The organism is Micromonospora sp. TSRI0369, from assembly GCF_001905625.1.
Lineage (GTDB): Bacteria > Actinomycetota > Actinomycetes > Mycobacteriales > Micromonosporaceae > Micromonospora > Micromonospora echinospora_A.
Genome location: NZ_LIVU01000019.1, coordinates 1 through 55439, shown reverse-complemented (window position 1 = coordinate 55439; position 55439 = coordinate 1). Strand labels below are relative to the sequence as shown.

Sequence of the window (55439 nt, the reverse complement as noted above, 5' to 3'; positions counted from 1 at the left end):
GGTGAGCGCGTCGGCGTAGCGCAGGTCGATCTCCTGCTGGCCGGGGGCGACCTCGTGGTGGCTGTACTCCACCGAGATGCCGATCCGCTCCAGCGCCAGCACCGCCTGGCGGCGGAAGTCCCGCGCCACGGCGTGCGTGGTGTGCTCGAAGTAGCCGCCGGTGTCCACCGGGACCGGCACCGAGCCGTCCTGCGGGCCGTTCTCCAGCAGGAAGAACTCGATCTCGGGGTGGGTGTAGAACGTGAAGCCCTTGTCCGCGGCCCGGGAGAGCATGCGGCGCAGCACGTGCCTCGGGTCGGCCCAGGACGGGCTGCCGTCGGGCAGCGAGATGTCGCAGAACATCCGGGCGCTCTCGCCGCTGACGCCACCCTCGAACGGGAAGACCTGGAACGTCGTCGGGTCCGGCATGGCGACCATGTCCGACTCGAAGACCCGGGCGAAGCCCTCGATCGCGGAGCCGTCGAAACCGATGCCCTCGTCGAAGGCCGCCTCCAGTTCCGCGGGGGCCACCGAGACGCTCTTGAGCGTGCCGAGCACATCGGTGAACCACAGCCGGACGAAACGGATGTCCCGCTCTTCCAGCGTACGGAGGACGAACTCCTGCTGACGGTCCACTTCCACCCCTCGTTACACGTACGTCCGCGCCGGCGCCGGGGCCGGCTCGGCCTGACCGCCCAGTCTCCACCGGGCTCGTTACGCCGACGTTACGCCCTCCCCGGCCGGCCGTCCCGCCGTGTCCGCCGCGCTGGGACGCGCGGGCCGGCGCGCCTGTCTGCCCCAACCGGTCGGATTCGGCCGGGACGGCTGGGGGAAGATGAGGACATGCCCACCCTGCGTCTCGCCCTGTGCCAGGTCAACCCGACGGTAGGCGACCTCACCGGCAACGCCGGCCTGGTCCGCGAGTGGACCCGCCAGGCGGCCGGCTCCGGCGCCCAGCTCGTCCTGTTCCCCGAGCTGATGCTGACCGGCTACCCGGTCGAGGACCTGGTCTTCCGCCGCTCGTTCGTGGCCGCGTCCCGGGCCGCGCTGCACCGGCTCGCCGCCGACCTCGCCGCCGACGGCCACGGTGACCTGCCGGTCCTGGTCGGCTACCTGGACGCCGACGGCCCGCCGCAGGTCAGCTCCGACGCCGAGCCGGGCCGGGGCGCCCGCAACGCGGCGGCGCTGCTGCACCGGGGCGAGGTCGTCGCCACCTACTTCAAGCACCACCTGCCCAACTACGGCGTGTTCGACGAGGACCGCTACTTCGTGCCCGGTGACACGCTCACCGTGGTGCGCGTCGGCGGGGTGGACGTGGCGCTGACCATCTGCGAGGACCTGTGGCAGGCCGGCGGGCCGTTCGCGGTGGCCCGGCAGGCCGGCGTCGGGCTGGTGCTGAGCATCAACGGCTCACCGTACGAGCTGAACAAGGACGACGTGCGGCTGCCGCTGGTGCGCCGGCGCGCCGCCGAGGCCGGGGCCACGATCGCGTACGTGAACATGGTCGGCGGCCAGGACGAGCTGGTCTACGACGGCGACTCGATGATCGTCGCCGCGGACGGCACGCTGCTGACCCGGGCGCCGCAGTTCGTCGAGCACCTGGTGGTGCACGACCTGGAACTGCCGGCGGCGGCGGACGCGCCGGGCGAGACCGGTGAGCCGGCCGGCGGGATGCGCGTGGTCCGCCACGAGGTCCCGGCGATCCCGCCCGCACCCGCCGGGCCGGCGGCCGACGGCGGCATCATCGAGCCGGTCGCCGACGAGGCCGAGGTGTGGCACGCGCTGGTGCTGGGCCTGCGCGACTACATCGACAAGAACCGCTTCCCCTCGGTGGTGCTCGGCCTGTCCGGCGGCATCGACTCGGCGGTGGCGGCGGCGATCGCTGTCGACGCGGTCGGCCCGGAGCGCGTCGTCGGCGTCTCGATGCCCAGCCAGCACTCCTCCGAGCACTCCCGCACCGACGCCGAGGACCTGGCGAAGCGGACCGGCCTGGACTACCGGGTGGAGCCGATCCAGCCGATGGTCGACACGTTCCTGGCGAACATGTCGCTGTCCGGAGTGGCGGTGGAGAACCTCCAGGCCCGGGTACGCGGCGTGATCCTGATGGCGTTGTCGAACCAGGAGGGCCACCTGGTGCTCACCACCGGCAACAAGAGCGAGCTGGCGGTGGGCTACTCGACGCTCTACGGCGACTCGGTGGGCGGCTACAACCCGGTCAAGGACGTCTGGAAGACGCTGGTGTGGCGGCTGGCGAAGTGGCGCAACGCCGACGCGGTACGGCGCGGGCAGACGCCGCCGATCCCGGAGAACTCGATCGGCAAGCCGCCCTCGGCCGAGCTGAGCCCCGGCCAGCTCGACAGCGACACGCTGCCCGACTACGACGTGCTCGACCCGATCCTGATCGGCTACGTCGACGGCGATCTGGGCCGCGACGGCCTGGTCGAGTCCGGCCACGACCCGGCCGTGGTGGACAAGGTGCTGCGGATGGTGGATACCGCCGAGTACAAGCGGCGGCAGTCCGCGCCCGGCACCAAGATCTCCATGAAGGCGTTCGGGCGGGACCGGCGGCTGCCGATCACCAACCGGTGGCGCGAGGACGGCTGACCGCTCCCCGGCCGGGGAGTGACATCCTCCACTCCGATCTGCCCGCGGGCCGTCGCCCGGTGCGACGATCGCGGGGAACCCGGGGACCGCGTGCGCGGCCTCGAGGAAGGAGATTGTCATGGTGGAGTCCACCCCGGCCGAGGTGACAGCCCTCTACGGCGGGCCGGCCACCCGGCGGGTACGCACCCGCGACCTGATCGCCGCCAAGGAGCGCGGCGAGCGCTGGGCGATGCTCACCTCGTACGACCAGTACACCGCCTCGATCTTCGACCAGGCGGGCATCCCGGTGCTGCTGGTCGGCGACTCGGCGGCGAACAACGTCTTCGGCTACGAGACCACGCTGCCGGTGACCGCCGAGGAGTTGCTGCCGCTGGTCCGTGCCGTGGTACGGGCCACGAAGCAGTCGCTGGTCGTCGGCGACCTGCCGTTCGGCTCGTACGAGGAGGGCCCGGCGCAGGCGCTGCGCACCGCGGTGCGGTTCATGAAGGAGGGCGGCTGCCACGCGGTGAAGCTGGAGGGCGGGCGGCGCTGCGCCGCCCAGATCGAGGCGATCACCGGCGCCGGCATCCCGGTGATGGCGCACATCGGCTTCACCCCGCAGAGCGAGCACACGCTCGGCGGCTACCGGGTGCAGGGCCGGGGCGAGGCGGCCGAGGAGGTCCTCGCCGACGCGCGGGCGGTGGCCGAGGCGGGCGCGTTCGCGGTGGTGCTGGAGATGGTGCCGGGTGAGGTGGCCAAGCGGGTCACCGCCGAGCTGAGCATCCCCACAGTCGGCATCGGCGCCGGCCCGGACACCGACGGTCAGGTGCTGGTCTGGCAGGACATGGCCGGCTTGCGGACCGGCCGGGCGCCCCGCTTCGTGAAGCGCTACGCCGACCTGGCGGGCGCGCTGACCGACGCCACCCGCCGGTTCGCCGACGAGGTACGCGGCGGCGAGTTCCCCGCCGCCGAACACACCTTCTGAGGTGTAAGGAAGGGCCCCTTCTTAACGCCTGGCGTAGAGGAGGGGCCCCTTATTAACACGCGCCGCCGCCGCGCCGCGCCGAGCGCACCGCCCGCGCCCGCGCGACGGCGCGCGGCGCGGGCGGTGCGCGGCGCGGGCGGTGCGCGGCGCGGGCGGTGCGCGGCGCGGGCGGTGCGCGGCGTTTCAGAGGTCGGTGACGCGGATGCCGGCGTGCGCCTTGTAGCGCTTGTTGATCGCGATCAGGTTGGCGGTGAACGCCTCGATCTGGTGAGCGTTGCGCAGCCGTCCGGCGTAGATGCCCCGCATGCCGGGGATCCGCGCGGCCAGCGCGGCGACCACGCCGGCCACCTCACGGTCCTCGGTGCAGATCAGCACGTCGAGGTCGATCCGGTCGATCTGCGGGTCGGCCAGCAGCGGCGCGCTGACGTGGTTGAACGCGGCACAGACCCGGGACTCGGGCAGCAGCCCGGCGGCCTGCTGCACCGCGCTGCCCTCTGGCACGTCGAGCGCGTACGGGCCCTGCTTGTCGAAGCCGAGCGGGTTGACGCAGTCCACCACGATCTTGCCGGCCAGCGGGGCGGCGAGCGCGGCGACGGTGGCCGCGTGCCCGTCCCACGGCACCGCCACGATCACCACGTCGCTGCGCCGGGCCACGTCCTCGTTGTCGCCGCCGGAGACGACGGCACCCTCCGGTACGCCGGGCAGGGCGGCGATCTCGGCGGCGGCCTGACTGGCCCGCTCTGCGGTGCGGGAGCCGATCAGCACGGTCTGCCCGGCGCGGGCGAACCGGTAGGCGAGACCTCGTCCCTGGTCGCCGGTGCCACCGATAATGCCGACGGTCAGCCCGGAGACGTCGGGCAGCGTGGTCGCGTCGTAAGCCATGGGCTCATCCTCGCAAAGCGGGGCCGCCTGCGGTGCATCCCGATGCTGTGACAATGGCCGCGCTGGTCAGGCCCGTTCGAAGGCGACCCGGCGCTGGGCCGGGTCGGCGACGGTCAGCCGTACCCGGACGCGCTCGCCCAGCGGCAGCTCTCCGGTGCAGCGGGCGCGGACCGGCGGCTCGTCCAGCGCGATCGTGCCGCCGGGTGGGCGGCCGGGCCGGCCGTTGCCCGCCGGGCGCGGTTCGTCCACGTCGAGCACCGCCGCCTCGAACGTCTCCCCCACCCGGTGCGCGAGCAGCACCGCCTCGGCCAGTTCCACGGCGCCCCGGCTGGCCGCGCCCGCGGTCCGGTCGGTGGTGGCCATCACCTCGGGCAGCTTCGGCAGCGCGGCCCGGACCTGCTCGGGCACCTCCCGGCCCTCGTGCAGCGCCAGGCAGACCTCGGTGGCGTACCGGTCGGCCAGCCGCCGCAGCGGCGCCGTGACGTGCGCGTACGCGGCGGCCACCCCGCCGTGCTCGGGCTGCTCGGGCACCTCGCCGTCGAAGGCGGTGTACGCCGCGCCGCGCATCAGCTCGGCGGCCTGGTCGACGAAGGCGGCCACCCGGGGCTGGGAGGTGTCCAGCCCGTCGAGCACCTGACCCACGGGTGTGCCGTCCGGCCAGGGCACACCCAGCGGGCCGGCGGCCGTCCGCAGCCGCTGCACCGCCTCCGGGCGGGGGCGCGGCATGGTCCGCAGCAGCCCGATGCCGCCGGCCAGCATGATGTCGGCCGCGGCCATCCCGGTCAGCAGCGAGATCTGGGCGTTGTGCTCCTCCATCGGGCCGGGCCCACGCAGCACCAGCCGCCACCCGTCGCCGTCGGGTTCGACGTCCTGCTCCGGCAGCGGCAGGTTGATCGCGCCCCGGCTCAGGCCACGGGCGGTGAGCAGCGCCCCGATCTCGGGCAGCAGGGCGATCGGCTCGGGCAGCCGGCCGGCGTCGGCGTCGCGCTGCACGCCGCCGTAGTCGAGCTTGGCCCGGCTGCGCACGAGAGCCCGCTCCAGCGTGACCGCGACGGTGGCGCCGTCGGCGTCGAGGTCGACGGTCCACAGCACCGCGGCCCGGTCGGCGTCGGGCAGCAGGCTGGCCGCTCCCTCGCTGAGCGTGTGCGGGTGCAGCGGCACGTTGCCGTCGGGCAGGTAGACCGTCTGTCCCCGGCGCCACGTCTCGGCCTCCAGGTCACCGCCGAGGCGTACGTGGGTCAGGACGTCCGCTATCGCGTACCGGACGCGGTAGCCGCCACCGGGACGGCGGGCGAGGTGCATGGCCTGGTCGAGGTCGCGCGAGGTCGCCGGGTCGACGGTGACGAACGGGACGTCGGTCCGGTCGGCGACGGCCGGTGGCGGCGCGGCGGCGGCCACGTCGGCCTCGCGCTGCGCCGCGGCCGGGAAGCTCTCGGGCAGTCCCAGCTCGCGGCGCAGCGCGCCGAAGTCGATGCGGGGCGCCAGTACGCGTCGGATCACCACGTGGTCAATCCTGACAGCGCCCCGCTCGTCCCGCCCTCCGGGGCGAGCGCCGTGTTCGCCCGGCGCCGCACGGGAGGGCGGCGGGGGTCAGGCGCGGCGGGCCGGCGCCTTCCGGGCGGTGCTCTTGGCGGCGGTGGTCTTGCGGGCGGGCGCCTTCTTGGCCGCTGTGGTCTTCTTCGCCGCGGTGGTGGTCTTGCGCGCGGTGGTGGTCTTGCGCGCGGGCGCCTTCTTCGCCGCCGTCTTGCGGGCCGTGGGACGGGTCGAGGCGGTGGCCTTCTTCGCCGGGGCCTTCTTCGCCGCTGTGGTCTTCTTGGCGGCGGTGGTCTTCTTCGCCGCCGCGGTGACCTTCCGCGCTCCGGTCGTCTTCGTCGCCGCCGCCGTCTTCTTCGCGGTCGTCGTCTTGCGGGCCGGGGCCTTCTTCGCGGTGGTGCTCTTGCGCGCGGTGGCCGTCGACTTCGCCGCCGTGCTCTTGCGGGCGGCCGTGGTCTTCTTCGCCGCCGTCGTCGTCTTCTTCGCCGTCGTCTTCTTCGCGGTGGCCTTCTTGGCGGGCGCGCTCTTGGCGGCGGCCCGGCCGGCCGGCGCCGTCCGGGTGCCGGCCTTCTTCGCTGTGGTCTTGGCTGTCGTCCTGGTGGTGGCCTTCGTGGCCGGGGCCCTGCGGACCGCCGACACGACCTTCTTGGCGGCCGCCTTCTTCGCCACCGCCTTCTTCGCCGGCGTCCGTCCGGCGCCGGCGCCCGAGGCGTTCGGCGACGCCTTGGTGACCGTCGTCGACCTGCCCGCGGTGGTTCTCTTCGCGGTCGTCCGTTTCGCGGCCGGGCGGGTGGCCTGCTGTGCTTCGGCCATCTCGGTTCCCTTTCCTGGGGACGTGCTCCCGCCCTCGCGGAAGCACGGATCACCTCGACGCGGGCCCTCCCGCGCCGTCTAGCGGCCCTCCCCGGCCCAACGGGCGTCCTCGGCGTCCCACGCGTCGTTCCGCTCCCGCACCGTCTGCAGGGCGTTGTCCGCGTCGGCGGCTGAGGCGTACGGTCCGAGAACGTGCCGTGCGGGACACACGTCGGCATCGGTCTCGACCCGGTGGTGTCGCGTGCACCAGTAGTAGTGCCCACCACTTCCGTCGTCGCTCATGCGATCACTGTGCACTGGTAACCGCCCGTCCGCCACCGGAACGGCCCAAATAGTCACGCTTCTCCACATTAGACCTGGTCGGGACGGTTGCGGTGGGGAACCGCGGAAGACCCGGGCAGGCCCGTTCTCCTCCGAACGGCCGGTACCGGCAGTGGTGCGAACCGGACAGGATCGGCGCTCGTGATCACCATGACGACGGGCACGGGGGCCTGTCCGCGATGCGGCGCGACGCCGGTGTCGCTGGACGGGGCGTTGCCCTGGTGCGCCGGATGCGACTGGAACCTCGACACCTACGACGCGCGCCGCCAGGCGCCCGAGTTCGGCTGGTCGTGTATCGACCGGCGGACCCACCGGCTCGCCGCGCGGCTCACCCGTCAGCAGTACGCCGCCCTGGCCGGCCGGTCGCTTCAGTCGGCCGGGCCGGGGCTCACCGGCCTCCTCGTCACCGGCATCTCGGTGCTGCTCCTGCTCGGTGTGGCCGGGCTGGCGGTGGCCGGCGTGTGGCTGCTGTTCGCGTACCCCTTCCCGAACCTCGCCGTGGTCGGCGGCGTGGCGCTGATCGCGCTGGCGGTGGCGCTGCGCCCGCGCTTCGGCCGGATCGACAGGGACCTGGAGGTGCTCACCGAGCAGGAGGCGCCGGAGCTGCACGCCCTGGTTCGCGAGGTGGCCTCCGCGGTGGGCGCGGCGATGCCGCACGTGATCGGCGTCGACGGCGACATCAACGCGTACGCGACAGCGGTCGGGCTGCGCCGGCGGCGCGTGCTCGGCCTCGGGCTGCCGTTGTGGGGCGCCCTGGACGGACCGGCGCGAGTGGCGCTGCTGGGGAGGACACCTCGCTGTTCGCCACCCACCCGCCGGCCGGCCTGCGGCACCGGATGCTCGGCGCGCGGCCCTGGCAGGATCCGGCCGTCACGCTCACCGAGGACCGGGCCGCGCGGATCGACGCCGAGCTGGCGCGGCACTACGAGCGGGCGGGCCGGGCGCTGAGCTGGAACGCCTGACCCTCAGGCGAGGGCCGGGACGGGCGCCGGACCGGCCACGGCGGCCGGCGCCGGCCGGGCCGTCGTGATCGCGTACGCCACGGCGTAGGGCGTGCACGCCAGGTGGAACATCGGCTCGACGAGCACCCGGTCGGTGATGAGGAACCGTTCCCACTCCGTCGGCCGGGGCAGCCCGAACGACGAGTCGGTCCAGCAGGTGAACAGCCAGAGCGGCGCGGAGATCCGGTCCACCGAGTCCGGTGGCAGGCCGTCCACCACCGGCGCGGTGGCCGGGATCGAGGTGACCACCGCGAGCACCACCGCCGCGTCGGCCGCCACCAGCGCGCCGAGCAGCCCGACCAGCCACGCGAGGTGGAACCGGCCCCGTCGCGCCAGCGCCCCGGCGGCCCACAGCGCCGCGGCCAGCAGGCCCAACCAGAGCAGCAGCCCGGGCGCGCTCTCCCAGACCCGGCTCTCACCCCGGGCGGCGAGCAGCGCCGACGTGGCGGTCACCGTCGCGGCGACCGGCAGCACCACGCCGAGCGCGGTGGGCAGCGCCCCCACGCGTACGGTTCGGCGGGCGGCCCGGGCCACGACGAGCGCGAGCGCCACGCCGAGCAGCGCGGTGAGCCCCGACCAGGTCGGCAGTTGCGCGGCGGACCGCATCTCCAGCCACCCCTGGGCCAGGGCCATCACCGCGGCCGCGACCGCGAGGACCGCGAGGCAGGCCGGCGGCGCGAGCAGCAACACCCCGGCGGTACGCCCCAGCCGCCGGCTCACCACGCCGGCACCCCGGCCGGGTCCGCGCCGGCACGTTCGGCGGGTACGAGGGCACGCAGCTCGGCCAGCGCCAGCCGGGCCGACCGGATGCCCTCGCCCGTGAGGCGGTAGTAGCGGCGGGCCGGACGGCCGGCGGCGACCGGGTCGGCGTCCTCCCAGTCGGCGGCGAGCCACCCGGCGGCCCGGAGGCGGTGCAGCACCGGGTAGAGCGTCCCGCTGGGCAGGCCGGTGAGCCCCATCAGATCGAGGCCGTAGCGCGGCGCCTCGGGCTCGGCGAGCAGCGCCGCGAGCACCTTCGCCACCGGAATGGTCAGTCGCACGGGCGCACTCTATCGAAACTCTACATAGGGCGGGTGCACCCGATGTAGCAGGACGAACGGTGATCGACAATGGGACGGTGTGTCCCCTTCGGCGGAACCGGTGGCCGGTCCGGCAGGGCCCGCTCAGGTGGATCACCGGTGGCCCGGGTGCATCACACGACTCCATATGCGAGCCTCGACGGACGAATCCGCTGTCGCGCTTCCAGCGGACAGCGGCCCGAGTTGGGGAGAGAAATCGTGGGCAACCTTGACATCGCGCTGAAGAACGCGATGAACATCGACGGCGCGATCGGCGCCGCGCTCGTCGACTACACAAGTGGCATGACCCTCGGCGTCGCCGGGGGCACCGGCGAGATCGACCTGACCGTCGCCGCCGCCGGCAACACCGACGTGGTACGCGCCAAGCTGCGCACCATCGAGATGCTCAAGCTCGACGACGAGATCGAGGACATCCTGATCACGCTCGGCAGCCAGTACCACCTGATCCGCCCGCTGAGCAACCGCACCGGCAAGGGCCTGTTCCTCTACCTGATGGTGAGCAAGAGCCGGGCCAACCTCGCGATGGCGCGGCACCAACTGCGCACGATCGAGGAGAGCCTGGAACTGTGAGCCGGGTGGACGACCTCCCCCGCCGTACGCGCGCCCAGACCGGCACCCTGCCGCCACCACGCGCGCTTCCGCCCTCGCTGGCCGGCAACCCGGCCCTGCCGTACCCGGCCATCGCCCAGGAACTGTCCGCGCTGCGGTTGCAGATCCCGGGCGTGCACGGGTGCGTCCTCGGCGGCGTCGACGGCCTGCTCGTCACGCACAACCTGCAGAACGGCGCCGACCCGGACGACCTGGCGGCACTCGCCGCCACCACGTACGGACTCGGCCGCCAGGTCGGGCTCCGGCTCGGACAGGGCGACTTCCAGCAGTCCACGGTGCGCAACGCGGGCGGCTACCTCAGCGTGTACGCGATCAACGGCCAGGCCCTGCTCGCCGTGGTCGGCACGGACAGCATCAACGTGGCGCGCCTGCACCTGCACGCCCCGACCACCGCGGCCAAGCTCGCCGAACTGCTCGACGGCGTCAGCCCGGCCACGTCCTGACGTACGCCGGCCGCCTCGGTCCCACCCGTCCGAACCGAGCCGGCCGGCGTACCCCAGGTTCTGCGGCTCGTGCGCGCCGGTCGCGAGCCGACGCGCGGCGGTCCCGGGCGCGGCGCGTCGGCCCGCGCGGTCGCGACGGTCACGCCGGCTCGCGTGGCGCGGCGGGTCAGACGCCGAAGCGGCCGGCCCACGTGGTCACGTCGGCCACCGTGGCGTTGCCGCCGCAGACCACCAGGCCCAGCCGGGCGTCGCCGCCCACCCGCTCGACCACCCGGCGGGCGGCGGGTAGCAGGCACCCGGCGGCCGGCTCGGCCCACACCTTGGCGTGCTCCGCCAGCTCCAGCGTGCCCCGCACCGCCTCGGCGTCGGAGACCACGAGGACGTCGCTGACCAGCGCTGTCACATGATCGTAGGTGAGCTGCGAGACGGTGGGCGCGCTGAGCGTGGTGACGATCGAGGACAACGGCACCTCCACCGGGCCGCCCTTCGCGATCGCCTGCGACATCGCCTGCGCGCCCTCGGTCTCCACGCCCCAGATGCGTACCCCAGGCCGGCGCGCCCGCAGCGCCGCCGCCACGCCCGAGATCAGCGCGCCCCCGCCGATGCTGACCAGCACGTCGGTCAGCTCACCGGCGTCGTCGGCCAGCTCCAGCCCGACAGTGCCCTGCCCGGCCAGCACAATCGGGTCGTCGAACGGGTGCAGCAGCGTCACACCCTCGTCCCGCAGCCGGTTCATCAGCGCGAACGCGCCGGCCATGTCCTCGGTCAGCCGGACGTCCGCCCCGGCCGCGCGGGCGACCTCGACCGCGCGGGCGGGCGCGCTGCGTGGCATCACCACCGTCGCCGCCACTCCGAGCGCGCCGGCCATCACCGCGACCGCGATGCCGTGGTTACCGCCGCTGACCGCCACCACCCCGGCCGCCCGCTCGGCGTCGTCGAGCGCGAGCAGCTTGGCCGCCGCGCCCCGGGCCTTGAACGATCCGGTACGTTGCAGCAGCTCCAGCTTGGCGGTGACCGGTACGCCGAGCAGCTCGGTCAGTCCCGGGCTGGGCACAGTCGGGGTGTGCACCACGACGTCGGCGATCCGGTCGGCGGCCGCCTGGATGTCCGCAAGCTCGATCACCACCGCAGCGTGCCACACGTCGCCCACCAGCCCTCTTGCCACCCGCGCCACCCTCGCCCTCCCCCGTTCTCCCCCGTTCTCGCCCCCTCTCCCCGGCGATCTTGGAGTTGTGGCACCTACCGAACTTCGTGGAACGGGGCGTTCTGGGCGCCACAACTCCAAGATCGGTGGGAGCCGGAGTGGGCCGGGCGCCTCGGCGCCTGGGCTCGATCGCTGTCACGGCCGGGCGGCGGCCACCTCGGCGTCGCTGCGGAGGATGCAGAACTCGTTGCCCTCCGGGTCGGCGAGCACCACCCAGCCGGTGCCGTCGGTCTCCCGCCGGTCGGCCACCACTGCCGCACCCAGCCCGGTCAGCCGGGCCAGTTCCTCGTCGCGCGTCCCCTCGACCGGGCGCAGGTCGAGGTGGATGCGGTTCTTGACCTGCTTCGCGTCCGGCACCTCGATGAACAGCAGCCGGTGCCGCCCGTCCCGCGAGTAGATCATGCACTCCTCGTGGCCCGGCTCGTTCGGGTCGTCCGGGTCCTCCCGGTAGTCGAGAACTGATGCCCACCAGCGGGACAGGGCATAGGCGTCGGCACAGTCCACGGTGGTGTGGGACACGTAGGAGGTCACCACCTGATCATCGCAAGTCTGGAGGGAGAGGTTCCATTACGCCCAGGGCGGGTATTCCCGATCGTGCGTATAGACATCGACGAGCCGATGGCCGCAGAGCTGTTCTGGGAGGGCATGCGGGAGGTGGCAGCCAGCGCCGCCCGGCATCAGGACGACGACCTGTACCGGGCGATCGTCAAGATCGGCCGGGGTGCGCTGGCCCAGGGCGGCGAGTTGGTGCCGCAGTGCGGGCTGTTCCTCCAGTGCCCGGTCTGTGAAGCGGTGGCGGGTCAACGGTGCATCAACGTGCCCGGCCACCCGCTCTGCGACGACGTACTGCACCCGCAGCGCATCGAGCTGGCCGAGATGGCGCTGCGGGGAGATGCGCCGCTGCCCCCGCCGCTACGGGACGAGTGAGCCGGCTTGCGGTCGAACGGCAACGCGACCCGTCACCGGCGTGAATCGAGCCCGGTTCGACAGGCTCGACCGCTCACAACGCTTCGCCGGCCGCCAGTCCGGCATCGAGCGCGGTCAGGAAGTCCAGCAACTCACGCCGTGCGGCCTCGTCATGTGTGCGGTGGTTCAGGAAGTCCGACGTGACGCACTGGGATCTGTCCTCGACCACCTCGATCAGCTCGGCTAGCTGACGGCGGGCCTCGATCACCGCGGCCGAGCCCACCTGACGGCACCAGTCCTCGATGAGGGCGGGGTCGGTGGAGACGGCGTCGATCCCGCAGCACAGGCGAACGCACTCGACTTCGCAGAAGATGACGCATGTGCGCAGGGGCGACGGCACGTCGACTGACACGTCCGCCATCGCCGCTCCCTTCCTGAGCCCGCCGACGGTGACGGGGTAGCCGATGCTAGCGCCGCCACCCCGCACCGCTCCTGCGAATTCGGCGGCCGATCCGGAGCCATAGCCTGGTGATCGTGGAGGAGGTCGCCGGGTGAACATCTCGTGGAGTGCCACGTCTCCGACGTCAGGCAGGTTCGGGCCGATGGAGCGGTCGGACGTCGCCGGTCTGGTCGAGCGGTTCGAGGAACTGCGTGCCCAGGGGTGCGGCTATCTCGAAGTGCGGGGCGACGGCGCATTCCCGGTGCTGACGCTCGGGTTCACGGGGTCGGCGGCGGTCGTCCAGCTGATGGCGGACGAGGATGCCGTTTCCCTGCTGGCCGCCGATGAGCCTGCGGACGCGGATGCCGAGGTACTGGTGCTGGACGACCCGGTGGAGTTCACCGCGGACGTCGTTCTCGACCTCGAACGCGCCTGGCAGGTCATCGAGGAGTACGTCCGCACGGGTGATGCCGGCCGGGCAGGAGAGTGGCGCGAGTTGTAGCGCAGGCGGCCACGACGGTGGGCGACAAGCGAGGACGTGCTACAACGCAGTCGTCCCGAGGATGCTGGGAGGGCCGGGAATGGCGAGCCCGTTCGGTCGACGAGAACTCAGGTTGGTCCTGGCGGTTGTCCTGGGCACCCTCGTGGTCGGCGGCGGGATGCTGCTCCACGTTCGGCTGACCACGGCGATCGACGAGCGGGTACTCGCCGGCGCCGAGACCACCGGCCAGGTGGTTCACGTCGAACGGTTCAAGATCAGCCGATCGTTCGCCGCCACGAGGCTGACCGTGGACTACACGTTCGACGGCGTACGGCACCGGGAGCGGTTCTCCAGCGAACTCGACGAGAGTGAGTTCCACGTCGGGGACGTACTCGATGTCCGCGTCGACCTCACGGATCCGACCAGGGCTGCCACGCCTGACGGGTACGCGACGGAGGACCTGCTCCTACAGGCGCCGACCCTGCTGGCAGGGCTGGGCATCGGCGTGATCATGGTCTCGCTCGCGCTGCTCAGAATAGATCCCCCACCCCACGAATGCCCTCGCTGAGCACGGATCCCGATGGGCCGAACCAGAACTGCTGCCAGCGCAAACGCCCGAAGTACGCACCCGCTACAGCTCGCCCGCCGCGAGGTCAACGCTCTCGGCTGGTCCCCACAGCCGACTCAACGCCTCGTCGAGAGAGGCGCAGTCCTGCTCGAAGCGCTCCAGGACCTCAAGAGCCTGCGCGGTGTCGTCGAACTCTTCGGTGGCACTCAGGTACAGAGCCAGGAAGTCGTGTCCCACCACGCGTAGAGCAGCGGACTCGGGACTGGGTGGAGGTTGCGTCGCGAGGTCGAGCGTCCGCAGTTCGAGCACACGCTCCACGCAGTCAGCTAGATCCACAGCCGGCACTGTAGGCGAGAACTTCAGGGGCGGTCAGGGCCGGTAGCGGAGTGCGCAGCGGGCACGAGGGGCAGCCGCTCAGAGATCCGCTTCAGCGCTTGGCCTTGGCTTGTTACGCGTCAGCCCATCGTGCCTATGCGTGAACACTCGCTCAGAGCATCGCGCTCCCAGTCGCTTCCTACGAGAGCGACGGGGTAGCTGACCTCTCTGCCTTGCTTGTCATCGGTCTCGACCGATAACCCTAGCGGCAGCGGCTCTCGCTGGAGGCGTGCGACCGAGCACTCGAACCACAGCTCGACCGCGAGCTGACCGGTGCTGCCAGGGGGTAACAGCCGGGGCGATCCGATGCTGTGTATCACGACGCCCGGCCTCTTTGCATGAACCCGACGAACGGTGATCGGCCCGGGGCCGGCGTTGGCCAACGCCAAATACCCGGACAGTCGGACGGATCCCTCGGAGGCCGCGCTTCCAGAGTCGGCCGATTGAGGGAAGGCCACGAATGCGACCACGGCGTTCCGCTCCCGCTGATCACGCGAGTCCCGCAGTTGGCCGACACCGAAGCCGCCAAGCACAACGCCGACCACGAAAGCGGCGACGAGCCGGAGGGTCATCTTCTGTCTGACCACGAGACGGTCATGGACGGTGGTACCCGACTCCGCCGACTGGTGATTGTGCTCGTCCAGGTCGATCACCGCATGCTCCGCGACATGGACGTCAGCCTAGGTCTCCTCACGCCAGCAGGTCGCCCGGCCGTAGAGCCGCCCGTAGGGCCAAGGCCATCCGCAGACGCCGATCAAGCCCGACAACGACGGGCAGGCTGACATCGCGACCGCCTGAGCGCACTCTTCCAACCTGACGCTCCACGTTCAAGATCAGGCGTTCTCAGGGCGTCTTCAGGGGCGTCGCACGGGGACCAATGACAATCACCAAACACCGACCAATATCCGGACATACGCCGAGGTCGCAGCCTTGATCGAGGCTGCGACCTGGTGGGCGACGGACGAGTCGACCTGTACGCCGGATTCTGTGCCCGGCACGCCCGTAGGCGCACCGGCGGCGGCCATCCATCTCGGCCTGCCGTTGCCGGCAGGCTCCAGCGGCCTACCCGCAGACATCGGGCGGGCAGCCCTCAAGCGTCTGCGCGGGTCGTCATCTTGCGGTGACGGCCCTTTCTTGGCCTTGCTCCGGGTGGGGTTTACCGAGCCACCCCGGTCACCCGGGGTGCTGGTGGGCTCTTACCCCACCGTTTCACCCTTACCGTCCCGTTACGGGACGGCGGTCTGTTTTCTGTGGCACTGTCCCGCGGGTCACCCCGGGTTGCCGTTAGCAACCACCCTGCCCTGTGGAGTCCGGACGTTCCTCGGCGACGGGCCGGAGCCCGTCGACGCGACCGCCCGGTCGACTCGTCCGTCGCACCTTCATCCTAACGACGCACCCACCCCGCCCATTTCCACCCCGGCCCACCAGGGCGCGCCCGCAACTTCGGGGAGGTGGCGGCATCAACCGGCCCTCGATACAGCCACTTCCCCGAGCTGGCGCGGAAACCCGCGGAAACCACGGCCCACCGGCCGGGAACCGAACGGGCTAGCCTCGGGGGACCATGGATCTCTCCGACGCCGCGCTCCTGCTCGCCGCCGGTCTCGCCGCGGGCACGGTCAACGCGGTGGCCGGAGGTGGCTCACTGATCACGTTCCCGGCGATGATCGCCACCGGCCTGCCGCCGGTGGCGGCGAACGTCTCCAACTCGGTGTCGGTCTTTCCCGGGTACGTGGCGAGCGTGGCGGGCAGCCGGGTTGACCTGCCGCGCGGGCGGGAGCTGTGGTCGCTGCTGCCCACCGCCGTGCTCGGCACGATCGCCGGGTGCGCGCTGCTGCTGGCCACCCCGGCGCGCGCGTTCGAACTGGTGGTGCCGTTCCTGGTGCTCGGCGCGACCGCCGTACTCGCGTTCCAGGGACCGCTGCGCCGGCTGGTCGGCCATCCGGAGCGGCTGGGCGCGCGCCGCCGTACCGTCACGGTGCAGACCATGGTCGCGCTCGGCACTGTGTACGGAGGCTACTTCGGCGCGGCCCTCGGGGTGATGCTGGTGGCCGGGCTGGCGCTGGTGCTGGACGCGACGCTGGCCCGGGTGTCGGCGGTGAAGAACCTGCTCTCGGCCGTGGTGGGGTTGACCACGCTCATCGTGTTCGCCCTGTTCGGCCCGGTGAACTGGGCGGCGGTCGCGGTGGTCGCGCCGGCCACCCTGTTCGGTGGGTACGCGGGCGCGCGGCTGGCCCGACGGCTTCCGCAGGTGGTGTTGAAGACGGTGATCGTGGTGTTCGGCACGGTCATCGGGTGCTACCTGCTGTGGCGCGCGCTGACCTGACGCGACCGGGCCGCGCCGGTCAGTAGGCCTCCCCGACCGGCTCCTCCGGGGCGTGCTCGGCACGGCGGGCGGCCCGGTTCCAGATCACCCGTTCGCCGTAGCCGGCCGCCATCAGGTGACCGAACGCCAGGTAGACCAGCACACCGGTGGCGAGCACCGCGAAGCCGACCCAGAACGGCAGGGCGAGGCTGTCCTCGGCCAGCTTGCCGGAGATGATCGGCGCAGGCGCGGCGGCGCCCCAGCGGACCAGGTTGAACGCGCCGGTGGCGACGCGGCGGTCGGCGGAGCCGAGCCCTAACGCCAGGTCGGTCAGGTTGGCGTTGGCGAGGCCCATGAACAGGCCGGCGACGACCAGGACGACGAGCGACATGGCGGTGCCGGTGGAGGTGGCGAACAGGACCATGCAGACCAGCAGGCCGAGCAGGGCGACGCCGACGGTCTGCACCGCGCCGATGCGGTGGGCGAGCCGGTGCCCGATCAGCAGGATGCCGGCGGCCAGACCGAGGCCCCAGCCGGTGAACGCCAGACCGAGCGGGATGACGTCGAGGCGCAGGAACAGCGGCGTGTAGCCGAGTACGACGAAGAAGACGAAGTTGTACGCGGCGGTGACCGCGCAGAGCGTCACGAACGCGGGCTTGCGGTAGGTGGCGAAGATCTGGCCGACGCGTACCGGCTGTTGCTTGTGTGCTGGTTCGCGCAGCTTGCGGGTGGCGACGCCGAGCGCGAGCACCATGAACACGCCGCAGACGAAGAACGGCAGCCGCCAGCTCACCTCGCCGAGCAGGCCGCCGATGAGCGGGCCGACGGCGAAGCCGAGCCCGAGGGCGGTCTCGAACAGGCCGACCACCCATTCCCTGTCGTTCGCGAGGTTGACCAGCACCACCATGGCGGTGGCGAAGAACATCGCGTTGCCCAGGCCCCAGACGCCGCGCAGCACGGACAGCTGCACGATGTCGTTGCTGAACGAAGCGAGGATCGCGGCGAGGCCGACCACGGAGACGCCGGTGACGAGCACCGGCTTGAAGCCGAACCGCCCGCTGGCCAGCGTCGCCGGGATCATGCCGACGGCCATGACCGCGATGTACGCGGTGAAGAGCAACTCGACCTGCCAGGCGGTGACGCCGATCGCCTCGCCGATGGCGGGCAGGATCGGGTCGACGACGGCGATGCCGGCGATGGCGAGGAACGCGACGAGCGTGGTGGCGTAGATGGCACTGCGGTTGGGCTCGGATCGGCGATCCACTCCGCAACCTCCCAGATAGCTGTATCCTACAGGTATTTTCCTTGTATGATACAGCTATGAGCGGTGACGACCACATCCACGAGGCCACCCTCGGCCGGATCGAAACCGAGGTCGCGTTGCTGATGCGACTGGGCGAAGCCACCCGCCGGGGCACCGGCACGACGGAGCACCGGCTGCTCGACCGCGCCGCCTACGTGATCCTGCGACACCTGGACGCGGCCGGCGCGCAGAACGTCTCGGCGCTCGCCGCACGGCTGAGCCTGGACGGCTCCACTGTCACCCGGCAGGTCTCCGCGCTCCAGCGCGACGGCCTGATCTCGCGTACCCCCGACCCGGCCGACGGGCGCGGCACGGTGATCTCCGCGACGGCGGCCGGGCTGCAGCGGATGGCCGCCGTGCGGGCGGCCCGCACCCGGCTGTACGGCGACATCCTCGCCGCCTGGCCCGAGGCGGACCGGGAGACGCTGGCGGACATGTTGCACCGTCTCAACGAGGCGCTCGACGCACGCAACCGCCGCCGCTGAGGTGTTAGGAAGGGCCCCTTTCAATGCACGAGGCGTTAATAAGGGGCCCTTCCTTTCATGCCACGGGCTCGCGGGCGGAGTCCGCGTCGCGGTCGGCGCCGGGTGTCACGCGCGGGTCGCCCTCGTCGGCGAAGTAGTCGTCCGGCGTGGTGTGGTCGGGGCCGTCGGCCACCTTCGCGGCGCGCAGCACCAGCGTGAGCAGCGCGGCCACCACCAGGTTCACCAGCACCGCCACGATGCCCACGTAGATGGTCTTCGGCGTGTCGAAGCCGAACTTCTCCAACGGGAACGCCGACCCGGCGAAGTGCTTCTTCCCGGTCGCCGGGTTGCCGATCTGGTAGAGCATCCACATACCGAGGCCCATGCCGGCCGCCCAGCCGGCGATCAGCGCGCCCCTGTGGAACCAGCGGGTGTAGAGGCCCAGCGCCACCGCCGGCAGCGTCTGCAGGATGATCACGCCGCCGATGAGCTGGAGGTCGATGGAGAACTGCGGGTCGAGGAAGACGATGCAGGCCACCGCGCCGACCTTCACCACCAGCGAAGTGATCTTCGAGACGTTCGCCTCCTGCGCCGGGGTGGCGTCCCGCTTCAGGTACTCCTTGTAGATGTTGCGGGTGAACAGGTTCGCCGCCGCGATCGACATGATCGCCGCGGGGACCAGCGCGCCGATGCCGATGGCGGCGTACGCCACCCCGGCGAACCAGTCGGGGAACTGCTGGTCGAACAGCAGCGGCACCACCGTGTTGCCGTCGGTGGTGCCCTCCTTCGCCCCGGGCAGCGGCTTCACGTTCGCCGCGATGGCCATGTAGCCGAGCAGCGCGATCAACCCCAGCAGCAGGCTGTACGCGGGCAGCGCGGACATGTTCCGCTTGATCACGTCGCGGTTCCGGCTGGCCAGCACGCCGGTGATGCTGTGCGGGTAGAGGAACAGCGCCAGCGCCGAGCCGAACGCCAGCGTCACGTACTGGATCTGGTTGTTCTGGTTGAGCAGGATGCCGTCGCCGGGCGCGGGTGACGCCTGGAACTTCGCGTCGGCGGCGTCGAAGATGGCACCCCAGCCGCCGAGCTTGTACGGCAGCCAGATCACCGCGACCAGGATCACGATGTAGATCAGCGAGTCCTTGACGAACGCGATCAGCGCCGGGGCGCGCAGCCCGGACTGGTACGTGTACGCGGCCAGGATCGCGAACGCGATGATGATCGGCAGGTGCCGGGCCAGCGCGCTGTCCCCGGTGACGCCCATGGTCTTGAGCACCGCCTCGATGCCGACCAGTTGCAGCGCGATGTACGGCATGGTGGCGACGATGCCGGTGATCGCGACGAGCAGCGCCAGGATCGGCGAGCCGAACCGGTTGCGGACGAAGTCGGCGGGCGTGACGAAGCCGTGCCGGTGCGAGACCGACCAGAGCCGGCACAGCACCAGGAACACCAGGGGGTAGATGACGATCGTGTACGGCACCGCGAAGAACCCCGCCGCGCCGGCTCCGAAGATGAGCGCCGGGACCGCCACGAACGTGTACGCGGTGTAGAGGTCACCGCCGACCAGGAACCAGGTGATCCAGCCGCCGAAGCTGCGCCCACCCAGTCCCCACTCGTCCAGGTGGGCCATGTCTCTTGGTCTGCGCCACCTGGCCGCCACGAAGCCCATGGCGCTGACCAGCAGGAACAGCAGCGTGAAGACGATGATCTCGGTGAGGTGGTCCCGCCACATCAGCGGTCACCCCGCTTCTTGGTCATCTGGTAGACCAGCGTGGTGGTGGCGACGCCCAGCAGGATCCAGGCCAGTTGCAGCCAGTAAAAGCGCGGGAAGCCGAACAGCCGGGGCGAGTCGGCGTTGAACAGCGCCGGGATCAGCGGCACCACGATCGGGATGAAGAGCAACCAGTTCCAGGGACTCTTGTCCTTCGCCCTGGATCGCGCCGTGTCGAGCGCCTCCGGTTCCGGTTCGGACATGTGACACCCTCCGGGCATTCGTAGCGGGCCATGTGACGGCCGGAGGCTACGACCCTGTGACGGGGGTCACGTCCAATCGGGTGATGTCGATGCGCCGAACGGCCGCCGACATGCGCCGAGCGGCCGTCAGACGTCCGTGAGGTGCGAGGTGTCGTTCACCGAGCGGACCGCGACGCCGCCGTCCGGGTACAGGTCCAGCACCGAGATACCAGCGGTGTCCAGGTAGAGCCGGTGCAGGAACGCGTCGCCGGCCGCTAGCGCGTCGCGCAGCACCAGCTTGATCGGCGAGACGTGGGAGACCACCACGACGGTCTCCCCCGGGTACGCCGACCGCAGCCGGTCGACGGCCCGCCCGGTGCGCTCGGCGACTGTCACGAACGACTCGCCCCGCGGCGGAGCGACCCGGGTGGAGGCGAGCCAGGCGTCCAGTTCCGCCGCCCAGCGCTCGCGTACCTCGGCGAACGTGTGCCCCTCCCAGACGCCGAAGTCGCATTCGATCAGGTCGTCGTCGGTGCGTACCGGCGGGTTGCCGACCTGGGCGGCGATCTCCTCGGCGGTGGCCGTGCACCGGGACAGCGGTGAGCTGACCACTGCCGCGACGGACGGGGCCAGCGCGGCCACCCGGGCGGCGGTGGCCCGGGCCTGGGCCCGGCCCCGGTCGGTCAGCGGCACGTCGCCCCGGCCGGAGTAGTGCTTCTGCACGGTGCGCTCGGTCTCGCCGTGCCGCACCAGGATCAGCCGGGTGGCCTCCTCGGTCGGGCGCGGCTCCCAGGAGGCGGGCGTGGTGGCCGGGTCGGTGCCGGTGGCCCGGACGACAGCCGCCTCCCGCGCCGCGGCCTTCCCGGCGCCCGCCGGGGCAGCACCCGAGGCGGCGGCGTCCATGGCCGCGTTGGCGAGGGCGTCGGCGTGCCGGTTGCGCTCCCGGGGCACCCAGGTGAACCGTACGGCGGTGAACCGGCTGACCAGCCCGGCCGCCTGGGCGGCGAGCGGGCGCAGCCCGGGGTGCTTGATCTGCCAGCGGCCGCACATCTGCTCGACGACCAGCTTGGAGTCCATCCGCGCCTCGACCTCGGCCGCGCCCAGCTCGGCGGCGGCCTCCAGCCCGGCGATCAGGCCCCGGTACTCGGCCACGTTGTTCGTGGCAGTGCCGATCGACTCCGACCGCTCGGCCAGCACCTCGCCGGTCTCCGGGTCCCGGACCACAGCGCCGTAACCGGCCGGGCCCGGGTTGCCCCGGGAGCCGCCGTCGGCCTCGATGACTACTGCGCGCACCGCCACGGCGGCTACAGTCCCGACTCGTTGGTCCGGACCATGATCCGCCGGCACTCCTCGCAGCGGACCACGTCGTCCGGGTCGGCCTTGCGGATGCGGGCCAGGTCGGCGCCGGACATCTCCAGCCGGCAGCCGCCGCAGCGGCCACCGGTGAGCAGCGCGGCGCCCATGCCGGTGTCCTCGCGGATCTTGTCGTAGAGGCCGACCAGGTCCGAGGGGAGGTCACCGGCGAGCGGCTGGCGGGCGGTGCGCTTGAACTCCTCCTCCTTGGCGATCTCGGCCAGGGTCTCGTCGCGGCGCTGCTCGGTCGCGGCGCGGCGGTCCCGGGTCTCGGCGAGCCGGCTCTCGATGCCGTCGAGCACACCCTGCGCGGTCTCCCGCTGCTCCATCAGCTCCAGCTCGGCGTCCTCCAGGTCGCTCTGCCGGCGGTTCAGCGAGACCAGCTCGTGCTGGAGGGCCTCCAGCTCGCGGGCCGGGCCGCTGCCCGAGGCCAGCCGCGCCTCGTCCTTGCTCTTGCGCGCCCGTACCTGGTCGACGTCCTTCTCGATCCGGGCGATGTCCCGGTCCAGGTCGTCGACCGCCACCTGGGCGCGGACCCGCTCGTCCTCCAGCGCGGACAGCTCACGCGCCAGGGCCTCCAGCTCGGCCCGTTCCGGCAGGCTGCGGCGGCGGTGCGCGAGCTGCGCCAGCGCGGTGTCGATCGCCTGGAGGTCGAGCAGGCGGCGCTGCACCTTCGGGTCAGCCTTCACGTCGGGGCTCCTTGTCGTCCGGCCGGGGCGCGGCGGCGTGCACGGTCCACGGGTCGGTGTCCAGGTCGGACACCACGGTCTCGACGCCCAGCTCGCCGGTCAGGTGGGCGGCCAGGTCGTCCAGCCAGGGTCGCTCCGTCGCCCAGTGGGCGGCGTCCAGCAGCGCCGGGCCGCCCGCGGCGAGGTGTTCCCCGGCCGGGTGGTGACGCAGGTCCGCGGTGAGGAACGCGTCCACCCCGGCCGCGGTCGCCTCGGCGAGGAAGCCGTCCCCCGAGCCGCCGCTGACGGCGAGGGTACGAACCATACGCCCGGGATCCCCGGCGGCGCGAACGCCCCAGGCGGTGACCGGGAGCACGGCGGCGGCCAGCCGGGTCAGCTCGGTCAGCGTCACCGGCTCGGGCAGCTCGCCGATGCGGCCGATGCCCCGGCCGGGCCCGTCGGCGGGCGAGCCGGGGCGGGGCGGGTGCAGCGGGCGCAGCCCGGTCAGCCCGAACCGGGCGGCGAGCGCGTCGGACACGCCGGGATCGGCCACGTCGGCGTTGGTGTGCGCCACGTACAGCGCAACGTCCGCCTTGATCAACCGGTGCACGATCCGGCCCTTGTACGTGGTGGCGGCCACCGAGGAGACGCCCCGCAGCAGCAGCGGGTGATGCGCGACGATCATGTCCGCGCCGGCGTCGAGGGCCTCCTCCACGGTCTCCGGCACCACGTCCACCACGCAGGTGATCCGGCGTACCGGGTGGTCGGGCTCGCCCACCACCAGGCCGACCCGGTCCCACTCCTCGGCCCAGGCGGGCGGATAACGGCGGTCCAGGGCGGCCACCACGTCGGCGACGGTTGTGCTCACGGGCGGCCAGCTTACCGGCGTCCGGGCCGGTACACGCCGACCGCCGTCGGGCGTGGCTCCCGGGCGCGCCGGGAGCCACGCTCACACCGTCAGCCGACCGGGGCTACCGGCCGGTCCGCGCCGCGCAGGGCGGCCAGGCCGGCGTCCCAGGGGAAGGCGTCCGCGCGCCGCTCCCCCGTGCCGGGCGGATGCAGGCGTACGACGTGGTCGCCGAAGACCACTCGGACGCCCCACCCGGCCAGCCGGTCGAGGCTGGCCCGGAACGCCGGGTGCCCGGCCATCGCCACGTTCGTGTACGGGACGGCAGCGATCGGCACCCCCATCCCCTGCGCCTCGACCAGCAGGCCGAGCGCGAGGGTGTCGGTGATGCCGACCGCCCACTTGTTGATCGTGTTGACGGTGGCCGGGCACACCAGCATGGCGTCCGCCGGGGGCAGCACGTCCAGGTCACCCGGGTTCTTGTAGTGCGTACGGACCGGGTGGCCGGTCTGCCGGGCCAGGGCCGCCCGGTCGACGAACTTCGCGCCGTCCGGGGTGGTGACCACGCAGACCGTCCACTCCTCCTGCTGGGCGAGGTCGACCAGCCGGCCGACGTGACGGGCCAGCGGCGAACCGCAGGCGATGACATAGAGCACCCGCCGGTGCCCGCTCGCGGTCTCCGGACCGCTCATACTCCGACTCCCATGTGCTCAGCCAACTCCGCGATCGGCGGAGGCGGCGCACCACGTGTGCGACGGAGAATCTCAGACATCAATTCGTGCGCTATCGGCCGGCACCGGATCTCGGAGGGGGCGAGCCGGTCACCGCGCAGCAACATGTCCCCGGCGTTGGCGACGTCGCCGATCTGGGAGTAGCCCCGGGCCAGGTCGAGCAGGTGGTGCGCGCGGCGTTCCGGCAGCAGCGCGTTGAACGCGGGCTCGGACAGCCGCAGGTGCGTCTCCACCGCCCGGCCGCCGTCGCCCAGCTCGACGGCGGCGGCGGCCCGGTGCAGCTCCAGGTTGGTCGGCCCGAAGGAGGTCCAGTAGTAGTTGTGGTCGCCGCCGAGCATCGTCGCCGCCTCGTCCGCGCCGGCGAGCAGGTCGTCCACTGTCGCCGAGTCGCCGATCCGGGCGGCGGCCATCGCGCCCTGCAACAGCAGCATGCCGTAGACGGAGAGACGTTCGGGCCGGACGTCGTTGTCGCCACCGGGCGCGAGCCGGCCGGCGATGCGCACGTTGAGCTCCAGCGCGGGGCGGGGGCGGCCCATCGCGACGAGCGCGTTGCAGACCCTCGTGGTGGCGATCCCGGCCAGCAGCGGGTCGTCGGCCCGCTGGGCCACCGCCATCGACCGGTCGGCGGCCAGCCAGGCGAGGTCGCACTCGCCGAGCTTGCGCAGCACCGAGGAGGCGATCTGGTAGACCTGCCCGAGCAGGTGGGCGGCCTCGCGTACCTGGTCGCCGGCGGCGTAGCCGGCGTCCGCCGCCTGGGCGTCGCGCAGCAGCTTGGGCAGCGCGCGGGTGAGCATGCCGTACCGGCCGTACTGGTAGGTCAGCCAGGCGTGGTTCACGGCCTTGCGCATGTCGGCCAGCGGCGGGGGGCAGGGCGCCGCGTCGAAGTAGGCGCTCATCGAGTCGTACCGCTCCAGGGCGGTGCGGATCTCCTCCACCTCGACCTGGTCGATGCAGTTGAGCGCGTCGGCACGCCGCTCCGGGTCCTTGCCGTGCAGCAACTGCACGTCGATCTGGAGGATGTCGGCGATCTCGTAGAGGACGGAGAACTTGTCGAGCCGGCGGACGCCACGCTCCACCTTGTCCACCCAGCTCTTGGACTTGCCGAGCCGGTCGGCGAAGACCTGCTGGGACATCTTGCGCCGGCTCCGCCAGTACGCCACCCGCCGGCCTATGGGTAGTTCGTCCATCCCTGCTCCCTCCCCCTCACGGCGCCGGCCGCTCCTCCCACGTCTCCCAGGCTTTCCCTGGTCGCACAGGTTGTGCGTCCACCGACCAGCCAGTTCTCGTAGTTTTCGTGCAAGTTGCACCGACCGTTAGTCACCACAACGAGTGTGGGTTACGGCAGTGACGGCTTTCGACGTGTGGCATGTGGACAGTTTGGCGGGATGAGAGGGGATGTCAGACATGTGGAGGAATGTCCGACCGCGCGTCGCTCACCTGTCCCCGCTGGAACGGGTCCGGCTGCGCCGCGTCGCGGTGCGGTACGCGCTGCACGGCTGGCCGGTCACCCCCGGCGCCTGCCTGGCCAACAGCCGCTTCGTCTGCGGCCGGGCCGGCTGCCCCACAGTGGGCTGCCATCCCGCGCTCGAGGACTGGGAGCACGCCGCCAGCACCGACCCGGCCCGGGTGGCCACCTGGTGGCGCAGCCGCCCGCACGGCGTCCTGCTTCCCACCGGGCACGCGTTCGACGTGCTCGAGGTCGCCGCCCACCTGGGCCGGCAGGTGCTCGACGCGGTCGCCACCCATCCCGCCGGGTTCGGCGTACGCGGACCGGCGCTGGTCACCCCGACCGGCCGCTGGATGTTCCTGGTCCGCCCCGGCGACCCGCTGCGCCCGGAGCTGGAGCACTGCTTCCACGTGGTACGCCACGGACCCGGCTCGTGGATCCCCGCTCCGCCGACCCGGCTGCCGGAGGGGACGGTGCGCTGGGCGGTCGCCCCGGAGCAGGCCCGCTGGCAGCTGCCCGACTCCTACCTGGTGCAGAACGCGCTGATCGCCGCGTTACGCGCGGCCGGCGTGACGCTCGGCACGGACCTGTTCCCCGGCCACCTCCCGCTCCCCCGGCGGGGCCGCTGATCTCCCCGTCCGCCCCGGACGGGTGCCTGACAGCGACCTCCCCGGCACCGCACTCGTTGAACCTGGCGAGGGCGCGTGCGCGCCAGAGCGGGGGTTTTGACCATGTCCAGGGACGACGCTGCCCGCCACACCGGCGGTACCGAGCCGGCGCGGCCCCGCCGCCGTCTGCATCCGTGGGCCTTCACCCGCCCCTTGGGCGTCCGCCCTGGCCGCCCTCGCCCCACCGGCTCCCGCCCCGCCATCCTCCACCGCCCTCTCCGCTGACCCACCCACCCCGGGGATCAGGCAGGGAGGGTGCGGGAGTGGTGTTGGTGGGCGTCCTCGGTGACCACGGCGTGCTGCCAGGGGGACGGCAGGCCGTCCAGCCAGATGAGGCCGGGTCCGCCCATGGCCACCGCCGCTGTCGCGTACGCGTCGGCTACGCCCAGGTCCGGGCCCACCACCGTCACCGAGCGCAAGCCCTTCGCCGGGGCGCCCCGGCGCGGGTCCACCACGTGGTGCCCGCGCTCGTACACGCCGGAGGTGGCGACCGCCAGGTCGGTGCCGGTCAGCACCAGACAGGTCGCCGCCGGGTCCCAGGGATGCCGCACCCCGATCCGCCACGGTTCCCCGGCCGCGTCGTGGCCGCGTACGCGCACGTCGCCGCCCGCGTTCACGCAGTGGTTCGGCGCGCCGGCGGCCACCAGCCGGTCCGAGGCGACCTGTGCCGCCCAGCCCTTGACGTAGCCGGACGGGTCGAGCCGCCCGGTCGCGTACACGTCGAAGAACCCGTCGGTGGCGGCCCACAGGTCGGCGCAGGCCGCCAGCACGGCGCGCAGGTCGGCGGAGGCGTCGGCGGGCCGCAGCTCGCCCCGGTCCACCCGGCACACCTCGCTGTCGTCCCGGTACGTGCTGAACCGCGCGTCCACCTCGCGCAGCCAGCCGAACGTGTCCTCGGCCAGCTCGTGCAGGGCCCCCGGGGGCAGGTCGTCGGCCAGGTCCAGGCTGATCGCCGTACCCATGATGTGCTCGACCCGGCGCAGGCCGGAACGAACTGTCACGCCTTGTCCAGCGCGGCCTGCAACGACTGCTTGTACGCGGTGCTGGTGTAGGTGGCCCCGGACACCGTGCTCAGGCTGGCGCTCTGCCGGGCCACCACCTCACCCGACGTGCCGCTGTAGCGGGCCTGCACGTCGTCGCTGCGCTGCCCGGACTGCCCACCCAGCGGCAGTCCGATCGCCGTGGCGTCGACGATCCGGCTGCCGCTGAGCGTGATCCGCACCTGCAGTGAGCCGTACTCGTAGGTGACCGACGGCCCGGTCACCGTGCGGGTGGTGACCTTGGGCGCGCTGGTGGTGGTCCGGGGCGCGGCGGGCGTGGTGCGCGTACGGGTGCCGCCCCGGCTGGCCGGGCTGCGGTCGGCGGACGGCTTCGGGGTGGGCTTGGCCGAGGCGCGCGACGACGGCGTGGCGCTGCCGGACGCCGCGGCGGTGGGCGACGGCGGCTCGGGCGCGGCCGAGCCGGCCGGGGCGACCGGCGCCAGCGCGACCGGCACGTCCGGCACGGTCTGCCCGCTGCCCGGCGCGCCCTTGAGCACCACGAGCGCGGTGGTGCCGGCGGCCAGTCCGGTGATCGCGAGAAGCGCGCGACGCATGGTGGTGCCTTTCCTACAGCTCGAACGCGGTCAGGTGGATCTGGCGGCGGGGCACGCCGGCCGCCCGCAGCGCGGCGACCGCCTCGTCGACCAGGCCGCCCGGGCCGCACAGGTAGACGTCGCGCCGGGTCAGGTCGGGCACCAGGCGGCGCAGCCCTTCCGGGTTCATCACCTGGCGGGGGCCGGGGTCGTCGCGGCGGCCGACGACGTACCAGACGGAGGTCTGCCGGGCCTGCGCGAGCCAGTCCAGCTCCTGGTGCAGCAGCACGTCGGCCGGGGTGCTCGCGCGGTAGATCAGTGCCGCGCCGGGCGGCAGCTCCTCCAGCATGGCCCGCAGCGGGGCGATGCCGCTGCCACCGGCGATGAGCAGGGCCCGTTCCCGGGTACGGTGCGCGGCGGTGAACGTGCCGGAGGGGCCCTGCGCCCAGACCCGGGTGCCGGGCGTCAGGTCACGCAGCTCGGCGGTGTACCCGCCGACGACCTTCACCGTGATCCGCAGCCACCTGTCGTTCGCGGCGGCGGAGACGGAGAACGGGTGCGACTGCCACCAGCAGCCGGGGTTGAGGAACCGCCAGCGGAAGAACTGGCCGCCGAGCAGGTCGATCTGGTTGAGCCGCTGCCCGGTCAGGTAGACCGAGACGGTGTCCGGGCTCTCCGCCACCACGTCGGCGACGCGCAGCCGGTGCCGCAGGTTGAACGCCAGCGGCGCGAGCACCCGGCCCCACACCAGCGCGGCCACCACCAGCACGTACCCGGCGATCCAGCCGGTACGCACCAGGCCGGGCTCGTGCAGCTGCGCGCCGTTGCTGAACTGGTGCGCGTACCCGAGCAGCAGCGTCAGGTAGCCGGCCGCGTGCATCAGGTGCCACAGCTCGTACGGCAGGCGGCGGCGCACGGCGCGTACCGCGGTGACCGCGACGGTGACCAGGACGCCGGCCGCGGCGAACGCGGTGATCATGTCCTCGTAGTCGGTCAGCAGCACGCCGACCTCGCCGAGCACCGAGTTGCGCTCCTGGCGGGAGTAGCCGACCACCAGCAGCGACATGTGCGTGAGCACCGCCACCAGCAGCGTCGCGCCGAGATCCCGGTGCAGCCGGGAGATCCGCTCGCCGCCGAGCGCGCGTTCCAGCACGCCGAGCCGGCTCATCATCAGCACCTGGACCAGCAGCAGGTAGCCGGCGATCAGGCCGGTGACCCGGCCGCCCGCGGTGAGCAGGTCGGCGGTGTCGGCGAGCGACCCGGCCGGGGTGTCCAGCCACCACGGCAGGACCGCGGCGACCAGACCCAGCCAGAAGAGCGCGGCGAGCGCGCGCCGGCCGCCGGGGCCGCGGCGCGGACGAGCCGGGGGTACGGGAGCAGCCGGACGGCCGCCGTACGGGGCGGAGTGCCCGGTACGACGGCCGGCGGCGCGGGTTTCCTGGTACGTCACGCGTAGATCTTGACCGGGGTGAACTTCTGCCGGGGGAAGACCTTGTCCACTTCGGCGTTTGTCAGGCCGAAGCGGCCCTGCGCTACCGATCCGTAGACGTTGAACATGTTGTTGTACTCCGGCACGTCGCCGCTGTCCAGCTTGTCCAGCCCGTTCCAGGTGCCGAGCAGCGAGCTGGCGAGCTTGCGGCCGGACAGCACGGTGACCACACCGCCGTGCCCGTGGTCGGTGCCGCCGCCGTTGGAGCCGACCCGGCGGCCGAACTCGCTGGACACCATGATCGTCACGTCCGCCGCCTGGTCGCCCAGGTCGGTGAAGAACGCGGCCATGGCCTTCGCCAACTCGTTGAGCCGCCGCCAGAGCTGGCCGCCCTCGCGGGTGCCCTGGTTCTCGTGGGTGTCGTAGCCACCCATGCCGACCGTGGCCACCCGCACGTTCGCCCCGCCCTTGATGAGCTGGGCGAGCTGCTTGAAGGAGTTGCCGACGCCCTGGTACTCGACGCCTTCGGCGGCGGCGTACGGCTTCGCGGCGAGCTTCTGTGCGGTGGCCAGCGCGCCCATGCCCTCCTGCACCGCCTCCTCGACCGGGTGGTTGATGCCGGTGAACAGGCCGCGGATCGCCTTCTCGGTGGCCGCGCGGAACTTGTCGGCGCCGTTGAGCCGCAGGTCGCCGACGCTGTTGAGGGAGATCGCGCCGTTCACGCCGACCAGCGAGCGGGGCAGCGTGCTGCCGATGCCGACGCTGCGGAACGCGGTGCCCTTGCCGAGCGAGTCGACCAGGCTGTCCAGCCAGCCCCGGCCGCCGGTCTCGCCGGGCAGGCCGCCCAGGTTGCACGCGTCGGCGGCCTGGAAGTGGCTGCGGGACAACCGCGGGTCGGACGCGGCCGGCACGAAGCCGAGCTGACCGGCCTTGAGCCACTTCTCCAGCGGCGCGAACGCGCTGGTGAGCTTGAAGCCGCGGGCCAGCGCCAGCGAGTCCTCGCCGAGCAGCAGGTCGGGGCGGGCCTTGGCGAGCACCGGGTCGCTCGCCGGGGCGACCAGGCTCAGCCCGTCCAGCCCGCCGTAGAGGAAGACGTGGATCAGCGTGCCGGTCTTCGTCGCGGCGAACGACGCCGACGTGGTGACGAACTGGGCGGTGGCCAGCGCGGTCGCGGTGGCCGCGGCGCCCGCGACGAAGGTACGCCGGGTGACGCCCCGGCCGTCCTGCTGGGCCTCCTCGACCTCCTCCAGCCGGCGGTACCGGTCGGCCTCGGCCGCGTTCTCGGCCGCGACGATGTCCGCCTCCGCGCGCAGCAGCGCCTCGGCCGGGTTGTCGGCCAGCCGCCGCAGGTCGGGGCATTCGGGGTGCAGGGGGTACGGGTTCACGGTCATCTCCATCGAATGCCTCACCGGAGGTGGTGCTGGGGGGACGCGAGGATCGTCCGCGCGACCGCGGCGATGGCCCCGTTGAAGGTGGCGTCGACCTTGGCGCTCTCGGCGACCCCGGCCACGGCGAGCACGAGCTTCTTCTCCTTGGCGCTGAGCTTCTGGTGCACCAGCCGCTGGGCCAGCGCGTCCACGTACGCCCCGGCGGTGGCCGGCGGCTTCGCCACCAGCTTCTCCGGCTTGGCGAAGGTGAACTGCTTGCGGTAGCCGGCGATCAGGTCACCGGCCTCGTTCCAGCCGTCGATCATCGTGCCGGCCGAGGTCCAGGCCAGGTAGACGTCGGCGTAGCCGTCCGGGGTGGGCTTGCCCATCGGGTACTGGCCGAGTTCCCGCATCTTGTCCTGGATCTGCCGCAGGCCCTGCGCGAACGGGGTCCGCCGGTTGTCACCGGAGTAGCCGGGGGCCGCCTCCGGCGAGACGCCGAGCGCCCGGTACGTGGCGACCAGGTACTCCATCGGGCGGCGCACCTTCTGACCGACCGCCGCCCAGAACTCCGAGGAGCTGAACAGCGTCGCCAGCACCGGGCGGATCTGCCCCTTGTTCGTGGTGTACGCCTTGGCGAGCCGGTCCACCACGGACTTCGGCGGGGTGTCGGAGACGAACCGGGTGGCGAGGTTCTGCGCCACGTACCGGGCGGTCGACGGGTGCATCGCGATGTAGCGGATGTACGAGTCGATGACCTTGTCGGCGGCCACCGGATCGTCGGAGTTGTTGGCGTGGCTGAACCCGAGGATCTTCACCTTGCCGAGGTAGTGCCGCTCGGCGAAGAACTTGTACTTGCCGTCGGCGACGCCGCGTCCGGTCTGGAGCAGCGCGGCCTGCCGTACGTCCTTCTCGGTGTAGCCGCCGTCGACGCCGACGGAGTACAGCTCCAGGTTCTCGCGGGCCAGGTTCTCGTTGACCGCGTCCTTGCGCGAGTCGACCTGGTTCAGGTAGAGCAGCAGCGCCGGGTGCTTGTTCGCGGCGACGAGCATCTCCGGGTAGCTGCCGAGCGCGTGCTTGCGGATGACGTCCCGGTCGAACGCGTTGCGGTAGTTCTCCCCGCCGTCGAAGTCGGCGGCGACGTGCAGGAAGTCGTTCCAGAAGTCGACCATCACCTCGAACAGCTGCCGGTCCGACCAGATCTGCCGGGCGATGGTGGCGTCCACCGTCTCCCGGGCCGGGTCGACGCCCTTCTCGCTGAGCTGCTCGCGCTGCTCACGCAGCTGGGTCGGACTGAGCTTGAGCGAGGTCAGCTCGGCCAGCTTCAGCTCCGCCTTCGTCGGGGCGATCTTCTCCGGTTCGAGCTGCTGGCGCAGCCAGTCGTCGATGCCGAGCCGCTTGATGTCGGCGAGCATCTTCGGGGTGGCGCCGAACGTGGTGCGGGTGGCGAGGTGCCGGATCGCGTCCTTGGCGAGCACGGTCTTCACCGTCACCTTGGTCGCCGCGGCGGCTTCGGCCGGGCTGCCGTAGAGCCGGCCGCCGGAGGGCGCGTTGCGCTTGAGCGCCTCGCCGGCCCGGGAGCCCATGTAGCTCTCGTTCTGCTCGGTGTAGGTGCGCACGGTGCTGGGCTGCTGGCCGCTCGGCCGCGCCGCGTTGCCGTCGGTGGTGACGGTGCCGGTGGCGTCACCCGGGGCGTCACCTGTGAACAGTCCGCGTACCTGGGGGGACAGCGCGAAGGCGGCGCCACCGGCGACCACCGCGGCCCCGCCGAGGGTGGCCAGCGCGCGGCGGCGACCCCGGTTCGGCGGCTCGTCACCGTCGTCGTCCAGCGTGGGCAGTCCCGGGCCGGGCGGCGGGCCGTACCCGCCGGCGGGCTGGGCGTAGCCGCCCTGCTGGGGGAAGCCGCCCTGCGGCGGGTAGCCACCGGCGCCGGGGGCGAAGCCGTCCGGCCCGACCCACTGCGGGCCGGGCGCGGCGGCGGGGTGAGCGCCGGCGTACGGCGCGGCGTGCGGGTCGCGGTACCCGTCCGGATGGGGGTGCTGGTATCCGTCCCAGCCGCGGTCGTCCCGGGGTCGACGCGGTGGCACGTTCAGGTCGGCCATGTACCTATCCCGTTTTCTTCGAGCGCCGGCACGCCTGCCACCCGGGGGTTGGGTGGCGCAGGGGCGGCGACGGTTGCCGGAGAGTTTGCCTACGGGAAAGTAACCATGCGGCCCCTGCCGCTCAAGGCGCGCCGAACCCGCCCGCGAGCGCACTTAAGACAGTGCTGAGGCCCGCCGCCGGAGCCGGTCGTTGCGGCGGCGGGCCCGGCGGCGCCCGGAGCAGGGCCGACCCGATCACGCGCCGCCCGGAAGCGAGGTTTCGCACCGCGACGACGCCGCCGGGGACGTTCACCGCCTCACCGAAACTTAAGGTACGGATAAGCCTGCGCTGAGAACCTCGTTCCGCCTGTCCGATCCGGCGAAACAGCAGCAGCGGCGGCGCGTGACCGGCCTCCGATCCGGGTATGCCGCCGAACCGCTGAAGCCGTGAGGGGAAGGCACCGCCATGCTCAGCCAAGAGGATCAGCGCAGGTTCGAACAGATCACCCGCCGTCTGCGGGAAAGTGACCCTCGGTTCTTCGCCCGGTTGGACAGCCGGATCAAGGGGCGCCGGGGCCGATACATGATGCTGCTGACGATCGTGCTGTGGGCCTCGCTGCCAGCGATGACAGTACTGGTCGGACGGCTGGCCGGGGCGATCTGCGCCGTGGTGCTGGTAGCCAACGCCGCCGTGATGTGGCGTTTCCGCCGCCGCTTGCTGTAGGTGTAAGGAAGGGCCCCTTCTTAACGCATTCGGTAGAGGAAGGGCCCCTTCTTAACGCGCGCCCTCGGCGCTGCCGACCTCCCTGGGGGAAGCGGCTCCGCCGCTGCCGAACTCCCGGTACGCCCGGCGCAGCCGCTCGGCCAGGCCTGGGCCGCCGATCGCGGCACCGGGTGACCCGAGCTGGCGCAGCAGCAGCTCCGGGCCGGTGGCGAGCGTGGGCGGCCGGTCCGGCAGCGCCACCGGCGCCAGCCAGAACCGGTCCAGCTCCGCGTCCGGCTCGATCGCCGGCAGCCCGGCCAGGGCCCGCGCCGCACCGATCACCGGTGCGGTGGCACCCGTCGCGGCCGGCTCCCGTCCGGCGCCCGGACCCGCCAGGACCGGCGCCCCGCCGCTCCCGTCCGAAGACGCCGACCGGCCCGCCGCGGTCCCGTCCGGTGCCACCTCGGTGGTACGAGCGCCGCGCAGCGTACGCAGCCGGTCGAGCAGTTCGGCGCGGGATCGGCCGCGCCAGTGCAGCAGGTGGAACGGGTCGGCGTCGAACGCCTCGGCGAGCAGGTAGAACGTGGCGGCCAGGTGTTTGCACGGCACCGCGAAGTCGGGGCAGCCGCAGCTCTGGTCCAGCTCGTCGATCTCGGCCGGGAACAGCGGCGCGCCCGCCTCGGCGAACAGCTCCTCCAACTCGGCCGGCAGATCACCGGCGAGCAGCCGGGCGCTGAAGAACGCCTGCCCGGCCAGCTCCGACTCCAGCCGCCGCCACACCTTCTCCGGGTACGCGGCCAGCCCGATCCTGACCGGGTAGGGGCGCGGCCGGGAGCCCTGCACCTCGGCGGTGACCTTTCCGGGCGACACGTCGAGCCGGAGCACCTGCCCCCGGCGCGCGTACGCCCGGCCGCGGGTGAGCCGGGAGCCGAGCGCGAACGACTCCAGCACCTCCACGAAGCGCCGGGACCACCAGGACTGCCCGATCGCGCCTCTGGTGCTGCGCGCCCGCAGGCCGCCCTCGACCCGCAGCGGCGGACCGTAGTCGTCAAAGCCGGGGCTCACTCGACCACCGCCCCGGACTCCAGCGTGAACAGGTCCCGCAGCGTGTCGGTGGACAGCTCGGTGATCCACTGCTCGCCGCTGCCCACCACGGACCGGGCGAGGCTGCGTTTGTCCGCGATCATCGCGGCCACCTTCTCCTCGACGGTGCCGGCGCAGACGAACTTGCGTACCTGCACGCGGCGGCGCTGTCCGATGCGGAACGCCCGGTCGGTGGCCTGGTCCTCGACGGCCGGGTTCCACCAGCGGTCCACGTGCACGACGTGGTTGGCGGCGGTCAGCGTGAGACCGGTGCCGCCGGCCTTCAGTGACAGGACGAACAGTGGCGGTCCCTGCGGCGTCTGGAACCGGGTCACCATGGCGTCCCGTTCGGCCTTGCCGACGCCGCCGTGCAACAGCAGCACCTCCCGGCCGGTACGCGCCGACAGGTGCCCGCGCAGCATGCCGCCGAATTCGGCGTACTGGGTGAACAGCAGCGCCTTCTCCTCCGCCGCGAGCACCTCGTCGACGATCTCGTCGAGGCGTTCCAGCTTGCCGGAGCGGCCGTCCAGCGCGGAGCCGTCGTGCAGCAGCTGCGCGGGGTGGTTGCAGACCTGCTTGAGCCGGGTCATGGTGGCCAGCACCAGCCCGCGCCGCTCGATCCCGTCGCTGGACTCGATCTTCGCCATCATGTCGTCCACCACGGCCCGGTAGAGGGCGGCCTGCTCGGCGGTGAGGTTGCAGACCACCTCCATCTCCAGCTTCTCCGGCAGGTCGGTGATGATCGACGGGTCGGTCTTGAGGCGGCGCAGCACGAACGGGCCGGTGATCCGGCGCAGCCGCTCGGCCACCTCGGCGTCGCCGTGCCGCTCGATCGGTTCGGCGAAGCGCTTGCGGAACGTGGCGGCCGGGCCGAGCAGCCCCGGATTCGCGAACTGCATGATGGACCAGAGGTCGGCGAGCCGGTTCTCCACAGGCGTACCGGTGACCGCGACCCGGTGCCGCGCGGGCAGCGACCGGACCGCCTCGGCCTGCCGGGTGGCGGCGTTCTTGATCGCCTGCGCCTCGTCCACCACCACCCGGTGCCAGTCGACGCCGGCCAGCTCGAACGCGTCCCGGGCCGCCACCGAGTACGTGGTGAGCACCAGGTCCGCCTCCCCCACGGCGGTGGCGAAGCCCTCGCCCCGGGCGCGCTCGGCGCCGTGGTGCACGTGCACCCGCAGCCCGGGGGCGAACTTCGCCGCCTCCCGCTGCCAGTTGCCGACGAGCGACATCGGGCAGACCAGCAGCGTGGGCCCGGCCTCCGGCGGGTCACCGGCGAGCAGCGCGAGCAGTTGCACGGTCTTGCCCAGGCCCATGTCGTCGGCGAGGATGCCGCCGAGCCCGAGCGACTGGAGGAACGCCAGCCAGGCCAGTCCGCGCCGCTGGTACGGCCGCAGCGTCCCGGTGAACGCCGGCGGCGGGTCGGCCGGGGTGAGCCGCCGTTCCGCCTCACCGGCGAGCAGTTCGCCCAGCGCGCCGTCGGCGACCACGTCCAGCACCGGCAGCTCACCGGCCCGGTCGTCACCGGACAGTCCCATCCGCAGCAGGTCGGCCACGCTCAGCTCGCCGGAGGAGCGCAGCAGCTTCAGCCCGGCCTCCAGCCGCTGCGGGTCCAGCTCGACCCACCGGCCGCGCAGCCGGACAAGTGGGGACTTCAGGTCGGCGAGCGTCGCGAGTTCCTCGGCGGTCAGCGGCTGGTCGCCGAGCGCCAGCTCCCAGCGGTAGTCGACGAGCGCGTCCAGCCCCAGCTTGCCGTCGGTGGTGGCGACCGCGCCGGGCGCGCTGCGGCTGCGCGCCCGCAGCCGCGCGCCGAGCCGGGACGAGGAGCGCCGCCACCACGACGGCAGCAGCACCCCGAACCCGGCCGCGTGCAGCACCGGAGCGCCCTCGCGCAGGAACCGGTGCGCGCCCTCGGCGTCCAGTTCCATCCCCTCCGGCGCGGCGGTACGCAACGCGGCGTCCACCTCGGGCCAGAGCCGGCTGGCGCGGCCCAGCTCGGCCAGGAGTGTCTCCTGCGGCTCGACGCCCCGGGCGGTGAGCGCGGGCGCGGGCCGCTGCCAGATGTGCGCGGCGTCCACCACGAGCCCCGGCTCGTCGGCCGGGTGCAGGCCGAACTCGACCCGCCAGACGGCGTCCTCGACCAGCTCGGCGACCGGGTCGACGTCCGGCTCGACCAGGCGGAACGTGGCCCGTACCGCGCCGCCGGCGGCGTCGCGCTGCCAGGCGTCCAGTTCGTGGCGCAACGTCTTCAGGGCGGCGGGCTCGGCCGGGAACGCGCGCTCCGGGCCGGTCAGCGCGGCCAGCCAGCGCGGCACCGCGCCGACCGGGCGCATTCCGCGGTGCAGCCGGGTGTCGGCCAGCGCCACCCGGGCGGCGGCGTCGACGAGCGCGTCCAGCGCCTCGGCGACCAGCTCACCGGCCCCGATGTCGTCGGCCCGCCCGGCCCACGCGTAGTCCGCCGGACCGCCCGCACCGACCGGCGCCGCCACCGGCGCGTCCCAGGGCTCGGGCCGCCATTCCCGGGCGGCACGGGCCGCCGGTGGCAACGCCGTCGCCAGGTCGCGCGCCCAGCCCGCGTCGGTGCCGGTGAGCAGCGGCCGCCAGAGCGCCCACGCCGTCGCCACGTCGTCCGCCCCGACGGCCCGCAACCGCCGCCCGGGCCTCGCGCCCGGATCCACCACGCCCGAGGCCGCCGGTGACCGCCGCGCCGAGGTCCGCCGGCCGGTCGCGGCCGGTCCGCCGTCGGGCACACCACCGGGGTACGCGTCGAGCACGCCGGGCAGCAGCCGGCCGCGTGCCACCAGGTCGGCGGCGAAGTCGGCCAGCTCGCACAGGTGGCGCAGGCTCGCCCCGACCGGGCCCGGCATCGGCGCGCGCAGCAGCTCGTACGCCGCGTCCGGGGCGTACGCCAGGGCCGGGACCCGCCATCCGGCGCGGGTGACCGGGCCGCGGACCGGTTCCCCGACGGTGGCCCGGACCAGCTCCGGCGAGTCCAGCGGCGAGCCGGCCCGGGTCGGCAGGTCCAGCAGGGCGGAGATCGGCTCGCCCGGCATGGCGTCGAGCGCGTCGGCGAGCGTGGCGTGGTCGGCGGCGAAGGGGTGCGGGCGCTCGCGCGGGACGCGACCGGGCCGGCGGGGCGCGCGGGCCGGGCGCGTGCTGTCCTCGGCCCACAGGGCGAGCCCGGCGCGGGGCAGCCACAGCCCGTGGATGACCAGCACGCACTCCCCCTCGACGGCGCCGGGTCCCGGAGACGACGCCCGGGGGCCAGGATAGGCGGCGGGGCGCGGATATCGTCGGCGCCATGGTCGACCTTCTCGTGATCGGCGGGCTCGGCGTGGACGTCCGTGTCCAGGTGCCCGCGCTGCCACCGCCCGTCGCCGACTCGTTGCTGGTGCCGCCGATCGACATGCGGATCGGCAACACCGGCGCCGGGGTGGCGCTGGCCGCGCACGCGCTCGGCCTGCGGGTGGCGCTCGTCGACGTGCTGGGCGCCGATCCGGCCGGTGACGTGGTGCGGGCGGCGCTGGCGCGTACCTCGATCCGGACCACGCTCGCCGACGCGCCGGCCGGCACCCGGCGCTCGGTGAACCTGGTCGACCCGGCCGGACGGCGGATGTCGCTGCACGACCCGCGCCCGTGGTCGGGGCCGGCGCCGTTCGCCGACGCGGAACTGGCCGCGCTCGTGGCCGGCGCCGCCCACGTCCACCTGTCGATCATGGACTGGGCCCGGGACTCGCTGTCGGTGCTGCGCGCCGCGCCGTCGGTCTCCACCGACCTGCACGACTGGGACGGCGAGAACGACTACCACCGCCCGTTCGCCCGGATCGCGGACCTGGTCTTCGTCAGCGACACGCGGCTCGGCGAGCGGGCCGGGGCGGAAGCGGCCCGGCTGGCGCCGCGCACGGTGCTGGTCACCGGCGGCGCGGCCGGCGCGACGCTGCACACCCCGGACGCCCCGCCGGCCCACGTGCCCGCCGCCACCGCGCCGGGCCCGGTGGTGGACACCAACGGCGCCGGGGACGCGTTCGCCGCCGGGGTGATCGCCGCCCGGCTGCGCGGCGCGGACGTGCTCGACGCGGCCCGGTACGCCGCCCGGGTGGCCGCCGCGGCCTGCGCACACGACGGGATGGAGTACCCGGACGGGCTGCTCCCCCGCGCCTGAGGCGTCAGATCGCGCCGGTCTCGCCGTCGGTCAGCTCACGCAGGATGTCGGCGTGCCCGGCGTGCCGGGCGGTCTCCTCGATCAGGTGCACCAGCACCCAGCGCAGCGACACCTCGCCGAGCTGCGGGTGCGGCACCACGTGGTCGAGGTCGAACCGCGCGGCCACCTCGCGGGACCGGTCGCAGGCCGCCTCGTACGCGGCGGCCAGCGAGGCGACCGTGTCGCCGGCTGAGAGCGTGAAGCTGGCGTCGGCGTCGGCCTGGGAGGCGACGTAGACGTCGCCCGGCTCCGGGGCGAACAGGCGGCGGAACCAGTTCCCCTCGACCACCGTCAGGTGCTTGAGCAGCCCGGCCAGGGTGGTGAGTGAGGGCACCAGACGCCGGGTGGCGTCGGCGTCGGTCAGGCCGCGTACCTTGCGCAGCACGGTGCCGCGGTGGAAGTCGAGGAACGCGTCGAGGATCGCCCGTTCGCCGCCCGTACGGGCGAGGACCGGACCGAGAGTCGGATCGATCGTCGGGTGCGCCATTCCCGGACCCTAGTACGCGCTGTGCCCGTTTCGCCGCCCCGCGTGATCCCCTGCGCGGGCGAGCCGGCCGGGGCAGGATGGGCGCATGGCTTCCACGGTGCAGATCCCCCTGGTGGGCGGTGCGGCCGACGGCGAGACCGTCACCGTCGAGCTGGACAGCAACGGCCGGCCCCCGCTGACCCACCACCACCTCGGGTCGAAGGGGCTCGCGGAGGCACAGATCTACGAGCTGGAGTCGGGCGAGCAGCCGGGCCGGGACTGGGTCTACTCCTGGCGCGGCCCGGCGGTCTGACGACCCGGCTCAGACCGCGGGGGTCAGCGACCGGGCCCGGATGCTGTCCAGCACGCTGCGGGTCACCTGCGAGGTGCCCCGCGCCTGCTCGCAGACCTCCGCCACCCGGCGCGCGGTCTCGTCGGCCCGCGCCGCCCGCTCGTCCCACAGCCGGTCCACCTCGGCCAGCAGCGGGCCCTCGACCTCCCGTTCCACGCCGCGCAGCGCCGGCACGCCGAGCCGCTGGGCCAGGTCGAAGACCTTTCCGGCGTACGGCAGCGGCAGGAACGGGGTGCCCATCATGGCCGCGAAGATCAGGAAGTGCAGCCGCATGCCGACCGCGAGGTCGAAGTGGCGCATCAGGCCGAGGATCTGCGCCGGGCGGTAGTCGCCGTGCAGGATCCGGCCCCGGTCGGCGGCGGTCATGTGCGACAGCACGCCGTGCGAGTGCCGGATGTCGTCGCGTTCCATCGGCACGAACAGCACGTGCGCGTCGATCCGGTGCACCAGGAAATCGCCGATCTGGGCGAGCAGGCGGTGGTAGCCGTCCACGTCGAGCCGTTCGGCCGCCCGGCCCGGCTCGCGCACGCTCAGCCCGACCAGCCGGGAGTTGGCCGGCACGCCCTCCTCGCGCAGCCACTGCTCGGGGAATTCCTCCGGTTCCAGCAGGAACGCCGGGTCGGCGGTGACGGTGATGGGGTTGACCAGGCCCGCCTCCTCCAGCACCATCCGCGACTCCTGGTCGCGGACGGTCACCTCGACGGCCTGCGCCAGCGTCTCGCGCACCATGCCGCTGTCGAGTGTGTCGCTGAGCGGGCCGACACCGACCGCGTACGTGAGCAGCGGCAGCCCGCGTTCCTGGGCGACCCGGACCACCCGCAGGTAGCGCCGGGCCTCCTTGTCGTAGAGGATCCCGCCGCCGCCGAGGATGAGCAGGTCGAGCTGGTTGAGCACCGGGGACGAGTCGACGCGGCTGACGCCCTCCCACGGCACCGCCTCGACCTCGGGGTGGGCCAGCGCGGTGTGCGCCGGGTTGCGGGAGAACACGATGATCCGGGCGTTCGGCTCGTGTCGGCGCAGGTCGTCCAGGAGACCCGTGAGGATCGCCTCGTCGCCGAGGTTACGACCGCCGTACGACCCGAGCACGCCGATGGTCATTCCGGTGCGATCCCTCATCCGTTGCTCCTTCCCAGGGGCGTCCGGCCCAGCGTTCCCGCTGGTCGCCCCGGGTTAACGCACGGCGAGGAGACTCAACCGGTGGCGCCGCCGACCAGACGGGAGACGAGGTCGGAGACCACCTGATCGGTGTCGAACCCGGCGTCGATCGAGGTGGTGAGCAGGTCGAGCAGGAGCCCGTCGACGGCGTAGTGCAGCAGCGCCACCTCGTACGCCCCGCCCGGCAGGCCGGCGGCGAGGTGGTGGGCGACGTCGTCGGCGTACCCCTGGCGCAGCACGCCGCCGAGCGCGGACCGCAACTCGGGGCGGCGGGCGGCCTCCAGCCGCAGTTCGAACAGCGCCCGGGTGAGGCCCGGCTCGCGGGTGGTGCGCGCGACGATGTCGCGCAGGTAGTCGGTCATCAGCGCGAGCGACGGCTCGCGGCGCCCGAGGTCGGCGAGCACGGCCGGGTCGGGCGCGATCCGGGCGAAGATCCGTTCGGCCAGGCCGGCGAGCAGCGCCGCGCGGGACGGGAAGTAGTTCGAGGTGGTGCCGGTGGGCACGCCCGCCTCGGCGTCGACCGCCCGGTGGGTCAGGCCGCGCGCGCCCGCGTCGGCGAGCACCCGCAGACCGGCGTCGGCGAGCAGGGTACGGCGTTCCGGGTTCCTGGCCACGCGAACACACTAGCAACAACCACGACAGGTGTTGTACATTCATCTCCGAACCACGACAGCCGTCGTGGATCACCTCGGACATCGGAGCCGGTTTGCGCAAGCTCGTCTACTTCGTCGCCAGCACCCTCGACGGCTTCATCGCCGCGCCCGACGGGTCGTTCGACTTCCTCCCGCTGACGCCTGACCTGGCGCCCCACCTGGTGGCCGAGTGGCCCCAGACGCTGCCCACGTTCGCCCACGCCCAACTCGGCATCGAGTCCCCGCCCAGCGGCCGCTTCGACACCGTGCTGATGGGCCGCGGCAGCTACGAGCCGGGCCTGAAGCTCGGCGAGGCCAGCCCCTACGCCCACCTCAAGCAGTACGTCTTCAGCCGCTCGCTGCCCCCGGCCGACTACCCGGACGTCGAGGTCGTCGCCGGTGACCCGGCGGCCCTCGTCCGTGAGCTGAAGACGCAACCCGGGCGCGACATCTGGCTCTGCGGCGGCGGGCAGCTCGCCGGCCAGCTTCTGGACGAGATCGACGAGCTGGTGGTCAAGGTCAACCCGGTGGTCGTCGGCAGCGGCATCAAGCTCGTCGACACCGGCTTCGATCCGCGGCGGCTCACGCTCACCTCGGCGCGCCCGTTCGACGCCGGCGTGGTCGTCCTGCACTACACGCGCAACGATTAACCCGGTTGCCCCGGACGGCGGGCGGCACGCACCGTGGGACGGTGACGAAGACCCGGTTGCACTGGCACGAACTGCCCGCGCACGTACGCGACGGGGTCGAGGCCGTCCTCGGCGACCGGGTGGTGGCGGCGCACTCGCAGCCGGGCGGCTTCTCCCCCGGCACCGCCGACCGGGTCCGTACCGCAGGTGGTGGCCGGGCCTTCGTCAAGGCGGTGAGCCCGGCGCAGAACGACCGCAGCCCGACGCTGCACCGCGCCGAGGCCCGGATCGCCGCCGCCCTGCCCCCGGACGCACCCGCACCCCGGCTGCTCGGCAACTACGACGACGGCCACTGGATCGCGCTCGTCTTCGCCGACGTGGAGGGCCGGCATCCGGCCACCCCGTGGCGTACCGGCGAGTTGACGGCCGTGCTGTCCACGCTGGAGACCATGGCGGCGGCGCTCACCCCGGCGCCCGCCGCCGCCGGAACCACCACCGCCGCCGAACACCTCGCGCACGACTTCGGCGGCTGGCGGCGCATCGCCGCCGACCCGCCGGCCGACCTCGACCCGTGGGCCCGGTCCCACCTGCCCGAACTGTGCGCCGCCGCCGGCCGGGGCCTGGCCGCGCTCGCCGGAGACACGCTCTGCCACGTCGACGTCCGCGCCGACAACCTGCTGCTCGGCCCGGACGGATCGGTCACCGTCGTCGACTGGCCGTGGGCCTGTCGCGGGCCGGCCTGGCTGGACACCCTGCTCACCGTCGTCAACGTGCAGGTGTACGGCGGCCACGACCCCGACGCGCTGCTGGCCGCCCAGCCGCTGACCGCGAATGTCGACCCGGCCGACCTGACGGGTGTGCTGGCCGGCCTCACCGGTTTCTTCCTCGACGGCGCCCGCCAGCCACCCCCACCCGGCATCCCCACGGTACGGGCGTTCCAGCGCCTACAGGGCGAGTCCCTGCTCCCCTGGCTAACCCACCGCCTGATCCCCTGAACCCTGACCCGCCGCCGGGCGGGTGTCGCCGTCGATCTTGGAGTTGTGGCACCTCACAAGGCTCACCAAAGCGACATCCCAGGCGCCACAACTCCAAGATCGGCGAAGCACCGACGCGCGGCGTTGGCTCACCCGGAGGCGGGGACGCCCAGGGGGTCGGCGAACAAGGGGGTGAAGCCCAGTTCGGCGGCGCCGATCAAGGTGGCGTCGTAGCCGAGCGCGGACACGCGCAGCCGGGCCTTGTCGCGCGAGATGGGCAGCACGTTGGCGGCGATCCGGCTGCGTACGTGGTCGGCGCAGACCGGAAAGACCTCGCTGAGCGTGCCTCCGAAGATCACCACGCCGGGGTTGAACAGGTTGATCACGTTCGCCACGCCGATGCCCAGCCAGTCACCGATGTGCCGCAGCGCGTCCTGCGCGGCCGGCTCGCCCCGCGCGGCGGCGGCCACCACGGCCCGTACCGCCTCGCGCCCCTTCTCCCCCGCCGGGCGCCCGGCGGCGTCGAGCAGCGCCCGCTCACCGACCTCGGCCTCCAGGCACCCGCGCGAGCCGCAGCCGCAGGGCCGCCCCTGGTACGGGTTCACGAGCATGTGCCCGACCTCGGAGGCGTACCCGCCGTCGCCGTCGAGCAGCTCACCGCTGACGATGATCCCGCCGCCGACACCCACGTCACCGTGCAGGTAGACCACGTTCTGCACGCCGACTCCGGCGCCCCGCTGATGCTCCGCCAGGGCTCCGAGGTGCGCCTCGTTGCCGACCAGGACGGGCAGGCCCAGATCCAGCCGCCGGGCCAGCTCGGCGCCGAACGCCTGGTCCACCCAGCCCATGTCCGGTCCGAAGCGGACCATGCCGTCGCCGGGCCGGATCATCCCGCAGTACGACGCGCCGACACCGACGCACACCGATCCGGGTGGCGCGGCGTGGTGCAGCGCCCGCCCGAAGTCGGCGAGCACCGAGACCACGGAGTCGAGGTCGGCCCCGGCCCGTGGCCGTTCCGCCTCCAGGCGGGCCGACACCACGCCGCCGAGCCCGACGCGGGCGGCCACGAGCCGGTCCACGGCGATGTCGAAGGCGATGACGTAGACGGTGTCCGAGGCCGGGCGGACCACAAGCGAGGGTCGTCCCGCCCGTCCGCTGCCGCCGGCCGCCACCTCCCGGACCAGGCCGGCCGACGCCAGTTCCGCGGTGAGCGCCATGACCGTGCTGCGGTTGACGCCCATCCACTCGGCCAGCTCGACGCGCGTGACCGGGCCGGTCAGGTGGACGCGCCGCAGCAGCGCGCCGAGGTTGGCCCTGCGGCCGTCCCCCTGCGCATGCCGGTCCGCGACCAGGCCCTTCCGCATCGACCACTCCGTCAGACGGCGACTGGCTTGTGACCCGAGAATAGTTGCCGCACATCGGCGCGTGCCAGCGCCCGCCTCCGGGGCGGCTGCCTCAACCATCGAGGGCTCGACCGGCGTTCTTTGCGGTGAGGGGGTGGGCATGTCGGAGTCGTTCCGCGAGTTCGTGGTGCAGCGGTCACCCGCGTTGTCGCGGACCGCGTACCTGCTGACCGGCGATCACCAGCTCGCCGAGGACCTGTTGCAGAGCGCGCTGGCCCGCACCTACCGCCACTGGCGGCGGATCCGCGACGGGGATCCGGAGGCGTACGTGCGCCGGGTCATGTACCACCAGCAGGTCTCCTGGTGGCGCCGTCGGCGGGTGGCCGAGCGGCTGGACCCGATGCCGGCCGAGCGCGGCGGCGGCGACCACACCGACGCGACGGCGCTGCGGCTGAGCGTGGTGGCGGCACTGCGGCGGCTCACCGCGCGGCAGCGGGCCGTGGTGGTGCTGCGGTACTACGAGGATCTGACCGAGGCGCAGGTGGCCGAGGTGCTCGGCTGCTCGGTGGGCACCGTGAAGCGGCACGGGCACGACGCCGTACGCCGGCTGCGCGAGCTGGCCCCCGAGCTTCTGGAGCGGACTCCGGAGAGGAGCGAGCGATGAGCGTACGGCTGCGGGAGGCGTTGCGGGAGGCGGCGGCCGAGGTGCCCGCGTACCCGGTGCACGACCGGGCGGTGCGGACCGCGCGGCGCACGCGGTGGCGGACCGCCGCGGTGGCCACGGCGGTGCTGGCGCTGGTGGCGGCCGTGCCGCTGACGGTACGCGGGGACGACCGGACCGCGCCGGCGGGCTCGGGCGGCGCGGCGCTGCCGGACCGGCTCGGGCTGCCGCCGTTCGGCGCGTTGCGGGCGACGGACCGGCCCGCGCTCGGCCCGGCGTCGGTGGTGTTCAGCGGGCAGGCGCGCGGGCTGACCGGCCTGGTCGACGAGAACGGCACTGTCGGCATCGTCGGGGCGGACGCGGACCGGTACCGGACGTGGACTGTCGGTTTCGAGGTGCCCGCCGGGGAAGGGGTGCTGCTCTCCCCGGACGGGCGGTTCCTCGCGGCGCCGAACGGGTCGCCCACCAGCCCCGGGGTGGACGTGATCGACCTGGCCGGCGGCACGGTCCGGCGGTTGCCCAGCCCGCGGCCGGGAAGCGTGGGGACGGGGCCGGCCGGGTGGGCGCCGGACGGGTCCGCGCTGGTGGTCGTGGACACCACTCCGGCGAACCCGGAGCGCAGCTCGTACGTCAACACGCTCAGCCTGGTGCGGCTGGACACCGGCCGGGCGGTCCGCCTGCTGGAGACCACGCAGCTGCCGGTGTTCGGATCGCCGCTGGCCTTCGCCGCCGACGGGTCTCGGCTGGCCTACCAGGTCGGCACGAAGGTGCTGGTGAGCAGCCCGGACGGGCGGCAGATCTCCTCGTTCCCGCTGCCGCCCGACACCGCGCTGGCAGGCAAGGGGGCCTGGCTGCCCGACGGCTCGCTGACTCTGGTCGCCCACGAGGTGGCCGGCGACCGGTGGCGGCTGCGCCGGGTCGACACCGACGGGCGGGAGCTGTCGCCGCCCGCGCTGGCCGCCGTCTCGGGCGTGACGGCGATCCGGCTGCTCGGCTGGCTGCCGGACGGGAGCGCGTGGGTGGTCGCGTACCGGCCCGAGCCGAACGCGCCGAGCTGGTACGCCGACGGGCTGGCGATGGACCAGCGGACCGCGTACGCCAACGTGCGCTCGGTCCGGGTGCTGAGCCTGACACCGGGTGCCGCTGCCCCGGTCACGCTGCTCACCGCGCCGGACCAGGTGCTCGCCGTGGACGTGGCGGACTCGGTGGTGCGCGCCGGCCGGGTCCGCGAGGCCGATCCCCCGTCCGGCCCCGGCGGCCGGGCGTGGTGGGGGGCGGGCCTGGTGGCGCTGGCGCTCGGCGGCCTGGCGGCGTACCGGCGGCTGCGCCGCGGGCGCCGGTGACGAAGCGGGTGCCTCCCCGGCGGGGAGGCACCCGTGATGCTTTCTCGGGCTACGCCGACTGTTACTCCGCTTCGCGGACCGGGCTCTGCGGCACCACCATCACCGGCCGGTGGGCGCGGTGCAGGGTGGCCATGGCGACGCTGCCGAGCAGGATCTTGCGCATCGCCGTCCGTCCGCGCGAGCCGACCACCACCGTGCTCGCCTTGTGCTCGGTGGCGACGGCGGAGAGCGCCTCGGCCACCGCGCGCCCCTGGGCGCCGCGCCCGGCGCTCACCCGCACGATGGTGACCTGTCCACCGGCCGTGTCCGGCGCAGGCGTCTCGTCCTCCTCGCCGTCGACGGCGACCAGGACGACGTCCCGCTCGGGGAAGAGGCGCCGGGTGGCGTCGAGCGCCGCCTCGGCGCCGGCGGAGGCGTCCCAGCCGACCACGACCGGCCCGGCGGCGAGCGCGTCGTGCTCGTCGGTGAGCAGCGGGTGCGGCACCACCAGGACTGGTCGCGGGCTGTAGTGCACAGCCATGTCCGAGACGCTGCCGAGCACGGCCCGGGCGCCGCCCAGCCCGCGCGAGCCGAGCAGCAGCACGTCGGTCTGCTTCTCGTCGGCCAGTTCGGCGAGCCGGAGCCCTTCCCCGCCGTAGCTGCGGCACACGAGCGGCTCGGCGTCCCAGCCGGCCGCGCGGGCCAGCATCACGCCGACGGAGGTGAGCCGGTCGGCCTCCCGGCCGCCCTCGCGCTCGATCGCCTCCACGAACGCGTTGATGTTGCGCTTGCCGGTCCAGAGGCGCTTACGCAGCTCCTCGCTGGCGAACGGTGGCGTCCACAGATGCCCGATCCATGCGTGCGCGCCGGGGAACAGCAGCGCGCCCGCCTCGATGGCGGCGCTCGCGGCCGGGGACCCGTCGTAACCCACCATCACTTGCCTGCTGTGCACGTCGCTCACCGCACCAAACCTCTCTTGCCGACGACATCCCACAAGATCGTATCCGCGGCCGGAGCGGGTCCGCGTGGGATCATCCGCCACGGACCCGTCGGTACGCTGGGCGGATGAGCACCCCGGACCTGTCGTACCTGCTCGACCACACCAGTCATGTGCTGCGCACCCGGGTGGCGGCGGCCCTGGCCGAGATCGGGCTGACCGCGCGGATGCACTGCGTGCTCGCGCACGCGCTGCCCGAGGAGCGTACGCAGATCCAGCTCGCCGAGATGGGCGACATGGACAAGACCACGATGGTGGTGACGGTGGACGCGCTGGAGCGGGCCGGCCTGGCGGTGCGGCGTCCGTCGCGTACCGACCGGCGGGCCCGGATCATCGCGGTCACCGAGGAGGGCGCCCGGGTGGCCGCGCGCAGCCAGGAGATCGTCGACCGGGTGCACGCCGAGACGCTGGCGAGCCTGCCGGACGACGAGCGGGACGTCTTCCTACGCGCGCTGGAGCGCCTGACCGCCGGCCACCTGGCCAATCCGGTGCCGAGCCCGAAACCGGCACGCCGCGCCCGCCAATAGTTCTCAAAGAGATTGTCTGTAACGGGACTATCCGTTACGGTCCATCCTGTCGCACCTCTCGACAGGAGGACTCCATGTCCGCTCCCCGCTCGCGTCAGGTCGCGCTCGGCGTGCTCGCCAGCAGCGCCCTGATGACCATCCTCGACGGCAGCATCGTCACCGTGGCGATGCCCGCCATCCAGCGCGACCTGCGTTTCTCCCCGGCCGGCCTGAGCTGGGTGGTGAACGCGTACCTGATCGCCTTCGGCAGCCTGCTCCTGCTCGCCGGCCGCCTCGGCGACCTGCTCGGACGCCGGGCGCTGTTCCTCGGCGGCACCGCGCTGTTCACCGCCGCGTCGGTGCTGGCCGGGCTCGCGGAGAACAGCGCCACGCTCGTCACCGCCCGCTTCCTCCAGGGCGTCGGCAGCGCGGCGGCGGTCGCGGTGAGCCTCGGCATCCTGGTCACGCTCTTTCCCGACGCCGCCGAGCGGGGCCGGGCGATCGCCGTGTTCGCCTTCACCGGCGCCGCCGGGGCGGCCATCGGCCAGGTCGCCGGCGGCCTGCTCACCGATGCGCTGGGCTGGCACTCGATCTTCCTGATCAACCTGCCGATCGGCCTGGCCACAATCGCGCTCGCGGTCCGTACGCTGCCCGCCGACCGGGGCCTCGGTCTGGCCGCCGGGGCCGACGTGGCGGGCGCGCTGCTGGTCACCGCGGGACTGGTGCTCGGCATCTACACGGTGGTCACCATCGAGCGGTACGGGGCGACGTCGGCGCGTACGCTCGGCCTCGGCACCCTCGCCGTCGCGCTGGTCGCCGGCTTCGTCGTCCGGCAGGCGACCGCACGCCGCCCGCTCATGCCGCTGCGGATCCTGCGCTCGCGCGGCGTGGTGGTGGCGAACGTGGTCCAGATCCTCACCGTGGCGTCGACGTTCGCGTTCCAGGTGCTCGTCACGCTCTACCTCCAGCAGGTGCTCGGCTACGACGCCACAGGCACCGGGCTGGCCCTGCTCCCGGCGGCAGTCGTCATCGGCGCGGTGTCGCTCGGCGTCTCGGCCCGGCTCAACGCCCGCTTCGGCGAGCGGGCCGTGCTGATCGCCGGGCTCGTGCTGCTGGTTGCCATGTTCGTGTTGCTGGCCCGCATACCGGTGGACGGCAGTTACCTGCCCGACGTGCTGCCGGTGATGCTGCTCGCCGGCGGGTTCGGGCTGGTGCTGCCGGCGCTGACCGCGCTCGGCATGTCCGCCGCCGGCGCCGGGGACGCCGGTCTCGCCTCCGGGCTGTTCAACACCACCCAGCAGCTCGGCATGGCGTTCGGCGTCGCGGTGCTGTCCACGCTGGCCGCCGCCCGTACCGCGGACCGGGTCGCGCTGGGCGACGACCGGGCCACCGCGCTGACCAGCGGGTTCCACCTGGCGTTCGCGATCGGCGCAGGGCTGCTCGTGGTCGCCGTCGGGCTCGCGTACGCGCTGCTGCGCCCGCGCACGACGGCGGGCGCGGACACTCCGGCGCTGGTGGGCTGAGTCAGCCGGGGGCCCGCGCCGGGTGAGTGAGGAACGGCAGCACCGCCGCCGGCAGCGCGGGTGAGGTCAGCACGTCGTAGTGGGTCAGTCCGGGCAGCACCGCCAGCCGGGACGCGGGACGGTCGGTTCCGTCGCCGCCCGCGTCCCGGTGGCCGCCGCCGAGCAGGCCGAAGAACTCCGCCGCGTGGCTCACCGGGATCTCGTCCGCGTCGGCGAACACCAGCAGCACCGGCATCGGCAGCGCGGCCACCTCGGCGGACCAGTCGTAGTCCCGTCGCAGCAGCTCGCCGCCGCGGGCCCAGAGCGCCGGCCAGTCCTGCGGACGGGGCGCCACCCGCGCATATCGCTCGTGGAGCGGGGTGCCGCGCATCCGTTGTGCGACGCGTTCGTCGTGGGCGGACATCGCGGCGAGCGTGCGCGGGTACCAGCCGTGCCGCCGGAACGGCGTGGAGACCAGCACCAGGCGCCGGATCAGGTCGGGGTGCTGGACCGCGGTACGCAGGGCCACCCCGCCGCCGAGGGAGTAGCCGAGCACGTCGGCCCGGGGCAGGCCGAGGTGGCGCAGCAGCGCGGCCACGTCGTCGGCCATCGACTCGTACCGCAGCGGCCGGTCCACGTCGGCGGTGCGGCCGTGGCCCTGCAGGTCGACGGCGATCAGCCGCCGGCGTGTGGCCAGCGCCGGGCGGATCGGCGCGAACGTCTCCGTCGAGCCGTACTCGCCGTGCAGCAGGACCAGCGGCTTGCCGTTCCCGTGCTCCTCGTACCAGATCCGCAGCCCGCCGGCCTCCGCATAGCTCACCCGCCGATCGTCGCGCCGCCGATGCCGCCGCGGGCGCGTTTGCGGTCGACGCTCAGCTCGACGCGCGGGGGCGGGCGCGCAGGTGGGCGCGTTCGCCCTGGCTGCCGAAGAGACTGAGGAACTCCACCCCCTCGCTGTCGGCACGCCCGAACCAGTGCGGCACGCGGGTGTCGAACTCGGCCGCCTCGCCGGGGACCATCACCAGGTCGTGCTCGCCGAGGACGAGCCGCAGCCGCCCGTTGAGCACGTACACCCACTCGTACCCCTCGTGGGTCTTCGGCTCGGGCTCGGACCGGCCGCCGGCCGGGATGATCAGCTTGTACGCCTGGATGCCCCCGGCCCGGCGGGTGAGCGGCAGCATGGTCATCCCGTACGCGGCGACCGGCCGCAGGTGGATGCGCGGGTCGCCGGTGGGCGGGGCGCCGACCAGCTCGTCCAGCGTCACGCCGTGCGCGCGGGCGAGCGGGAGCAGCAGCTCCAGCGTGGGCTTGCGACCGCCGGACTCCAGGCGGGACAGCGTGCTCACCGAGATGCCGGTGGCGGCGGAGAGGTCGGCGAGCGTGGTGTCCCGCTCACGCCGCAGCGCGCGCAGGCGGGGACCGACCGCGTCGAGGGCCTGGTCGAGCTCGTCGTCCATGCCACCAGTTTGCCACATCAGCAAGAGAGTTTGCGGTTCTGCTCTTCCCCGCCGCAGTCTGGTCGCGGAGGTGGTCACGATGACCGAGGTACGTGAGGACTACGAGGTACTGGTGATCGGCGGCGGTGCGGCCGGGTTGAGCGGCGCGCTGATGCTGGCGCGGGCACGCCGGTCGGTGCTCGTGGTGGACGGCGGCGAGCCGCGCAACGCGCCCGCCGACGGGGTGCACGCGCTGCTGGGCCACGACGGCGTGCCGCCGGCCGAACTGCTGGCGCGCGGCCGGGACGAGGTCCGCCGCTACGGCGGGCACCTGACCGAGGGCCGGGTCGAGGCGGTACGCCGCGACGGCGACGGCTTCGAGGTGACGCTCGCCGACGGCCGGCGGGTACGCGCCGCTCACGTGCTGGTCGCCACCGGCCTGGTCGACGAGCTGCCCGAGGTGCCCGGCCTGCGCGAGCGCTGGGGACGGGACCTGGTGCACTGCCCGTACTGCCACGGCTGGGAGGTGCGGGACCGGCCGATCGGGGTGATCGGCAGCGGCCCGATGTCGGTGCACCAGACGCTGCTGTTCCGGCAGTGGAGCGACGACGTGGTCTACCTGCGGCACACCGCGCCGCCGCTGACCGACGAGCAGGCCGAGCAGCTCGCCGCCCGCGGCGTGCCGGTGGTCGAGGGCGAGGTCGTGGCCGTCGAGGTGGCCGGGGACCGGGTGACCGGGGTACGCCTGCGTGACGGCCGCACCGTCGACCGGGAGGTGCTGACCGTCGCGCCCCGGATGGTCGCGCGCGCCGGGTTCCTGGCCGGGCTGGGCCTGCGCCCGCAACCGCACCCCAGCGGGATGGGCGAGTATCTGCCGGCCGACGAGTCGGGGCGTACCGAGGTTCCCGGGGTGTGGGTCGCGGGCAACGTGACCGACCTGTCGGCGCAGGTCGGGGCCGCCGCGGCGGCTGGTGCCCGGACCGCGGCGATGATCAACGCGGACCTGGTGAACGAGGAGACCCGGCGGGCGGTCGAGGCCCGGCGTGGCGTGCAGGAGGGTGCGTGAGCACGAATCGCCTCTAACCTGACAATTCTTCCCCTAGGTTGGGTCGGAGAGGGCAGTCGGATCCTGGGGGGCGGCGTGAAGAGCTATCCGGCGATCGAGGATCACGGGCTCATCGGCGACCTCCAGACCGCGGCGCTGGTGACCTGTGACGGGACGATCGACTGGTTCTGCGCGCCGCGTTTCGACTCGCCCAGCGTCTTCTGCGCGTTGCTGGACAAGGACAAGGGCGGCTTCTTCCAGATCGCCCCGCACGACGTCCGGTACGTCACGAAGCAGCTCTACCTGCCCGGCACGCCGATCCTGATCACCCGGTTCATCAGCGCGGACGGCGTCGCCGAGGTGATGGACTTCATGCCTGTGACCGGCGAGCGGGTCACCGACTCGCACCGCGTCGTACGCATGGTCAACATGGTGCGGGGCACCATGCGCTTCCGGGTGGAGTGCCGGCCGCGCTTCGACTTCGCCCGGGAGAGCCACGAGCTGGAGCGGCACCGCAACGGCTACCTGTTCCGGAGCCGGTCGGCGACGCTCGCCTTCAACCCGATCGATCCGGTGCGGCAGCTCTGGGCCAAGACCGGCGAGATCCGCATGGAGGACGGCGACCTGATCGCCTACGGCACGTTGCAGGAGGGCGACACCGGCGGGGTGGTCCTGGAGACCGGCAGCGAGGAGCCCAGGATCATCCCGCCGGAAGAGGTCCAGGGCATGTTCGAGTGGACCCGGGACTACTGGCGGCGCTGGGTCGAGCGCTCCCGCTACACCGGGCGCTGGCGGGAGATGGTCGAGCGCTCGGCCATCACGCTCAAGCTCATGACGTACGCGCCGACCGGCGCGATGATCGCCGCGCCGACCGCCGCGCTGCCCGAGCTGGTCGGCGGCTCCCGCAACTGGGACTACCGCTACACCTGGGTACGCGACACCTCGTTCTCCGTGCACGCGCTGCTCGGCCTCGGGTTCACCGAGGAGGTCAGCCGGTACATGGACTGGCTGGACGAACGCATCCGCGAAGCCGGCGACCACCAGGACCCACTGAAGATCATGTACCGGGTGGACGGGTCCTCGGACCTGCACGAGGAGGTGCTCGACCACCTGGAGGGCTACCGCGGCTCCCGTCCGGTGCGGATCGGCAACGGCGCCGCCGACCAGATCCAGCTCGACATCCACGGCGAGGCGCTCTACGCCATGCACCTCGCCGACGAGCAGGGCATCCGGGTGTCGCACCAGGTGTGGAAGAGCACCGTGCGGCTGATCGACTGGCTCTGCCACAACTGGGACCAGCGCGACGCCGGGATCTGGGAGAGCCGCCACCACCCCCGCAACTACACGTTCGGCCGGGTGATGTCGTGGGTGGCGCTGGACCGCGCCATCCGCCTGGCCACCCGCACCGGCCGGCCCGGGGACATGAGCTGCTGGACCGAACAACGCAACCGAATCTACAACCAGGTCATGGCCCGCGGTTTCCACCGGGAACGCGGCAGCTTCGTGCAGGCGTACGACGAGAACGTGCTCGACGCCGCTCTCCTCTACATGCCGGCGGTCGGCTTCGTCACGCCCACCGACCCGCTGTGGTTGTCCACCCTCGAGTCGATCGAGCGGGACCTGGTCTCGGACAGCCTGGTCCACCGGTACGACCCGGTCCACTCCCCCGACGGGCTCCCCGGCCACGAGGGCACGTTCAACATGTGCACGTTCTGGTACGTCGAGGCGCTGGCCCGCTCCGGCCGGCTGGACGACGCACGGCTCACCCTGGAGAAGATGTTCACCTTCAGCAACCACCTCGGCCTCTACGCCGAGGAAATCGCCTCCACCGGTGAGCAGATCGGCAACTATCCGCAGGCGTTCAGCCACCTCGCCCTGATCAACTCGGCGCTGGCGGTGAACGACCTGCTCGACGCCGAGGCCTCCGCCCGCCTCCGCCGGTAACTCCGGTGATCTCCGGCCCGGAGCCGGGTACTGTTTACCGCATGAGGTTCTTCGCCGCTGTCATGAAGCCCTGGTCCCTCCGCTGACGGCGGCAGGGTGACCGGCTTCTTCTGACGTACCAGCTCTGCTCCGCCGTCCCGGCGTTCCCGCCGGGCGGTGTCCTCGCGCTGCCCGGCTCCCCGACGAGCCGAAGAGCGGACTGTGCACAACCTCGACAACATTCCTTCCTTCCCATCCACCTCGGGCGGTTCGCTGCCCGCCGGGCACCGGGCGCACGTCCGGGCCGCCGGCGTCCGCGTCGTACTCGGCGGCCGGGTCGTGCTGTCCGACGTCAGCGTGACCGTCTCCGCCGGTTCCCGCCTCGCAGTCGTCGGCGAGAACGGCCGTGGCAAGACCACTCTGCTGCACGTGCTGGCCGGCCTCACCGCGCCCGACCAGGGCGTGGTGGAACGGCTGGGCACGATCGGCGTCGCCCGGCAGAATCTGGAGTCGCGCCACGGCGAGACAGTGGGCACGCTCGTCCGGGAGGCGATCCGGGAGTCCGAACGCGCGCTGCGGGCGCTCGACGAGGCGACGATCGCGCTCACCGAGGGCCGGGCGAGCGCGGACGACGCGTACGCCGTCGCCCTGGACGCGGCGACCCGGCTGGACGCCTGGGACGCCCAGCGGCGCGTCGACGTGGCGCTGGCCGGCCTCGACGCCTGCCCGGACCGGGACCGGGAGCTGGCCACGCTGTCCGTCGGCCAGCGCTACCGGGTACGGCTGGCATGCCTGCTCGGGGCGCGGGTCGACCTGCTGATGCTGGACGAGCCGACCAACCACCTCGACGCGGACAGCCTGGCCTTCCTCACCGCCCGGCTACGCGACCACCCGGGCGGCGTCGTGCTGGTGACCCACGACCGCGCCCTGCTGCGGGACGTCGCCACGGAGTTCCTGGACCTCGACCCCAGCGCGGACGGGCGCCCGCGCCGCTACGCCGGGGACTACGCCGCCTGGCAGGACGGGCGCCGCCGCGACTTCGCGCACTGGGTACGCGACCACGAGGCACAGCAGGCCGAGCACCAGCGGCTGGCCGACGGGGTACGGGAGGCGCAGGACCGCCTCAGCACCGGCTGGCGGCCGGAGAAGGGACACGGCAAGCACCAGCGCCAGTCCCGCGCGCCCGGACTGGTCCAGGCGCTGCGCCGCCGGCAGGAGGCGCTCGACGCGCACCGCGTCACCGTGCCGGAGCCACCGCAGCCGCTGCGCTGGCCACCGCTGGACACCCGTGCCGGACTGCCCATCCTGCGATGCCACGACGTCACGGTGGCCGGGCGCCTGCGTACCCGGGTCACGCTCACGATGGACGGCGGGAACCGCCTGCTGGTGACCGGTCCCAACGGCGCGGGCAAGTCGACGCTGCTCTCCGTGCTGGCCGGCGACCTCACGCCGTCGACCGGGGAGGTCCGTCACCTGTCCGGCGCGCGCGTCGCGTACCTCGGTCAGGAGGTGCCCGACTGGCCACCGGCGCTGCTCGCGCACGACCTGTACGAGCAGCACGTGGGCCGGCTCCGCTCCGCCGGGCGCGTCGGCTCCGGCACGGCCCTGCCGCTGAGCGCGACGAACCTGCTCGACGCCGAGGCCCGGCGTACGCCCGTCGGCCGGATGTCGCACGGACAGCAACGGCGGCTGAACCTGGCGCTGCGCCTGGCCGAACGTCCCGACCTGCTGATCCTCGACGAACCCACCAACCACCTGTCGGCGCCGCTGGTCGACGACCTCACCGCCGCCCTGCTGACGACCCGGGCGGCGGTGGTCGTCGCCACCCACGACCGGCAGATGCTCCACGACCTGGCGGCGTGGCCCACGCTGTCGCTCACCGCCCCGGCGGTGCCAGGCCGTTCGGTCACGCAGGGTGATGCCCGGCCGGAAGACTGAGTACTTCGAGCGATATGACTGAGAGGCATATTTATGGGTCTTGCGCTCGGCGATCAGCTTGTCGAGCGTCTCCTCGGTCAGCGAGCCGTCGGTCTGGACGTACGCGGTGATGCCGTCGTCCCAGACCACCACCGCGGCGGTGACGCCGGGCAGCCCGGCCACAGTGGCCTCCACCTCGGTCAGG

Annotated in this window: 57 protein-coding genes, 1 other RNA gene and 1 pseudogene (1 of these 59 running past the window's edge); 23 read left to right on the top strand and 36 right to left on the bottom strand. The window is 73.2% G+C overall.

The annotated features are described in order from the left end of the window. On the bottom strand, positions 1–615 hold the 5' end (the start) of the coding sequence (glnA, locus tag AMK25_RS31140) for a type I glutamate--ammonia ligase (protein WP_073831925.1). Its footprint begins 735 nt before the window's first position; only the first 615 of its 1350 coding nucleotides appear in the window; it begins with the start codon at positions 613–615; its stop codon lies beyond the left edge, outside the window. A 207-nt stretch (positions 616–822) separates the two neighbouring features. Between glnA and AMK25_RS31135 the strand changes: the two genes are divergently transcribed. Continuing rightward, on the top strand, positions 823–2583 hold the full coding sequence (locus AMK25_RS31135; RefSeq protein ID WP_073831924.1) for an NAD+ synthase: 1761 nt from the start codon (positions 823–825) through the stop codon (positions 2581–2583). Positions 2584–2701: 118 nt separating this feature from the next. Further along, a complete protein-coding gene (gene panB / locus AMK25_RS31130; protein ID WP_073831923.1) occupies positions 2702–3547 on the top strand; it encodes a 3-methyl-2-oxobutanoate hydroxymethyltransferase in 846 nt (281 codons plus the stop codon). 183 nt (positions 3548–3730) lie between these two features. Here panB and npdG read toward each other — a convergent pair whose 3' ends face one another. From npdG to AMK25_RS31110, 4 genes are all read right to left on the bottom strand, one after another. Continuing rightward, a complete protein-coding gene (gene npdG / locus AMK25_RS31125; RefSeq protein ID WP_073831922.1) occupies positions 3731–4429 on the bottom strand; it encodes an NADPH-dependent F420 reductase in 699 nt (232 codons plus the stop codon). Positions 4430–4495: 66 nt separating this feature from the next. After that, positions 4496–5932 carry an RNB domain-containing ribonuclease gene (locus AMK25_RS31120; protein ID WP_073831921.1) on the bottom strand — a complete coding sequence of 479 codons (1437 nt, stop codon included), beginning with the start codon at positions 5930–5932 and terminating at the stop codon, positions 4496–4498. Between the two features lie 87 nt (positions 5933–6019). After that, positions 6020–6775, bottom strand: coding sequence for a histone (locus AMK25_RS31115; RefSeq protein ID WP_073831920.1), 756 nt, complete (start codon positions 6773–6775; stop codon positions 6020–6022). Positions 6776–6853: 78 nt separating this feature from the next. Beyond that, positions 6854–7057, bottom strand: coding sequence for a hypothetical protein (locus AMK25_RS31110; protein WP_018787041.1), 204 nt, complete (start codon positions 7055–7057; stop codon positions 6854–6856). Positions 7058–7246: 189 nt separating this feature from the next. Here AMK25_RS31110 and AMK25_RS31105 point away from each other — a divergent pair, with 189 nt between their 5' ends. Further along, positions 7247–8044, top strand: a complete 798-nt coding sequence (locus tag AMK25_RS31105) for a M48 family metallopeptidase (RefSeq protein WP_143194829.1) — start codon at positions 7247–7249, stop codon at positions 8042–8044. 17 nt (positions 8045–8061) lie between these two features. Here AMK25_RS31105 and AMK25_RS31100 read toward each other — a convergent pair whose 3' ends face one another. Next, positions 8062–8817 (bottom strand): hypothetical protein, encoded by a 756-nt coding sequence (locus AMK25_RS31100; RefSeq protein ID WP_241826573.1) that lies wholly within the window; start codon positions 8815–8817, stop codon positions 8062–8064. Then, positions 8814–9137 (bottom strand): PadR family transcriptional regulator, encoded by a 324-nt coding sequence (locus AMK25_RS31095; protein ID WP_073831918.1) that lies wholly within the window; start codon positions 9135–9137, stop codon positions 8814–8816. Before AMK25_RS31095 ends, AMK25_RS31100 begins: the two co-directional genes overlap by 4 nt. Before the next feature lie 237 nt (positions 9138–9374). Here AMK25_RS31095 and AMK25_RS31090 point away from each other — a divergent pair, with 237 nt between their 5' ends. Continuing rightward, a complete protein-coding gene (locus tag AMK25_RS31090) occupies positions 9375–9746 on the top strand; it encodes a hypothetical protein (RefSeq protein ID WP_013287772.1) in 372 nt (123 codons plus the stop codon). Then, complete coding sequence (locus tag AMK25_RS31085; RefSeq protein ID WP_073831917.1) at positions 9743–10228, top strand: roadblock/LC7 domain-containing protein; 486 nt, start codon at positions 9743–9745, stop codon at positions 10226–10228. Before AMK25_RS31090 ends, AMK25_RS31085 begins: the two co-directional genes overlap by 4 nt. A gap of 166 nt (positions 10229–10394) precedes the next feature. On the opposite strand, the gene AMK25_RS31080 is transcribed toward AMK25_RS31085, so the two are convergent. Together AMK25_RS31080 and AMK25_RS31075 are read right to left on the bottom strand one after the other, a co-directional pair. Then, positions 10395–11393, bottom strand: a complete 999-nt coding sequence (locus tag AMK25_RS31080; protein ID WP_241826572.1) for a threonine/serine dehydratase — start codon at positions 11391–11393, stop codon at positions 10395–10397. A 174-nt stretch (positions 11394–11567) separates the two neighbouring features. Further along, positions 11568–11963, bottom strand: coding sequence for a VOC family protein (locus AMK25_RS31075; RefSeq protein WP_073831916.1), 396 nt, complete (start codon positions 11961–11963; stop codon positions 11568–11570). Between the two features lie 87 nt (positions 11964–12050). Between AMK25_RS31075 and AMK25_RS32145 the strand changes: the two genes are divergently transcribed. Further along, a complete protein-coding gene (locus tag AMK25_RS32145; RefSeq protein ID WP_073831915.1) occupies positions 12051–12359 on the top strand; it encodes a zinc finger domain-containing protein in 309 nt (102 codons plus the stop codon). Positions 12360–12432: 73 nt separating this feature from the next. Here the strand turns inward: AMK25_RS32145 and AMK25_RS31065 are convergent, their stop codons facing one another. After that, positions 12433–12759, bottom strand: coding sequence for a DUF6331 family protein (locus AMK25_RS31065; protein ID WP_073831935.1), 327 nt, complete (start codon positions 12757–12759; stop codon positions 12433–12435). A gap of 181 nt (positions 12760–12940) precedes the next feature. On the opposite strand from AMK25_RS31065, the gene AMK25_RS31060 reads away from it, so the two are divergent. Beyond that, positions 12941–13279, top strand: a complete 339-nt coding sequence (locus AMK25_RS31060; RefSeq protein ID WP_073831914.1) for an Imm1 family immunity protein — start codon at positions 12941–12943, stop codon at positions 13277–13279. 79 nt (positions 13280–13358) lie between these two features. Then, a complete protein-coding gene (locus tag AMK25_RS31055; RefSeq protein ID WP_073831913.1) occupies positions 13359–13826 on the top strand; it encodes a DUF3592 domain-containing protein in 468 nt (155 codons plus the stop codon). Between the two features lie 63 nt (positions 13827–13889). Here AMK25_RS31055 and AMK25_RS32140 read toward each other — a convergent pair whose 3' ends face one another. The 3 genes from AMK25_RS32140 to rnpB form a co-directional block, all read right to left on the bottom strand. After that, positions 13890–14162, bottom strand: a complete 273-nt coding sequence (locus tag AMK25_RS32140; protein ID WP_143194828.1) for a hypothetical protein — start codon at positions 14160–14162, stop codon at positions 13890–13892. Between the two features lie 119 nt (positions 14163–14281). Then, on the bottom strand, positions 14282–14854 hold the full coding sequence (locus AMK25_RS31050) for a hypothetical protein (RefSeq protein ID WP_073831912.1): 573 nt from the start codon (positions 14852–14854) through the stop codon (positions 14282–14284). 305 nt (positions 14855–15159) lie between these two features. Then, an RNA gene (rnpB, locus tag AMK25_RS31045) (RNase P RNA component class A) lies at positions 15160–15568 on the bottom strand. Positions 15569–15762: 194 nt separating this feature from the next. Between rnpB and AMK25_RS31040 the strand changes: the two genes are divergently transcribed. After that, complete coding sequence (locus AMK25_RS31040) at positions 15763–16524, top strand: sulfite exporter TauE/SafE family protein (RefSeq protein ID WP_073831911.1); 762 nt, start codon at positions 15763–15765, stop codon at positions 16522–16524. Between the two features lie 19 nt (positions 16525–16543). On the opposite strand, the gene AMK25_RS31035 is transcribed toward AMK25_RS31040, so the two are convergent. Then, the gene (locus AMK25_RS31035) at positions 16544–17767 is read right to left on the bottom strand and encodes an MFS transporter (RefSeq protein ID WP_083664883.1); all 1224 of its coding nucleotides are present in this window, start codon (positions 17765–17767) and stop codon (positions 16544–16546) included. Between the two features lie 56 nt (positions 17768–17823). Between AMK25_RS31035 and AMK25_RS31030 the strand changes: the two genes are divergently transcribed. Further along, positions 17824–18291: a MarR family winged helix-turn-helix transcriptional regulator gene (locus tag AMK25_RS31030; RefSeq protein ID WP_073831910.1), complete on the top strand. Its 468-nt coding sequence runs from the start codon at positions 17824–17826 to the stop codon at positions 18289–18291. Between the two features lie 55 nt (positions 18292–18346). Here the strand turns inward: AMK25_RS31030 and mctP are convergent, their stop codons facing one another. The 7 genes from mctP to AMK25_RS30995 form a co-directional block, all read right to left on the bottom strand. After that, positions 18347–20002 carry a monocarboxylate uptake permease MctP gene (gene mctP, locus AMK25_RS31025; protein WP_073831909.1) on the bottom strand — a complete coding sequence of 552 codons (1656 nt, stop codon included), beginning with the start codon at positions 20000–20002 and terminating at the stop codon, positions 18347–18349. Continuing rightward, entirely contained in the window at positions 20002–20244 is a 243-nt protein-coding gene (locus AMK25_RS31020) for a DUF3311 domain-containing protein (RefSeq protein ID WP_073831908.1), read from the bottom strand. The genes mctP and AMK25_RS31020 overlap by 1 nt, the downstream gene beginning before the upstream one ends. Positions 20245–20370: 126 nt before the next feature. Beyond that, on the bottom strand, positions 20371–21522 hold the full coding sequence (locus AMK25_RS31015; RefSeq protein WP_073831907.1) for a bifunctional RNase H/acid phosphatase: 1152 nt from the start codon (positions 21520–21522) through the stop codon (positions 20371–20373). Positions 21523–21527: 5 nt separating this feature from the next. Next, a complete protein-coding gene (locus AMK25_RS31010) occupies positions 21528–22265 on the bottom strand; it encodes a zinc ribbon domain-containing protein (protein ID WP_073831906.1) in 738 nt (245 codons plus the stop codon). Continuing rightward, complete coding sequence (locus AMK25_RS31005; RefSeq protein ID WP_073831905.1) at positions 22255–23112, bottom strand: Nif3-like dinuclear metal center hexameric protein; 858 nt, start codon at positions 23110–23112, stop codon at positions 22255–22257. Before AMK25_RS31005 ends, AMK25_RS31010 begins: the two co-directional genes overlap by 11 nt. 89 nt (positions 23113–23201) lie before the next feature. Next, positions 23202–23783: a flavoprotein gene (locus AMK25_RS31000; protein WP_073831904.1), complete on the bottom strand. Its 582-nt coding sequence runs from the start codon at positions 23781–23783 to the stop codon at positions 23202–23204. Further along, entirely contained in the window at positions 23780–25009 is a 1230-nt protein-coding gene (locus AMK25_RS30995; RefSeq protein ID WP_073831903.1) for a helix-turn-helix domain-containing protein, read from the bottom strand. The genes AMK25_RS31000 and AMK25_RS30995 overlap by 4 nt, the downstream gene beginning before the upstream one ends. 217 nt (positions 25010–25226) lie before the next feature. On the opposite strand from AMK25_RS30995, the gene AMK25_RS30990 reads away from it, so the two are divergent. Further along, complete coding sequence (locus AMK25_RS30990; protein WP_073831902.1) at positions 25227–25898, top strand: bifunctional DNA primase/polymerase; 672 nt, start codon at positions 25227–25229, stop codon at positions 25896–25898. 281 nt (positions 25899–26179) lie between these two features. Here AMK25_RS30990 and AMK25_RS30985 read toward each other — a convergent pair whose 3' ends face one another. The 5 genes from AMK25_RS30985 to AMK25_RS30965 are packed head-to-tail and all read right to left on the bottom strand — an operon-like array spanning position 26180 to position 32408. Beyond that, positions 26180–26899, bottom strand: coding sequence for an FAD:protein FMN transferase (locus tag AMK25_RS30985; protein ID WP_073831934.1), 720 nt, complete (start codon positions 26897–26899; stop codon positions 26180–26182). Positions 26900–26934: 35 nt separating this feature from the next. Further along, positions 26935–27531, bottom strand: a complete 597-nt coding sequence (locus AMK25_RS30980) for an FMN-binding protein (RefSeq protein WP_073831901.1) — start codon at positions 27529–27531, stop codon at positions 26935–26937. A 13-nt stretch (positions 27532–27544) separates the two neighbouring features. Next, positions 27545–28960 carry a ferredoxin reductase family protein gene (locus tag AMK25_RS30975; RefSeq protein WP_073831900.1) on the bottom strand — a complete coding sequence of 472 codons (1416 nt, stop codon included), beginning with the start codon at positions 28958–28960 and terminating at the stop codon, positions 27545–27547. Next, positions 28957–30336: a DUF1501 domain-containing protein gene (locus AMK25_RS30970; protein ID WP_073831899.1), complete on the bottom strand. Its 1380-nt coding sequence runs from the start codon at positions 30334–30336 to the stop codon at positions 28957–28959. The genes AMK25_RS30975 and AMK25_RS30970 overlap by 4 nt, the downstream gene beginning before the upstream one ends. 8 nt (positions 30337–30344) lie before the next feature. Further along, positions 30345–32408 carry a DUF1800 domain-containing protein gene (locus AMK25_RS30965; protein WP_073831898.1) on the bottom strand — a complete coding sequence of 688 codons (2064 nt, stop codon included), beginning with the start codon at positions 32406–32408 and terminating at the stop codon, positions 30345–30347. A 445-nt stretch (positions 32409–32853) separates the two neighbouring features. Between AMK25_RS30965 and AMK25_RS30960 the strand changes: the two genes are divergently transcribed. Further along, positions 32854–33111, top strand: a complete 258-nt coding sequence (locus AMK25_RS30960) for a DUF3040 domain-containing protein (RefSeq protein ID WP_043329246.1) — start codon at positions 32854–32856, stop codon at positions 33109–33111. Between the two features lie 51 nt (positions 33112–33162). Here AMK25_RS30960 and AMK25_RS30955 read toward each other — a convergent pair whose 3' ends face one another. Both AMK25_RS30955 and AMK25_RS30950 read right to left on the bottom strand, forming a co-directional pair. Continuing rightward, positions 33163–34155, bottom strand: coding sequence for an SWIM zinc finger family protein (locus tag AMK25_RS30955; RefSeq protein WP_073831897.1), 993 nt, complete (start codon positions 34153–34155; stop codon positions 33163–33165). Continuing rightward, complete coding sequence (locus AMK25_RS30950) at positions 34152–37391, bottom strand: DEAD/DEAH box helicase (RefSeq protein ID WP_073831896.1); 3240 nt, start codon at positions 37389–37391, stop codon at positions 34152–34154. Before AMK25_RS30950 ends, AMK25_RS30955 begins: the two co-directional genes overlap by 4 nt. 83 nt (positions 37392–37474) lie before the next feature. On the opposite strand from AMK25_RS30950, the gene AMK25_RS30945 reads away from it, so the two are divergent. After that, entirely contained in the window at positions 37475–38335 is an 861-nt protein-coding gene (locus AMK25_RS30945; protein WP_073831895.1) for a carbohydrate kinase family protein, read from the top strand. A gap of 4 nt (positions 38336–38339) precedes the next feature. On the opposite strand, the gene AMK25_RS30940 is transcribed toward AMK25_RS30945, so the two are convergent. Next, positions 38340–38861, bottom strand: a complete 522-nt coding sequence (locus tag AMK25_RS30940) for a DinB family protein (RefSeq protein ID WP_073831894.1) — start codon at positions 38859–38861, stop codon at positions 38340–38342. Positions 38862–38946: 85 nt separating this feature from the next. Here AMK25_RS30940 and AMK25_RS30935 point away from each other — a divergent pair, with 85 nt between their 5' ends. Continuing rightward, on the top strand, positions 38947–39153 hold the full coding sequence (locus AMK25_RS30935) for a hypothetical protein (protein WP_073831893.1): 207 nt from the start codon (positions 38947–38949) through the stop codon (positions 39151–39153). Between the two features lie 9 nt (positions 39154–39162). Here the strand turns inward: AMK25_RS30935 and AMK25_RS30930 are convergent, their stop codons facing one another. After that, entirely contained in the window at positions 39163–40308 is a 1146-nt protein-coding gene (locus AMK25_RS30930; RefSeq protein ID WP_073831892.1) for a polysaccharide pyruvyl transferase family protein, read from the bottom strand. A 74-nt stretch (positions 40309–40382) separates the two neighbouring features. Next, positions 40383–40961 carry a TetR/AcrR family transcriptional regulator gene (locus tag AMK25_RS30925; protein WP_073831891.1) on the bottom strand — a complete coding sequence of 193 codons (579 nt, stop codon included), beginning with the start codon at positions 40959–40961 and terminating at the stop codon, positions 40383–40385. Between the two features lie 92 nt (positions 40962–41053). On the opposite strand from AMK25_RS30925, the gene AMK25_RS30920 reads away from it, so the two are divergent. Together AMK25_RS30920 and AMK25_RS30915 are read left to right on the top strand one after the other, a co-directional pair. Continuing rightward, the gene (locus AMK25_RS30920; protein ID WP_073831890.1) at positions 41054–41629 is read left to right on the top strand and encodes a dihydrofolate reductase family protein; all 576 of its coding nucleotides are present in this window, start codon (positions 41054–41056) and stop codon (positions 41627–41629) included. Positions 41630–41670: 41 nt separating this feature from the next. Next, entirely contained in the window at positions 41671–42603 is a 933-nt protein-coding gene (locus AMK25_RS30915; protein ID WP_073831889.1) for a phosphotransferase family protein, read from the top strand. A gap of 128 nt (positions 42604–42731) precedes the next feature. On the opposite strand, the gene AMK25_RS30910 is transcribed toward AMK25_RS30915, so the two are convergent. Beyond that, on the bottom strand, positions 42732–43946 hold the full coding sequence (locus tag AMK25_RS30910) for an ROK family transcriptional regulator (protein ID WP_073831888.1): 1215 nt from the start codon (positions 43944–43946) through the stop codon (positions 42732–42734). A 139-nt stretch (positions 43947–44085) separates the two neighbouring features. Here AMK25_RS30910 and AMK25_RS30905 point away from each other — a divergent pair, with 139 nt between their 5' ends. Both AMK25_RS30905 and AMK25_RS30900 read left to right on the top strand, forming a co-directional pair. Continuing rightward, complete coding sequence (locus AMK25_RS30905; RefSeq protein WP_073831933.1) at positions 44086–44589, top strand: SigE family RNA polymerase sigma factor; 504 nt, start codon at positions 44086–44088, stop codon at positions 44587–44589. After that, positions 44586–45929, top strand: coding sequence for a TolB family protein (locus AMK25_RS30900; RefSeq protein WP_073831887.1), 1344 nt, complete (start codon positions 44586–44588; stop codon positions 45927–45929). Before AMK25_RS30905 ends, AMK25_RS30900 begins: the two co-directional genes overlap by 4 nt. Before the next feature lie 61 nt (positions 45930–45990). Here the strand turns inward: AMK25_RS30900 and AMK25_RS30895 are convergent, their stop codons facing one another. Beyond that, on the bottom strand, positions 45991–46842 hold the full coding sequence (locus tag AMK25_RS30895; RefSeq protein ID WP_073831886.1) for a universal stress protein: 852 nt from the start codon (positions 46840–46842) through the stop codon (positions 45991–45993). A 131-nt stretch (positions 46843–46973) separates the two neighbouring features. On the opposite strand from AMK25_RS30895, the gene AMK25_RS30890 reads away from it, so the two are divergent. Both AMK25_RS30890 and AMK25_RS30885 read left to right on the top strand, forming a co-directional pair. Further along, the gene (locus AMK25_RS30890; RefSeq protein ID WP_073831885.1) at positions 46974–47432 is read left to right on the top strand and encodes a MarR family winged helix-turn-helix transcriptional regulator; all 459 of its coding nucleotides are present in this window, start codon (positions 46974–46976) and stop codon (positions 47430–47432) included. A gap of 74 nt (positions 47433–47506) precedes the next feature. After that, a complete protein-coding gene (locus AMK25_RS30885; protein ID WP_073831884.1) occupies positions 47507–48934 on the top strand; it encodes an MFS transporter in 1428 nt (475 codons plus the stop codon). A 1-nt stretch (position 48935) separates the two neighbouring features. On the opposite strand, the gene AMK25_RS30880 is transcribed toward AMK25_RS30885, so the two are convergent. Both AMK25_RS30880 and AMK25_RS30875 read right to left on the bottom strand, forming a co-directional pair. Next, complete coding sequence (locus AMK25_RS30880) at positions 48936–49733, bottom strand: alpha/beta fold hydrolase (protein ID WP_073831883.1); 798 nt, start codon at positions 49731–49733, stop codon at positions 48936–48938. Between the two features lie 52 nt (positions 49734–49785). Next, positions 49786–50370 (bottom strand): helix-turn-helix domain-containing protein, encoded by a 585-nt coding sequence (locus AMK25_RS30875; RefSeq protein WP_073831882.1) that lies wholly within the window; start codon positions 50368–50370, stop codon positions 49786–49788. Between the two features lie 79 nt (positions 50371–50449). Between AMK25_RS30875 and AMK25_RS30870 the strand changes: the two genes are divergently transcribed. The 3 genes from AMK25_RS30870 (at position 50450) to AMK25_RS30860 (ending at position 55255) form a co-directional block, all read left to right on the top strand. Continuing rightward, complete coding sequence (locus AMK25_RS30870; protein ID WP_073831881.1) at positions 50450–51415, top strand: NAD(P)/FAD-dependent oxidoreductase; 966 nt, start codon at positions 50450–50452, stop codon at positions 51413–51415. A gap of 75 nt (positions 51416–51490) precedes the next feature. After that, positions 51491–53338, top strand: a complete 1848-nt coding sequence (locus AMK25_RS30865; RefSeq protein WP_073831880.1) for a glycoside hydrolase family 15 protein — start codon at positions 51491–51493, stop codon at positions 53336–53338. Positions 53339–53539: 201 nt separating this feature from the next. Continuing rightward, complete coding sequence (locus AMK25_RS30860; protein ID WP_241826571.1) at positions 53540–55255, top strand: ABC-F family ATP-binding cassette domain-containing protein; 1716 nt, start codon at positions 53540–53542, stop codon at positions 55253–55255. Positions 55256–55297: 42 nt separating this feature from the next. Here the strand turns inward: AMK25_RS30860 and AMK25_RS32135 are convergent. Further along, positions 55298–55439: pseudogene (locus AMK25_RS32135) on the bottom strand (long-chain fatty acid--CoA ligase); the annotation flags it as partial.

Bases quoted from the DNA above. Each gene is read 5' to 3' on its own strand.
- AMK25_RS31135 (WP_073831924.1), top strand. From the start codon at position 823: ATGCCCACCCTGCGTCTCGCCCTGTGCCAGGTCAACCCGACGGTAGGC.
- panB (WP_073831923.1), top strand. From the start codon at position 2,702: ATGGTGGAGTCCACCCCGGCCGAGGTGACAGCCCTCTACGGCGGGCCG.
- npdG (WP_073831922.1), bottom strand. From the start codon at position 4,429: ATGGCTTACGACGCGACCACGCTGCCCGACGTCTCCGGGCTGACCGTC.
- AMK25_RS31115 (WP_073831920.1), bottom strand. From the start codon at position 6,775: ATGGCCGAAGCACAGCAGGCCACCCGCCCGGCCGCGAAACGGACGACC.
- AMK25_RS31110 (WP_018787041.1), bottom strand. From the start codon at position 7,057: ATGAGCGACGACGGAAGTGGTGGGCACTACTACTGGTGCACGCGACAC.
- AMK25_RS31105 (WP_143194829.1), top strand. From the start codon at position 7,247: ATGACGACGGGCACGGGGGCCTGTCCGCGATGCGGCGCGACGCCGGTG.
- AMK25_RS32145 (WP_073831915.1), top strand. From the start codon at position 12,051: ATGGCCGCAGAGCTGTTCTGGGAGGGCATGCGGGAGGTGGCAGCCAGC.
- AMK25_RS31065 (WP_073831935.1), bottom strand. From the start codon at position 12,759: ATGGCGGACGTGTCAGTCGACGTGCCGTCGCCCCTGCGCACATGCGTC.
- AMK25_RS31060 (WP_073831914.1), top strand. From the start codon at position 12,941: ATGGAGCGGTCGGACGTCGCCGGTCTGGTCGAGCGGTTCGAGGAACTG.
- AMK25_RS31055 (WP_073831913.1), top strand. From the start codon at position 13,359: ATGGCGAGCCCGTTCGGTCGACGAGAACTCAGGTTGGTCCTGGCGGTT.
- AMK25_RS31040 (WP_073831911.1), top strand. From the start codon at position 15,763: ATGGATCTCTCCGACGCCGCGCTCCTGCTCGCCGCCGGTCTCGCCGCG.
- AMK25_RS31030 (WP_073831910.1), top strand. From the start codon at position 17,824: ATGAGCGGTGACGACCACATCCACGAGGCCACCCTCGGCCGGATCGAA.
- mctP (WP_073831909.1), bottom strand. From the start codon at position 20,002: ATGTGGCGGGACCACCTCACCGAGATCATCGTCTTCACGCTGCTGTTC.
- AMK25_RS31020 (WP_073831908.1), bottom strand. From the start codon at position 20,244: ATGTCCGAACCGGAACCGGAGGCGCTCGACACGGCGCGATCCAGGGCG.
- AMK25_RS31000 (WP_073831904.1), bottom strand. From the start codon at position 23,783: ATGAGCGGTCCGGAGACCGCGAGCGGGCACCGGCGGGTGCTCTATGTC.
- AMK25_RS30995 (WP_073831903.1), bottom strand. From the start codon at position 25,009: ATGGACGAACTACCCATAGGCCGGCGGGTGGCGTACTGGCGGAGCCGG.
- AMK25_RS30990 (WP_073831902.1), top strand. From the start codon at position 25,227: ATGTGGAGGAATGTCCGACCGCGCGTCGCTCACCTGTCCCCGCTGGAA.
- AMK25_RS30985 (WP_073831934.1), bottom strand. From the start codon at position 26,899: ATGGGTACGGCGATCAGCCTGGACCTGGCCGACGACCTGCCCCCGGGG.
- AMK25_RS30980 (WP_073831901.1), bottom strand. From the start codon at position 27,531: ATGCGTCGCGCGCTTCTCGCGATCACCGGACTGGCCGCCGGCACCACC.
- AMK25_RS30970 (WP_073831899.1), bottom strand. From the start codon at position 30,336: ATGGAGATGACCGTGAACCCGTACCCCCTGCACCCCGAATGCCCCGAC.
- AMK25_RS30965 (WP_073831898.1), bottom strand. From the start codon at position 32,408: ATGGCCGACCTGAACGTGCCACCGCGTCGACCCCGGGACGACCGCGGC.
- AMK25_RS30960 (WP_043329246.1), top strand. From the start codon at position 32,854: ATGCTCAGCCAAGAGGATCAGCGCAGGTTCGAACAGATCACCCGCCGT.
- AMK25_RS30945 (WP_073831895.1), top strand. From the start codon at position 37,475: ATGGTCGACCTTCTCGTGATCGGCGGGCTCGGCGTGGACGTCCGTGTC.
- AMK25_RS30940 (WP_073831894.1), bottom strand. From the start codon at position 38,861: ATGGCGCACCCGACGATCGATCCGACTCTCGGTCCGGTCCTCGCCCGT.
- AMK25_RS30935 (WP_073831893.1), top strand. From the start codon at position 38,947: ATGGCTTCCACGGTGCAGATCCCCCTGGTGGGCGGTGCGGCCGACGGC.
- AMK25_RS30930 (WP_073831892.1), bottom strand. From the start codon at position 40,308: ATGAGGGATCGCACCGGAATGACCATCGGCGTGCTCGGGTCGTACGGC.
- AMK25_RS30910 (WP_073831888.1), bottom strand. From the start codon at position 43,946: ATGCGGAAGGGCCTGGTCGCGGACCGGCATGCGCAGGGGGACGGCCGC.
- AMK25_RS30905 (WP_073831933.1), top strand. From the start codon at position 44,086: ATGTCGGAGTCGTTCCGCGAGTTCGTGGTGCAGCGGTCACCCGCGTTG.
- AMK25_RS30900 (WP_073831887.1), top strand. From the start codon at position 44,586: ATGAGCGTACGGCTGCGGGAGGCGTTGCGGGAGGCGGCGGCCGAGGTG.
- AMK25_RS30895 (WP_073831886.1), bottom strand. From the start codon at position 46,842: ATGGTGGGTTACGACGGGTCCCCGGCCGCGAGCGCCGCCATCGAGGCG.
- AMK25_RS30890 (WP_073831885.1), top strand. From the start codon at position 46,974: ATGAGCACCCCGGACCTGTCGTACCTGCTCGACCACACCAGTCATGTG.
- AMK25_RS30885 (WP_073831884.1), top strand. From the start codon at position 47,507: ATGTCCGCTCCCCGCTCGCGTCAGGTCGCGCTCGGCGTGCTCGCCAGC.
- AMK25_RS30875 (WP_073831882.1), bottom strand. From the start codon at position 50,370: ATGGACGACGAGCTCGACCAGGCCCTCGACGCGGTCGGTCCCCGCCTG.
- AMK25_RS30870 (WP_073831881.1), top strand. From the start codon at position 50,450: ATGACCGAGGTACGTGAGGACTACGAGGTACTGGTGATCGGCGGCGGT.